Source organism: Marinobacterium sp. YM272, assembly GCF_050908845.1.
Taxonomy (GTDB): Bacteria; Pseudomonadota; Gammaproteobacteria; order Pseudomonadales; family Balneatricaceae; genus Marinobacterium_D.
The window spans coordinates 2,132,899-2,190,569 of record NZ_CP194171.1 but is presented as its reverse complement, the minus strand read 5'-3'; the positions used below and the strand labels follow the sequence as shown (position 1 = coordinate 2,190,569).

The following is a 57,671-nucleotide window of genomic DNA, read 5'->3' as shown; positions in this document are numbered from 1 at the left end:
CTGAACTCCACGCTCTGCGGATCCTTGGGGGTCGCTTTCAGCTGGTAATAGCTAGCATCGGTCGACAGCAGCTCGAAGCGATCTTCCGCCGGGTTACGCCCCGACACATCCTCATAGAAAAAATGCGACCCGACAAAGCTGGTGCGCTTGTCACCGGCGGCTATGCGCTTGACCAGATCCAGCCCCGGCAGATACAGCCAGCGGTCGTCATCCCGGTCCAGATGCTTGGCCACCATAAAGACGGTGTTGCGCACATCGGCGGGACGGCTGAAGGCGACGAAAAAGTGCTGGTCGCCGCCATCGCTGACATCCTTACGCAGGATCGTGAACTGGCGCAGCTGCTCACGCCCCTGGGCGTCGGTAATCAGCATACGCACCTCACTGCGGCCATCCTCCCCCTGGTAATAGGCGGCGTGATTGGCCTGTTCGACGATCCGGTTCACATCGGTCAGCTCCGCCGCCTCCAGCGCCAGGCTCAACACCGGTCCAGCGACTAATGCCGTGATAATTCTGACTGCTGTGTTCATTGTGAACCCTCCTTTCTGTTGAGGCTGAACAACCGGTCTTTATTACCGATCAAACTGATAGCCGCCGGCAGCAGCATCAGCGTCACGAGTGCAGAGACCGCCATGATCGATGCCAGAAAGAACCCTACCGTGATGTAGGGCACCAACGGCGCCAGTAGCAGCGGCGTGAATCCGATAGCGATGACAATGGCGTTGCGACTGATCGCCCGTGACGGCCCCCGATAGATCTCCGCCACCGCCTCGGGCCAGCTGCCAAGCTGGCGATAGATCGCCCGCGCGCGTTCGAGATAGTGAATGGCAAAGTCCACCGACAGCCCCAGCGTCAGCGCGGACAGCACCGCGATCGGCATATCGTAATCCTTGCCGACAAACCCGATCAGGCCGTAGATGAACAAGATGGTGACGCTGAGCGGCAGCATCGCCAGCAGGCCGATACGCCAGGACCGAAACAGCAGCACCATCATGATCAGCACCATCACAAATGCGCCCAGCAGGCTCTTCAGCATCCCCTGCACCATCTGCTCCTGCCAGACCACGTTGATATAGGTAAGGCCCGCCCAGTTGACGCTGAGCCCCGCCGGCAGCGGGTGCTTATCAATGTAGTCCCTGACCTGGGAGACCACCGCACTCATCGCCTGGTTATCACCGCTTTTCAACTGCAGCCAGAGCAGGCTGGAGCGGTAATCGGGAGTGACGAAGTGCCAGAGATCATCGGGGCGATGGGATGACTGATAGCTGAGTAGTGTCTGCGCCACTCCCCGGGCCGAACCGGGCAACCGATACTGCTCGTCCGCACCGCCGGTCAACTCCCGGTAGACGGTCTTTACCACCGTCGGCAGGCTGTTGACCTTGCCCACTTCCGGCAGGCCTGTCAGGTATTCGGTTAGCCCATCGATATAGTCGAGTACCGGGGGAGCGAGAAAGATCTTGGCCGCCACCTGGGCCGTCTCGACCCGGTCGAGCAGGTCCAGCCAGAATGCCTCCTCCGCCCGCGGCCGGTTGAAGCTGGCTTCATCCAGCCGTCCGGCCAGTGCACTGGTGTACTGGTCGAAATCCCCGTTGTCCGACACGGCCAGGATCTGTTCGAGCACCGCTTGCAGCTGTTGCGCCTCATCCTGCTTTGCAAGCTCGGCGCGAAGCTCCTCCTGTAACCGCGTGACGGGGTCATCCTGCGCCCCGGCATCGAACACAAGATAGGCGTTATAGGTACCGGAGAAATGCTCGTTCAATACCCTGTCGGCAACACGCAGACTGTGGTCCGACTTGAACCAGCGCACCGGATTGTCGTTGATCTGAATCTGGCTGACGCCCCAGATACTGAGCAGTGTAAGCAGCGAAAACCCGACCACCAGCACACGGGCTCGAGCGATCGAGAAACGCCCCATCGCCGCCATCAGCCGGCCCAGCCCACTGCTGTCATCCGCGTGAACATTGTGATCCTTCAGCTGCGCCATCCGCTTTGGCGACAGGCTGACGATATAGGCGGGCACCAGGGTCACGGTAAGAAGAAATGCCAGCATGATGCCAAACGCCACATGCAGCCCAAACACCTGTACCGGCGGTATGGGGGTGAAGGCGAGAGAGGCAAACCCCACGGCCGAGGTCAGCGAGGTATAGAACATCGGTGTGAACAGATGCCCCATCACCTGTTTTACCGTCGGTCTGGCGTCATCACCCGGGCGGTAGCGATCGGCAAATTCCGACAGAATATGCACCGAGTCGACCACTGCGATCGGCATCAGAAAAATCGGGATCATCGAGCTCATGATATGCACGGTGTAGCCCTGACCGATCAGCAGTCCCAGGGTAATAATCACCGATGCAATCGCCACCAGCATCGGCGCACTGATCAGCAGTAGGCTGCGGAAGAACAGCCACATCAGGATGAATATCATCACTCCCGCCAGGGGCGCCGAGATCGCCATCTGCACAAACATCTCGACGCCGAAGGTATCTTCGGAAACCGGCAGGCCGGCGATATGGAACTCATCCTCCACATCCAGCTCCGCGATAGCCTGCTCGATCTGTTGCGACAGCCGGTAGCTGATCGACTTTTTCTCGATCGGCACATAGATACCCGCTGCCCGCCCATCACCGGATACCAGGGTGTTACCGAGCAGAGGCAATCTCTCTACCGCTCGCCGGATCTCCTGAGCAGCCTCGCGGCTGGCCGGTGCTTCGCGCATCATCCATTCAAAGCGGATGGTCCCCGGCCCCTCCTGGGTGATGTTATCAACCCGATCCAGAGCCATCAGGTCCTTGCTGATCACACCATCCATCTGACCGATGCGCTGCGACAGGCTGTGCAGTGCGGCGAGAGAATCAGGGTTGTAGATACCATCCGGATCATCGCTGTTGACCATGCCGACCACAATCATGTCATAGAGCGAAAAACGCGTTTTCACCCGATCATGAAAAACCCTGTCAGGCTGGTCATGGGGCAGCATGTTCTCCGGATCGGTATCCACCTGCATCGATGGAATCTGGGCACCGGTAAACACACAAAGGGCGAGCAGCAGCAGAAACACCCAGCGGGGGCGTTTAATCGAGAATTGCACCAGCAGGTCGCGCAATAGGCTCATGGCGGGGACCGGTTATTGGACAGCCAGGTTATCTTAATTATATTAGCTATAATTAATCTAACAATCAGCGTTGAGCGTTTGTTTGAGTGAACCCTTTGTTTGAGTGAACAAAGCAGGTTGCGATATAATTATGAATAATTATCGTTCAAATTCACCCGCAACACCGACTGGCAGCCCTGCTCAGCGTTGCAGTAAAGACGAACAATAGACCACCAAGCAACACGTCGCCGGAGTATGAGTCGTGAGCCAAGCAACCAAACAGCCTGAAATCAGCTCGGATGACCTCAGCGCAGACGCAACACTGCAGCTGATGAAAGCGAACGCATCTCGTGCCGCCAAGCTGATGCGGGCGCTGGCAAACGACAGCCGGCTGTTGATCCTGTGTTACCTGGATGGCCGCGAACTGTCGGTAACCGAGCTGAACCGCAACCTGGATTTGAGCCAGAGCGCCCTGTCTCAGCACCTCGCCGTGTTGCGCAAGGATGGACTGGTGAAAACACGCCGCGAGTCACAGACGATTTACTACTCACTTGAAGGTGACACCGCCAAGCGGATTATCCGCACCCTCCACGAAATGTTCTGCCCCGAAACGCTCTGATTCGCGCACAGGCTTGCACGTATAGAGTCTCAGCCCAGCGGCATTAACGTCTGCACCAGCCACATGTAGCAGAAGGTACCGCCCAGAATACTCACCAGCGCGTTACGCAACAGCAGGTGCAGCCCGACCACCGTCAGCAACGCCAGCACGGACTGAACCAGCCCCTCACCACTGACCAGCGGCGTTTTCAACGCGTAGATCACCAGCAGCACCATCAGCACGGGCGGCAGATAGCGTCCAAGAAACTGCAGCAAAGGGTGATCCGCCTGCCTGGAAAACAGCAGAAACGGCAGCGCCCGGGTCAGGAAGGTGGCCATAGCGGACAGCGCGATAAAGCTCAGAAGATACGTATCCGGGACCACTTTTCCCCTCCCCTGGCCATCAGCAGTAGCGACACCGCAAGCACAATCGCGATCATCAGCATATTGTCCGCACTGATCAGCAGCGCCAGCGCTGCAACCATAAGCGAAGCAACAAACAGCAGCGGTTTGCGCATTACCCGATACTGCTCAAGGACCAGCACCGTAAACAGCGCCGGCAATGCAAATTCAGCCCCCTCGGTCGGCAGATTCAGCTGAGTGCCCAGCCAGGCGCCCAGGGTACAGCCAAACACCCAGTAACTCTGATTCAGCGCGGCGATGCGCAGCTGCAACTTATCCCGGCATGAAGACACAGCCTCATGCCGGGTTGCGGTCAGCAGCGAATAGGTTTCATCGGTGAGCGCAAAGATCAGATACCAGCGCCGCCACCCCTTAAGCCCCAGGCGCGAGATCATCGACAACCCGTAAACCAGGTGGCGTGCATTGAGCAGGAAGATGGCGACGAACACTTCGAACAGACCGGCCTGGTTGGCAATCAGCCCCACGGCGAGAAACTGGGCAGCGCCGGCATAGATAAACAGCCCCATCGCCGCGGCCCAGAACCAGTGATAACCCAGATCGGAGAACAGGACACCGAAGGCGATACCCAGGGGCACATAGCCGAACATGACCGGCAGGGAAAGCCGCAGGGCAGCAGAGTATGAGGATGTTGAGGAGCCGAAATCCATGAAGCGCGCCAAACCTGACTGACTGATCAGGCGCGCTATGTTAATCCCCCGGCATCATTGCTGCAAACGGTAGATCTGCCAGTCCTCGGTCGGCTCATTGAGCAGCATTTTCATCTCCACCACCTCTTCCTCGGCGTTGTAGCTGATGCTGAAGCCGAGTTTACGCGCCAGCGCCTGCATCCCCTTGTTGGTTGCCAGCGTTGAACCGGACAGCTCCAGAGTGCCCCGCGCACGGCAGTAATCAATCGCCTTGTTCATCAGGATGATGCCCAGCCCCTCGCCCTGAAGATCATCACGAATGACCACGGAGAACTCCGCACGCACATTGTCTGCATCGGTCACGGCACGCACCACACCCAGGGTTTCATAACCCTGGCCGTCCAGACGCGGGGCCGACACGATAAACGCCATCTCGCGGTCGTAATCGATCTGGGTCCAGTTGGCCAGCTCATCATGGGTCGGAATGCCACGGCTGTAGAAGTAGCGTAGCCGGATCGATTCCGGGCTCAGCTTGTTGTAGAACTCCAGGTGCGCCGGCTCATCCTCACCGCGTACAGCACGCAACACCGCCGGACGACCGGAACGCTTCAGCGTGATCTGTTCGGTCAGGTGTTCGGGATAGGGACTGATCGCCAGCCTGCCGGGCTCATCCACCGAAACCGCGTAATCCACCGCCAGCAGGCCGCGTTTGTTGAGCAGCATCGGATTGATCTCCAGCGCCTTCAACTGCGGGATATCGACCAGCATCTCGGAAAGCCGCACCAGGAGTTCACTGAGATGCTCCACATCCCGTTCCACCTGATAGCTGTTTTCGCTGATGATGCGGTAGATACGCGAAGAGCGCACCATCTCTTCGGCCAGTGCCAGGTTGAGCGGTGGCAGCATGACATTGCGGTCCGCCAGCACATCGACGGTATAGCCGCCTACACCGAAGATCATCAAGGGTCCGAATACCGGGTCGCGGGTGAAGCCGACATTGATCTGCATCGACTGAAAGCCCCGCTTCATCTGCTGCACGGCATAGCCGAACAGCTCTTCGCCGCTGTACATCTCGCCGATACGGTAAGCAAGCTTGGTGGTCGCGTGCCGCACCTCACTGATCGAATAGAGATCCAGCGCCAGGTCATGCCAGCGCTGATGCCCGCTCTCGTCATAGCTGAACGGATACAGATTGGTCCTGTGCAGCGCTTTGACCGCCACGGAGCCGCCCATCTGTCTCGCGCAGTCCACCACGCCCTGGATATCCTCGGCGTAGCGGGTGTTGGACGTGGGTATTTCATAAAGATTGAGCAGGGTGCTCGCCTCGCCATGGGTAAGGCAGTCGCGTCCCGCATCGAATGCCGAGCTGACCAGCTCCGCCGCCTGCTCCCGGCCCGGCCCCGGCTGTCCGACAAAAGGAGCCGGTGTCTGGCGCATCACCCGCTGATTGCGGTGATAGTCGACCATGTGCATAAAGGCATTGATCGCCTCTTCCGGCGTCAGAAAGGTCGCGATACCGGCCGCATTACAGGCGTTACGCGCCGCTATGGCCGAATACCGCCCCATCCAGCAGGTCAGCACGTTCCGCGGTGTTTTGCGGGCGATGCTGATCACCTCCTCGGCAGTTTTGACACTGTCCGCAAGCCGCGTCGGGGCATGGATGACCAGCACCGCATCGACGTTTGGATCCTTGGTCAGCAGCCGGGTTGCCTCGGCAAAACGCTCCGGCGTCGCATCAGCATTAAGGTCCACCGGGTTGGATGAGCGCGCCTCCGGTGGCAGGAGTTCGATCAGCTTCTGCTCGGTTTCCTCAGTCAGGGTCGCCAACTGGCCACCACTCTTGAGCAGGCGCCCGGTCGCCAGGGCGTTGGGGCCCATGCCGTTACAGACCAGCGCCAGGCGCTCACCGCGCATCGGCTTCATCCGCGACAGGGTTTCCAGTGCATTGAACAGCTCATCGGCGGTTTCTACCCGCACCGCACCGGCACGACGCAACGCCGCATCGTAGACCACGTCGGATTCCGGGATACCCGGCACCCTGATCTGATGGGTATCTGTCGGCAGTACCAGGTTGGATTTCAACACTAGAACCAGCTTGTTACGTGAGGCGGACCGGATCGCCGAGACGAAGTTTCTGGCATCACCGATTACCCTGTCCATCTGCAGCAGAATGGCATGGGTCCAGGGGTCCCGCGCCAGGTAATCGATAACCGACGGCAGGTCCACGTCAACGCCATCGCCAATGGTCAGAAAATGGGAAAAACCGATCTCCTGGCCATTGGCCCAGTCGATCATGGCCGTGCCCAGCAGACCCGACTGCCCCACGTAGGCGACCTTTCCCTTGAGGATATTTAGATGCGAATAGCTGGCATTCATCTTGGAACCGGGCACCAGCATACCCATGCAATCAGGCCCCAGAATCCGTATGCCATAGGGCTTGGCGGCCTCGCGCACCTCATCGCGCAGCGTCCGTGCATGGCTGCTCTGGTGCAGCGACAACCCACCGGTGAGAATCATCGCCGCCTTCACCATATTGGCGCCGAGTTTGCGGATGATGCCTGCCACCGCCTCGGGCGGCGAACAGATAATGGCCAGGTCCGGCATTTCAGGCAGGTCAGCCACACCGGAATAACAGCTGATGCCGTTAACCTGCTCGTAGCCCTTGGAGTTAACGGCCATCAGCGGTCCGTCAAAACCGCTGTCGATAAGATTGCGCAGAACGATCCCGCCCATGCTGTCTTCCCTTTCAGAAGCACCGAAAACAGCGATGGATCGAGGCTTGAAGAAACGCTTGAGATATCGTGTAGACACGCAGCAGATCCTAAAAAATTTCAGCCTGGGGAAGTTTTATCGTCTGACTTTAGATCAGTATCCATTCTATGTCCTTCGCAGGTGCAGCAAAAGACAAAGGTCAACAAGAAGCCAAAAAAGCTGCCTCAGCGGTCAAAGTATTGTCATCGAAAAGCATAACACTATGTTCCACGCTTGCGAGCGGTGGCACGAAGTTACTAGGATGGACGGCAGCACCTGCAGCCGCTGTGAGAGCACCATTCGACTTACCGCCTAATCCGGCACCGAGGGAATCGCACTATGGAACAGCCCGCCTACAAACAGATCAAGAACAGCATCGACCGGGCCATGCACGCCTTTGAAGGACGCGTCACCCAGGGTATCTCCCCTGCATCCCTGTCTATGGCCTACATGGACTGGCTGATACATCTGGCCCACTCTCCGGGCAAGCTGGGCGAGCTGACCGAAAACCTGGTGCGCAAAAACGCCGCTTACTGGGTCTGGAGCGCCCGCGCCGCCACCGACCCCGATACCCCGCCGCTGATCGAACCCCTGGCACAGGATCGTCGTTTCAACGATCCTGCCTGGCACAAGTTTCCGTTCAATGTCATGGCCCAGGGCTTTCTGATGCGAGAGCAGTGGTGGCATTACGCAACCACCGGCATCGCCGGTGTCTCCCGTCACCACGAAAACGTAATCTCGTTCGCGGCGCGCCAGTTCCTCGATATGCTGTCACCGACCAACTTCCCGCTGACCAACCCGAGAATCATCGACCGGGCGATCGAGACCGGGGGTACAAGCATCTACAAGGGAATGGAAAACCTGCTTGAGGATGTCCAGAACTATACCACCGGGACAGCACCCAGCTGCGAGAATTACTGCGTTGGCCACAACCTGGCCACCACCGAAGGCCAGGTGATCTATCGCAACCGCCTGATAGAACTGATCCAGTACAGCCCGAAAACAGCTGACGTCCATGCCGAGCCGATCCTGATCATCCCGGCCTGGATCATGAAGTACTACATACTCGACCTGTCCGAGCACAACTCCATGGTGCGTTACCTGGTTGAAAAAGGGCATACGGTGTTCATGATCTCATGGCACAACCCTGACGCTGCCGACCGTGACCTGGCGATGAAAGACTACATCAACCGCGGCGTCCGGGATGCCGTCAAGGCGATCAGCAGCATCGTGCCGGACCAGCAGATCCACGCAGTCGGGTACTGCCTGGGCGGAACACTGCTGGCAACCACGGCCGCGGCGATGGCCAGGGACGAGGACAACCGCATCAAGACCCTGTCACTGTTCACCGCGCAAACCGATTTCACCGAAGCCGGCGAGCTGATGCTGTTTATCGATGAGAGCCAGCTCAGCTACATGGAAGACATGATGTGGGATCGTGGCTACCTCGATACCACGCAGATGTCCGGCGCGTTCACGCTGCTGCGCTCCTATGACCTACTCTGGTCCAGAATCGTCAGTGAATACTGGCTCGGCGAGCGCCCGCCAATGAACGATCTGATGGCCTGGAACAGCGATTCCACCCGCATGCCCTACAAAATGCACACGGAATACCTGAGCCGGATGTTCTTGCATAACGATCTGGCCAGCGGACGTTTCATCGTCGATGACCGCCCGGTCTCTCTGCGTGATATCCGTATGCCGATCTTCTGTGTCGCCACCGAAAAGGACCACGTAGCCCCCTGGCATTCTGTCTACAAGCTCCATGGTCTGGTCAACACCGACCTGACCTTCGTGCTTACCAGCGGTGGCCATAATGCAGGCATCGTCAGCGAACCGGGCCACCCGCGACGGCGCTACCGTATGGCGCTCAATCGCCCGGAGGACAAATACATCTCTGCCGATGAGTGGTACCAGCGTTACGAAGCCAGTGAAGGCTCCTGGTGGGAACCTTGGAGCGAGTGGCTGGCGGAGAACTCCAGCGGGCGTACAGCGCCACCTGCGATGGGCAATGCCGAGGCCGGCTACGCGCCGCTCGCCCCCGCACCGGGCAGCTACGTTCTGGAAAAGTAAAACCGGCTGAGAACGCCGCATGGCAGTGCCTGTAGCGATATCCATTGATAGCTTACAGGCACTTTTTTTGGCTACCCCGATAGCAAAATTTAATTTTTCGCCTGCGCCGAAGCTGCACTATATTCGCGCCTAAGAGGGGTTTGAAATTCAAGTCAAGTCACCGGTTGGCAAACCTTGGTTCAACGCCCCATCGGTAGGTTTGCAGCTTATTGCTGCGCGTTTTTAACTTAAACATGAGATTACGGTCGATGGGCACAAAAGTACGTGTCGATCATTCCCTTGACGACCTGGAAGACTGGAGCGAACAGCTTTCAGACGATGAAGAAGTCGCGCAGACCCGTCTGCGTTACAACGGCAAACGGCGTCGTCAAATCGAAGATCTGATGGAAGAGCGCGCTCTGGCTCGCCAGATTAGCGATATCTACGACGAGCGGGTCTAAGAGATCAAACAAAATCGCCCCGCAGGCCAAGCCTGCGGGGCGATTCTCTTTCTGGCCGAGCAATGACGATCAGGCGGCGCAGATCACATCACCGTGCTCTTCTTTCTCGATGAGCGCGTGGTGCAGAGCGCGAACCGCTTTCTCGTAATCCTCTTCACGGATAATCGCCTGCATCTCCACCTGACGTACCGACTGGTGCAGCGCCTGTACGCTGATATCGGCGCCGGACAGAGCCGAGACCGCCTTGGCCAGGATACCCGGCACCTTCATGTCGGAGCCGATGGCCGATACGATCGCCACGCGGTGCAACTGCACTTCCGCACCACTGTACTTTTCACCGATCAGGCGCACCGCACGATTGATGATTTTGCGGGTACCCGAGAGGTAATAGGTCTGGCTGTTGGCGTCGGAGTCACGGGCGATAACATACACCTTGAGCTCTTTGAGAAGCTGCAGCAGCTCGATCTCATAGGCGATGTCACCCAGCATATCCTGGTCGAACACCTCCAGCGCCAGCACACCACTGCGACCGGCGATGATCTCGACACAGGGTTCAGCGCTGCAGTAATCACCGCTGATCAATGTACCTGAGTGGTCGGGCTCAAACGCGTTCTTGATACGCAGTTCAATGCCCTGCTCACGCAGACCTTTTGCCGCCTTCGGGTGGATCGCCTCCATACCCAGGTTGGACAGCTGATCGGCCACATCGTAGTTGGTACGGCCGATGGTGACGATATTCTCAAGACCGACAATGCCGGGGTCTGCCGTACTCAGGTGGAACTCCTTGTGGATCACCGCCTCGCGGGCGTTGGTCAACGTCGCGATCTTGCTGAATGTCATCTCGCTGTAGCCACGGTCGAAGGTCTTCATCAGACCCTCTTTGCAGTGGGTATAGCCGGTGACGATCGGCAGTTCGGTGGCCAGATCGATCCCTTCCAGGTGGCTGTTCAGCATCGCCTCAAACGCCAGGGGTTCCGGCTCGTGCCAGCCACTGAGGTCCACCAGCCTTGCATTCACCCCTGCGTCCTGCAACGCCAGGACAGTATTGAAAGCACTGTGGGATTCACCGATCGCGGCCAGCATCTCGCGCACACGCAACAGGTGATCGGTGAGCTGGAAATGACCGTAGCGGCAAAGCGCCTGCAGGTTATCCATGCAGCCACGCGCTCCCTCGATGCGCTCGGTGACGAAGCTATCCGCCTTCTGTCGGGCAATGGAATCACCAAACAGGGAACGGTTCATCGCCAGCATTTCATCTCGGACCCGGTCCAGGGATTCGTGCCAGCTCTGCTCCTGCTCACCATTGGCGAAGCGACCGTAAACGCCGGGTTCACCGGTCTTTTTGTGCTCCAGGAGCAGGTTGGTCATACCACCGTAAGCGGACACGACAAAGATGCGCTGATAGAGATCTGAACCGCTGCGTTCGCCGATAAGGATGGTATCCATGAGCTCGGCAAACCGGCTCATGGAGGTTCCGCCTATCTTCTCGACACTGTGAAGCGCCGTTTCAGTAGTCTCTGTATCAGGCATCAACAGCCTCCGCCTCTACGGGATAAACACCATTTTCGTCGTGCACCTCTTTGCCGTTCAGCGGCGGGTTGAAGGCGCAGGCAACCTGCATACCTTCCGGGCCACCACGCAGCAGGTGCTCGTCATTTTTATTCAGGATGTAAACCGTTCCCGGCACGATCTTGTGGATCTTGCCGTCGGCTAGAGTTTCCACTTCACCGGAGCCGCTGATGCAGTAAACGGTTTCCAGGTGGTTCTGGTACCAGATATGCGTCTCGCTGTTCGGATAGATGTTGGTGATGTGGAAAGAGAATCCCATGCCATCATCTTTAAGGGAGAGACGCGTGCTATCCCAAGTATCTGTTTCTGAAAAGATTTTACGGCCGTTCTCGGCACATTCTGCGAGTGTACGTACGATCATTGTTGTTCAATCCTGTGAGCTGATTCTTAAGAAGCTTTCTTTTCGCGTGCAGCGGTTGCCTTGGCAAAGGCGTGATCCAGCACGTTCAGCGCGAAATCGATCTGGGCCTGAGTAATGGTCAGCGGAACCAGGCACTTGACCACCTGGTCGTGCGCGCCGCTGGTTTCGATAACCAGACCATTCTCGAACGCTTCGCGGATAACCTCTGAGGCCATCTCGCCATCCGGGCATTCAATACCGCTCATCAGACCACGGCCGTTGAGTTTCATGCTGTCGGCGCCGTAGCGGCGAATCAGCTTCTCGAGCCCTGCACGCAGGTGCTGCGCTTTCTGCTGCACTTCTTCGGCAAAGCTGTTATCGCTCCAGAACAGCTCAAAAGCTTTAGCTGCCGTCACAAATGCCAGGTTGTTACCGCGGAATGTGCCGTTGTGTTCACCCGGCGTCCAGATATCGAGTTCCGGGCGATAGGTGACCGCCGCGAACGGCAGACCATAGCCACTGAGCGATTTGGACAGCGTGACGATATCCGGCTTGATACCGGCTTCCTCAAAGCTGAAGAAGGTACCGGTACGGCCACAGCCTGCCTGGATATCATCGACAATCAGCAGGATCTCGTGGCGGCGGCATACCGCTTCCAGATTACGCAGCCACTGCGCACTGGCGGCATTCAAACCACCCTCACCCTGAACGGTCTCAACAATGACGGCGGCCGGGTGATCCAGACCACTGCTCGGGTCGTTGAGCAGCTTTTCAAAGTATTCGGTGGTATCAACACCTTCACCGAGGTAACCATCGAACGGCAGACGGAAGACGTCATTCAGTGACGTACCCATACCGCCGCGGTGATGCTGGTTACCGGTTGCGGCCAGCGCACCGGCGCTGCAGCCGTGGAAACCATTGGTGAACGAAGCAATGGTTGTGCGTCCGGTCACCTTACGAGCCAGCTTAAGCGCCGCTTCTACCGCATTGGTGCCGGTCGGCCCGGTAAACATCACCTTGAAGTTGCCCATATCGCGGGGCTCAAGGATGTATTTCTGGAAGTTTTCCAGAAAACGGGCTTTTGCCGTGGACATCATGTCCAGGCCATGGGTGATACCTTCGGAGCTGATGTATTCGATCAACGCATCTCGCAGCTCCGGGTGGTTATGTCCATAGTTGAGAGTGCCGGCACCAGCCAGAAAATCGATGTAGGTGCGACCCTCTTCAGAGGTGAGCTCAGCCCCGCGGGCCTGGTTGAATACAACGGGGAACGAACGACAGTATGAACGAACTTCTGATTCAACCTGCTCAAAAATACTCATTACAAACTCCTGATTGAGTTAATTTCTTACCTGTGACGCCAGTGCAATTCCGGGTTACGAAGCCAGAGCGACAGCCAGCTTGAACGGACCTGCACGGTAGAGCACTTCGTCCTCATGGGCGCCATCGAAGTGATCCTTGCGAGCGAACTTGACGCTCTTTTCAACGGGCGCGCTCAGCGCAGAGAAGAAGCGCGCGAACATCGCCTGAGACGCCTGGTTATCCGGCGTGATGGTGGTTTCGATGTACTCGACACCCTCATCCGAGAGGCGGTCCGCAAGCTCCATCAGCATGCGGTTACCCAGTCGCTGACCGCGCGCTGACGGGCACACGGCAACCTGCCAGACGAACAGGGTTTCCGGACGGGCCGGCGGGCGATAGCCGGAAATAAAGCCAACCATCTTTCCCTTGTCATCAAACGCTGCAATCGACGTGTCGGCGAAGTCACCACACTGCAGCAGATTGCAATACATCGAGTTGGTGTCCAGCGGGGGGCAGCGCTTGATCAGGTTGTAAACCGCCGCACCATCGTTGGACATGGGCTTGCGAAACTTGATCTTCATTTTATTGGTATTCATAGCATCCTGAATATTTAGCTTTTTAAATATTTAGCCTTGCGATGCTTTTATTGTAAAACATATCGCATCCCGTTAATCAACCACCTACCCGATATGCGAATCCATTCAAGACCAAAGTATAGAAATCCTTGTAAATTCAGCATCTGAAGTCGCAACACCCACTAACAAGTGTCATTTTCATTTGCTTCGCGTTACAATGGATTTACATTTAGACAAACCTTTTTATTGCAAGGCTCTATGTTTCAGGCTAAAAACTGCGCCATCTCAACAGACACTGAACCGGATACTTGGATAGATATGCCAAAGAGTCAGGACGTACTGGTGCTCCTGCGCCAGATCATCCGTGTAACCGATATGCACGATAAGCAGCTCAGTCGTATGACCGGGCTGACAATGCCTCAGTTGATGACCATGCAGACGCTGGAGACCGAGGGCGCGATAACGATTGGCGTACTGGCCAAGAAGATGAACCTGGCACAGGCTACCGTGACCAGCATTCTTGACCGCCTGGAGCTGAAGGGACTTGTAAGAAGAGAGCGCAGTCAGACAGACAAGCGCAAGGTCTTGGCCTGCCCGACCCACGCGGGTATTGAACTGCTTAAATCAGCACCAACCACCCTGCAGGACCGCTTTGTAGACGAGTTTGATTCATTGAAGGATTGGGAGCAGTCGATGATACTCGCCTCCCTGCAGCATATCTCGGGGCTGCTTGAGGCGGATCAGATCGACGCCGCACCGATGCTTGATATCGGCGCATTGGACCGCCACATGCAATAACCAACAGAAGATGGATATTCAGGGTCGTGGTTGGTTAGCGCCGGGGCCCTCCACGCGATTTCTGCCATCCCGTTTGGCCCTGTAAAGACGCTCATCCGCACGCTGCATTAACGACCCGAAACTTTCGCCCGGACGAAGCTGAGATACGCCAAAGCTGGCCGTCACCACCTGATCAATCCCGAAATTAGTGGACTCAACCGCTGACCTGAGCCTCTCGGCCAGCTCCATCGCGCCCATACCACCGGTTTCGGTTGCTACCACCATGAACTCCTCTCCGCCGGTGCGCGCCAGCAGATCCAGGTCACGAATACGACCGGCAGCAAGGCTGGCAAAGGATTTCAGCACCCGATCACCGGCAGGATGGCCAAACTGGTCATTAATCTGCTTGAAATGATCGATATCGAAGAGGATCACCGACAACTCGCGGTGGTATCGGTGGGACCTGCGCACCTCACGGGCAAGCACCTCCATGACGTAACGGCGATTGAGAATACCGGTCAGCACATCGGTGTTGGCCTGCTCGACCAGCGTGCGTATCTCCACCAAACGGCGGTAGGCGAAAAAGACCAGGTAAAGCGGCCCAACCAGCAACACGCTCAGCAGCAGATCATCGAGATCAAAGAGATGATCGACACGTTGAGACCAGCTATAAAGGGTACCGCTCAGATCCAGCTCTGCCGCAACCAGAAACACCACCAGGAGCACCAGCACGGCAAGCAGGAGCTCACTGAGGAAACGCCAGTTATCAAGGTATTTGTGCTTGAATCTTGGCAAGGTAAAGCTGTCCTTTTTCGGAGACATTTAAGTCGCTTCCCGCACAGTCTAACAGCACGGCACAGGTAATAGTTAGCTTCACTATAGTTCGCATACCCCAAGGCCACTTCTTTGGCCTGGGCGCCTCTGCTATCCTTTCTGCCCTCTTTAAACGAACAAACGGTGCAGCGCCAAACCATGAGCAGATTCTGGAGTCCGGCTATCCAGTCACTAGTCCCCTACACTCCCGGGGAACAGCCCAAGATCGACGGGCTGACAAAGCTGAATACGAACGAAAACCCCTACCCGCCTGCTCCAGCCGTGCACCAGGCCCTCTCAGCGTTCGATAGCGGCCGTTTACGCCTTTACCCAGACCCTGACGCCTCGCACCTGAAAAACGCCCTGGCGGCGGAATTTGGCCTTAATCGAGAACAGGTGTTTGTCGGTAACGGATCCGACGAAGTACTGGCCCACGCGTTCATGGCATTTTTCCGCCAGGAACAGCCTCTGCTCATGCCGGAGACGACCTACAGCTTCTACGATGTGTATGCGAACCTTTACGCCATTGAACACATCAAAGTGCCGCTGACAGAGAGGTTTGAGATCGACCTTGCCAGCTACCAGAACGAAAACGGCGGCATTATCTTCGCCAACCCCAACGCTCCCACCGGGGTCGCGCTGCCGCTGACCGCTATCCGCTCTTTGCTTGAACGCAATCGCGACAGCGTTGTTCTGGTAGACGAAGCGTACGTCGACTTTGGGGGCGAAAGTTCAGCCAGCCTGGTCAACGAATACCCCAACCTGCTCGTCGTACAGACATTCTCCAAGTCCCGTTCTCTCGCCGGCCTTAGAATCGGATATGCACTCGGCTCCGCGGAACTGATCGATGGACTGGAGCGGGTCAAGAACAGCTTCAACTCCTATCCGCTGGACATGCTCGCCATTGAAGCAGCCTGCGCTTCACTGTCCGACAAAAGCTATTTTGAGGAGACCTGCGCGAAAATCATCGCGACACGCGAGAAGACCCGTCAGGCGCTGGAGAAGCTGGGATTTGAGACGCTACCATCGGCCACAAACTTCCTGTTTACGCGGCACAGCGAACTGCCAGGTAGCGAACTGATGGACTACCTGCGCAGCAACAAAATACTGGTGCGTCACTTCAGCAAGCCGCTTATCGCCGATTACCTGCGCATCACCATCGGCACCGATACGGAAATGGAGCGGCTAATCAGCACACTGGAAATGCATCCGGTTATCGCCCGCAGGGTGGCGCGCTAAGCGCGCCACTCCAGTTTTCAAGAAGTCTCGCCCTCGACACGGTTGCCACCGCTGCTGCGGGCGATAAACAGATTTTCTTCCGCGCGTTTTAGCATCCCGGCGGCATCATCCTCAACGCCCTGCAAGCCGCTGACCCCGACACTGACGGTACAACTGACCTCCCCCGTCGCATAAGGCATCTCCAGTTCGGCAACCATCCTGCGGACCCTTTCGGCCGCAGCTACGCCCTGGTCATGATTGGTTTCGGGCAGAAACAGCACCAGCTGATCATCACCAAAGCGCGCCAGGAAATCCGCTGTTCGCTTCAACTTATGGATACCGGTGACAATCTGCTGCAACAGCTGATCGCCGGCATCCCAGCCATGCTGGTCGTTAATGCGACTGAAGCCATCGACATCGACCACCATAACACTGCAGGTCCAGTCATAACGTAACGCCTGAGCAACGGTCTGCTCCATCACAGTCATCAGCGCACGACGATTGTAAGCGCCCGTCAGGGGATCGCGCTGGGCCTGGTTGGTCACCTTCCTGTGCAGCTTTTTGCGCTCATTGATATCGCGCGCACTCCAGAACACCTCTCCGGAGGGAAGTGCCAAAAAGACAGCCTCGAACCAGATCGGCTCGCGTAACCCGGCCTCGCGAAACGCAGCAACATGTTCCGGTCGCAGCACATACTCAAGCTTCTGTTTTTCACCGGGGCTTGCCTGGGCACGTTCAATCGCACTGTTCACGGGCGTGTAGAGATCAGCAGGCAGCAGATTCTCAAGATGTGCACCACAGATAACCGATTCGATAAGCCAGTCTGAATCACCGGCGCGGCAGAGCTCAACCCGACCTTCCCTGATGACGATTACCAGGTCCCGGCTTACCTGAAGCAACGCTTCGAAACTTTCCTTACGCCCCGAAAGCTCCTGAGTCATCCTTAAAATCCCCTCTGCTGACGTCAACTTTTTGGTTATCGGATCTTTATAAACTACAGAGAGGAACCTATCGCAAAACTAACAAACTTCAAAGAAATGGCGTTAATATCCATTCAATGTATTACTACCCGGCCCAGTACTGCACCCCAGCGAATGCCAGACTATCGCCGGCCAACCTTTACTAAATCCGGATCATGCGCCCAACTTATGTGTTATCTTAAAGCGACACCAAACCATGACGAGTTAGGATAACGGACATGTCTCAGGTCCTCATGGCCCGACAACCCATTTTTGACAGGAAGTTGAATGTTGTCGCTTATGAGCTGCTGTATCGCTCGGATGATCAGCTTAACGTTGCCAACGTCGTCGATGGCCACCACGCAACCTCCAATGTGCTGGTGAATGCGTACACCAGCATCATCGAAAACCAGGAACCGAAAAAGCTTCCCGCCTTTCTCAACCTGCCCAGGGAGATGTTTGAAACCGACTCTCTACCGGCCATGGCGCGAAAACAGCTGGTTATCGAGGTACTGGAGGATGTCGAGGTCGATCAGACCCTGCTGGATGCGGTCAAGCGTTACCGGGAAGCCGGTTACAACATCGCATTGGACGATTTTGTCTACCGGCCCGAGTACATTCCCCTCCTGAAGCTGGCACATATCGTCAAACTCGACGTGCTGGCCCTGGGTATGGAGGGTATTCGCGCAAGCGTGGAACAGTTGAAGCCCTACCGCATCACCCTGCTGGCGGAAAAGGTGGAAACCTACGCACAACTGCAAGAGTGCATAGAGCTGGGCTTCAAGCTGTTTCAGGGTTACTTTCTGCATCGCCCGGAAATAGTCGCCGGCCGACGCCTGGAGAGCAACGAGGCCGTGCTGCTGCAAATCCTCGCAGAACTGAATGCAAAGGAACCCGATACAGCGCGGATCGCCAAACTGATAGAACAGGACCCCGCCCTGACCTATCGCCTGCTGAAGATAGTCAACTCGGCCTCCCTGGCGCTGAAACGCCAGGTGAATGACATCCACGAAGCGATGATTATTCTCGGTCTGAGCGAAATACAAAAATGGATATCTCTGCTGGCACTGTCCGGGCAGAAGACAAAACCCACGGAGCTCACCCGGCAGATACTGACCGTTGCACGCTTGAGCGAACTGATTGCAGAACGCTCACCGGAGTCACAGATAGCGCCCAGTACCGCTTTCCTCTGCGGAGTGCTTGATCGCCTGGACGCGCTGCTCGATATAGACCGGGAACAGCTGCTGGAACAGATCGCCGTCAGTGACGAGATCAAACTGGCCATCAGAGAACGCTCGGGACCACTTGGCGAACTGGCAGGCCAAGTACAGGCACTCTGCGAGGGCGACTGGGAGGCACTTACCTGCGATAGCCCCGAGCTATATCAACAGTGCCAGATTGAAGCCCTGGCCTGGACCAACGACACCATGGCGCTCATAGAACCTGCGTAAGCAACGCCGATATTCAGGCTGCTCACTGCTATCGAGCACCCGCTGTAAGCTCGGAGATGGCATTGCTGAGCTCTTCATCGCTACAACTCATGCAGGTGCCCATTTTAGGCATTGCACCCTTACCCGCTTTAACGGTCGCAAGCATCGCATCCATCCCTGTCGCCAGCCGTGGCGCCCAAGCCGCCTTGTCATCGGGTTTAGGCGCACCACCAACGCCTGCCTCGTGACAGGCAATACAGTGCTTCTCAACCACCTCTGCACCCGTCTGAGCCACTCCCAGCTGGCTGATCAGGAGCATCGACAGACCAATGCCACCCGCTGATAACGTCTTCATCATTGTTTTTTCCCTTTCAATCCTGAATGACCACCAACAGCAGAATAGCTGTCACTCGACGACCACAGTTTTATCACTAAGCAGCAAACTAAAGACACAAAAAAAGGCGACCGGAGTCGCCTTTTTTGATCCAGATTGGAAATTACTTCATTTCCCAACCGGTCAGCTCGGACAGAGCCTTGCCGATGTCAGCCAGAGAGCGAACAGTCTTGACGCCAGCGTCTTCCAGCGCTGCAAACTTCTCGTCCGCAGTACCCTTACCACCAGAGATGATCGCACCGGCGTGGCCCATGCGCTTGCCCGGAGGTGCAGTAACACCAGCGATGTAGGAAACAACCGGCTTGGTCACGTTTGCCTTGATGTAGGCAGCCGCTTCTTCCTCGGCAGAACCACCGATCTCACCGATCATAACGATCGCTTCGGTCTGCGGGTCGTTCTGGAACATTTCCAGAATGTCGATGAAGTTGGAGCCCGGGATCGGGTCACCACCGATACCGACACAGGTAGACTGACCGAAACCGGCGTCAGTGGTCTGCTTGACCGCTTCGTAAGTCAGAGTACCAGAGCGGGAAACGATACCCACTTTACCCGGCAGGTGGATGTGACCCGGCATGATACCGATCTTGCACTCACCCGGAGTGATAACGCCCGGACAGTTCGGACCGATCAGGCGCACGCCCAGTTCGTCACACTTGACCTTGCACTGCAGCATATCCATAACCGGAATGTGCTCAGTGATACAAACGATCAGTTTGATACCCGCGTTGGCGGCTTCCAGGATGGAATCCTTACAGAAAGGAGCCGGCACGTAGATAACAGAGGCTTCAGCGCCAGTCGCTTCTACCGCTTCAGCAACGGTGTTGAAGACCGGCAGGCCCAGGTGCTCAGTGCCACCCTTGCCCGGAGTTACACCACCAACCATCTTGGTGCCGTAAGCGATCGCCTGTTCAGAGTGGAAGGTACCCTGACCACCAGTGAAACCCTGACAGATTACTTTGGTGTCTTTATTAATCAGTACGGACATGATTATTTAGCCTCCGCTGCTTTAACAGCCTGCTGAGCCGCGTCGGTCAGGCTGGTCGCTGCGATGATATCCAGGCCAGACTCAGACAGGAGCTTGGAACCCAGATCTGCGTTGTTACCTTCCAGACGTACCACAACCGGTACTTCTACACCCACTTCCTTGACGGCACCGATGATACCTTCGGCGATCAGGTCGCAGCGAACGATACCGCCGAAGATGTTGACCAGTACGGCCTTGACCTTGTCGTCTTCGAGGATGATTTTGAATGCTTCGGTAACACGCTCTTTGGTTGCACCACCACCAACGTCGAGGAAGTTAGCCGGGAAACCGCCGTGCAGGGAAACGATATCCATGGTACCCATGGCCAGGCCAGCACCGTTAACCATGCAACCGATGTTGCCGGTCAGTGCCACGTAGTTCAGGTCCCACTCGGCCGCACGGGCTTCACGCTCGTCGTCCTGAGACGGGTCGTGCATCTCCTGGATGTCCTTGTGGCGGTAAACAGAGTTACCGTCGATGACAACCTTGGCGTCCAGGCAGTGCAGGTTACCCTGGTCGGTGATAACCAGCGGGTTGATTTCCAGCAGCGCCAGGTCTTTCTCTTCAAACATCTTCGCCAGACCCAGGAAGATCTTGACGAACTGCTTGATCTGGTCGCCTTTCAGGCCCAGTTTGAAAGCCAGCTCGCGACCCTGATACGGCTGAGCGCCGGTCAGCGGGTCAACGGTAGCCTTGAGAATCTTTTCCGGAGTCTCTTCAGCAACTTTCTCGATCTCCACACCACCTTCGGTAGATGCCATGAAGACGATACGGCGGCTGGAGCGATCGACAACGGCACCCAGGTAGAGTTCGTTGGCAATGTCGGTGCAGGTTTCAACCAGGATCTTGGAAACCGGCTGACCATTGGCATCTGTCTGGTAAGTCACCAGACGCTCGCCGAGCCACTTTTCAGCGAAGGCTTTGGCTTCATCCGGGCTGTCGACCAGTTTCACGCCGCCCGCTTTACCGCGGCCGCCAGCGTGGACCTGAGCCTTGACGACCCACTTGTCTCCCCCAATCTGCTTTGCTGCTTCTACTGCTGCTTCCGGAGTATCTACCGCAATCCCTTTGGAAACCGGCAGACCATAGGCGGCAAACAGCTGTTTACCCTGGTACTCGTGAAGGTTCATGCTCTAATCCGTTATTGTGTCGATTATTCATACACACGATCACTAGGTGCGCAACCGTGCGTGCTTACAATGATGCTGCTACATCAGGCCGGGCTTGTGGCCCGGCCGTCATGCAACGCAACCCTCAGGATTTAACGCTTTTTACGGTTGGCGACATGGATAGCGTGACCATCCACTGCCAGTGCAGCTTCGTGAACCGCTTCACTCACAGTCGGGTGAGCGAAGATGGTGAGCTGCAGGTCTTCAGCGCTGGAGGAGAACTCCATCGCGATCACACCCTGAGCGATCAGCTCGGATGCGATGCCGCCAACGATGTGTACACCCAGAATGCGGTCGGTCTGTTCGTCAGCAATCATCTTGACGAAGCCTTCGGTGGCATTAGCTGCCATCGCGCGACCGGACGCCGCAAACGGGAACTTGCCGACTTTATATTTCACACCTTCAGACTTGAGTTCCTGCTCAGTCTTACCTACCCAGGCCAGCTCCGGGAAGGTGTAGATGATGTTCGGGATGCAGTCATAATTCATGGCAGCCTTATGGCCGGCAATGATGTCTACAACCATGATGCCTTCTTCCGAGGCCTTGTGTGCGAGCATCGGGCCACGAACGGAATCACCGATCGCGTAGACGCCCGGTGCGTCAGTGCGGCAGCTCTCATCAACGAAGATGAAGCCGCGCTCATCCAGCTTGACGCCGGAATCTTGAGAAAGCAGTCCCTGGGTCTGCGGACGACGGCCAACCGCTACGATCAGCTTGTCGACTACCAGCTCCTGATCACCCTTGGCATCGGTGTACTTAACTTTCACCTCTTTGCCATCGACGATTTCAGTACCGGTGCAGCGCGCACCCAGCTTGATGTCCAGACCCTGCTTGGTGAGCAGCTTCTTGGCTTCCTTGGCGACATCGGTATCAGCCAGGGCCAGGAAGTCGTCCATCGCTTCGAGCACGGTGACTTCGGAGCCGCAGCGAGCCCAGATGGAGCCCATTTCCAGACCGATAACACCGGCACCGATGATACCAAGGCGCTTCGGTGCTTCATCGATATCGAGCGCACCGGCGTTATCCAGGATCAGACCTTCGGTCAGCGGAGCCGGCGGGATTTCGACCGGCACGGAACCGGAGGCCAGGATGACGTTTTCAGCGTCGTGAGTGGAAACGTTACCGTCTTTGTCGGTCACTTCCACTTTCTTGCCGGCCAGCAGTTTGCCCGTACCCTGCAGCAGGGTCACGCCGTTCGCCTTGAACAGACCGCCGATACCGCCGGTCAGGTTCTTAACGATCTGATCCTTGCGCGCCACCATCTGCTTGGTATCGATCTGAACGTTGTCAGCGACGATACCCTGAGCCGCGAAACCGTGCTGCGCTTCGTGCAGTTTGTGAGTGGTTTCAAGCAGTGCCTTGGACGGGATACAACCCACGTTCAGGCAGGTACCGCCCAGAACTGCGGAGCCCTTGTCGTCAACCCACTTCTCGACACAGGCAGTCTTAAGACCCAGCTGTGCTGCACGGATAGCAGCTACGTATCCGCCAGGGCCGGCGCCAACAACAATTACATCAAATTTATCTGCCATTATTTAATCCTGTTCTCTCTCGTTCGATTGTGGGCTCGATTAGATATCCAGAAGCATGCGAGCCGGATCTTCCAGAAGATCCTTGATGGTAACGAGGAACTGTACCGCTTCCTTACCATCGATCATACGGTGATCGTATGACAGCGCCAGATACATCATCGGCAGAACGACTACTTCGCCGTTCACAGCCATCGGGCGCTCCTGGATTTTGTGCATACCGAGGATCGCTGTCTGCGGCGGGTTCAGGATCGGCGTGGACATCAGGGAACCGAACACACCACCGTTGGTGATGGTGAAGGTACCACCCTGCATGTCGTTCATGCCGAGCTTGCCGTCACGGCCGCGGACACCGAAATCACGGATAGTGGACTCGATGTCAGCCAGGCTCATGCTGTCAGTATCACGCAGCACCGGAACCATCAGACCACGATCGGTGGATACGGCAACACCGATATCCTGGTAGCCATGGTAAACCATGTCATTACCGTCGATGGAGGCGTTAACGGCCGGGAAGCGTTTCAGCGCTTCGGTAGCCGCCTTGACGAAGAAAGACATGAAGCCCAGACGAGTACCGTTGTGGGTCTTCTCGAACAGGTCTTTGTACTGCGAGCGCAGATCCATGACCGGCTTCATGTTGACTTCGTTGTAGGTAGTCAGCATGGCAGCATTCTGCTGCGCTTCAACCAGACGCTTGGCGATGGTCGCACGCAGACGGGTCATCGGCACACGCTTCTCGGTGCGCTCGCCAGCCGGTACATTGACCGGCGCTGCAGCGGCAGCGGCGGCCGGTGCAGCTGCAGCAGGCGCTGCCGGCTTGTTCTTGAGGTAGTTCTGGACGTCTTCCTTGGTGATGCCGCCGCCTTTACCGGTAGCCGGAATCTGGCTGGCATCCAGGTTGTTTTCTTCGATCAGCTTGCGAGCAGCCGGGCCGACCTTGTCGCCGTCACCGGTTTCACCCGCAGTAGTCGTCTCGGCGGAGGAAGCAGAAGCTGCCTCTTTAGCCGGTGCTGCAGCGCCGGCAGAACCGGCCGCGCCTTCTTCGAAGAGAGCGATGACTTCGTCGCTCAGGACGGTGTCGCCTTCGTTCTTGATGATCTCCTTGATCACACCATCAGCAGGCGCAACCACTTCCAGTACGACCTTGTCAGTCTCGATGTCGACAATCAGATCGTCAGCTGAGCAAGCCTCACCAGGCTGCTTGTGCCAGGTTGCAACGGTACCGTCCGCTACGGACTCCGGGAATGTCGGTGCTTTGATATCGATGGACATGCTGTTTCCTTTATATCGTGCTCGTTTCTATGCTAACGAACTGTCATTAACCGTTGATTGCTTCGTTGACCAGCTGTTCCTGCTGCTCAAGGTGAACCGAAATGTAGCCTACAGCCGGCGCCGCCGCGTGCGGGCGACCCACCCCTTCCAGGTACAATTTGGGATCCAGCTTGTGCAGCACATTGCGCATGTGATGCTGACTGCAGTACCAGGCCCCCTGGTTCATCGGCTCTTCCTGGCACCAGACAACAGTTTCCAGGTTCTCGTACTGGCTCAGGATCTCAAGCAGGATATCTTCCGGGAACGGATAAAGCTGCTCGATACGCAGGATGGCAACATCGTCTTTTTCCAGCTCCGCACGGCGGTTGTAAAGGTCGTAGTAAACCTTGCCGCTGCACATAACCACACGCTTCACCTGCTTCGGATCAAGTGCGTCCACTTCCGGAATTACCGGCTGGAATGCGCCGTCTGCCAGCTCTTCCAGCGTGGAGATCGCCTGCTTGTGACGCAGCAGTGACTTCGGCGACATGACGATCAGCGGCTTACGCAGCGGACGTACGACCTGACGACGCAGCAGATGGAAGATCTGAGCCGGTGTTGTCGGTACGCAGACCTGGATGTTGTGCTCAGCAGACAGCTGCAGGAAGCGTTCCAGACGTGCTGAAGAGTGCTCAGGTCCCTGACCTTCGAAGCCGTGCGGCAACAGCATGGTCAGACCACAGAGGCGCTGCCATTTCTGCTCGCCAGAGGTGATGAACTGGTCGATAACCACCTGGGCACCGTTGGCGAAGTCACCAAACTGGGCTTCCCAGATAACCAGCGCATTCGGCGTAGTTGTCGCATAGCCGTACTCGAAAGCAAGTACCGCTTCTTCCGACAGCAGCGAGTCGTAGATATCGAAGCTCGGCTGTTCGGCAGCGATGTTCTGCAGCGGCACGTAGCTGGTGGCATCTTTCTGGTTATGCAGCACCGCATGACGGTGAGAGAAGGTACCGCGACCCACGTCCTGACCGGTCAGGCGGACCGGGTAGCCTTCTGCCAGCAGGGTGGCATAAGCCAGCGTCTCAGCGAAGCCCCAGTTGGCCTCCATCGCGCCATGAGCCATCTTCTTGCGGTCTTCGTAGATCTTCTGCACCTGGCGCTGGATCGCAAAGCCTTCAGGATACTCAGCGATATTGTTCGCCAATTCCTGCAGCAGCTTGATGTCAACGCGGGTATCGCAGTCGAAGCTCCACTGGTGACCCAGATAGGGGCGCCAATCGACGAACAGCTCAGTATTCGGTTCTTTAACCAGAGCTCGCGCAACATGCTCGCCGTTTTCAAGCTGGCTGCGGTACTCTTTTTCCATCTCTTTACTCTGCTCTGCGGTAATCACGTTCTCAGCGATCAGCTGATCCGCGTACAGAGTACGAGTGCTCTTCTGGTTTTTGATCTTGGCGTACATCAGAGGCTGGGTGCCTGATGGCTCATCCGCTTCGTTATGGCCACGACGACGGTAGCAGACAAGATCGATAACCACGTCTTTTTTGAATTCGTGACGGTAATCAACAGCCAGCTGTGTCACGAAACGAACCGCTTCGGGATCGTCACCGTTAACATGGAAGATCGGTGCCTGGACCATTTTCGCCACGTCGGTGCAGTACTCGGTAGAGCGTGCATCGTCTTTGCGCGAAGTGGTGAAGCCGACCTGGTTATTGATAACGATATGGATGGTACCGCCGGTTTTGTAGGCGCGGGTCTGAGACATCTGGAATGTCTCCATCACCACACCCTGACCGGCAAATGCCGCATCACCATGAATATTGACCGGTACCACGGTATCGCCACTGCCATCTACACGACGGTCCTGACGGGCACGCACAGAGCCAACAACTACCGGCGCTGCGATCTCAAGGTGAGACGGGTTGAACGCCATCGCCAGGTGCACTTCTCCGCCATCGGTCATGACGTTGGAAGAGAAACCCTGGTGGTATTTAACGTCACCGGAGCTTTCAACCAATTTTTTGCCTTCAAACTCACCGAAGAGCTCGGTCGGGTTTTTACCGAAGATGTTGACCAGAGTGTTCAGGCGGCCACGGTGAGCCATGCCAATGACGATCTCTTTCGCGCCCTGCTTACCGGCGCGACGCACCAGCGTATTCAGAGACACGATCAGGGACTCACCACCTTCCAGACCGAAGCGCTTGGCACCAGCGTAGCGGGAGCCGAGGTATTTCTCGAGGCCTTCCGCAGCGGTAAGGCGCTCCAGCACCATCATCTTCGATTCCAGTTCTACGTCAGGATTCGAGCGCACCGGCTCCAGACGCGACTGGATCCAGCGTTTTTCCTGGGTGTCGACGATGTGCATATATTCAGCGCCGACACTGGTGCAATAGGTCTTCTTAAGATCTGCCAGGATCTCTTTCAGCGGCGCTTCTTCTTTACCGAAGAACAGAGAGCCGAGCTGGAATACGGTGTCGTAATCCGCTTCTGAAAGTTCATGGAAGCGCGGTTCGAGATCGGGAATCTGTTCACGCTCGAGAAGCCCGAGGGGATCGATCTGCGCCACCTGGTGACCACGCACGCGATAGGCGTTGATCATCCGCAGTACGCGAACCTGCTTTTTCTCATGCTCGGAGCTTACGCTGCTGACAGCGCTGGGCTGAGCACGCTGCTGGTTCTTGGAAAGATAAAGAAAGTGTTCCCGGATGGGAGAATGGGGAACATCTTGGGAGATGCTATCACCAACTTTGGGAAGCTGGTCGAACTCTTCACGCCACTCTTGTGGAACGGCGTTCGGGTCCATCAGGTAGGTTTCGTACAATTGCTCGACGTAGGAGAGGTTGCCACCGTATAGATGGGCATTCTTCCACATCAGCTCCATTATGCCATCTTGCATTATGATATCACCCTGGCTTTGGGGGATGAGGCTGTGATCAGGGTGCACCATATCCTTCTCACCTATAACCGTCCCCTGCTGATTACCGATTTGTTATTCAGCTGCAATCTAACGGGTCACGCGAAATTGCGGGAAATATTTTACGACTTTTCACTGAGGCTTAACACAGCTAGCAGGGATGGATACTACTAAAGTTCCTTCGAATTCTGTTTTTCCTGCGACAAAAGCAGAGTTGCCAACACCCAGATAAAGAAAAAGCGGCACTAAGTGCCGCTTTCTGCTTACCGATTGACCGATCAGGTCGCCTGCTGAATCAGCATGGTTCTGATCTTGCCGATCGCCTTGGTCGGGTTCAGACCCTTCGGACATACACTGACGCAGTTCATGATGCCATGGCAACGGAACACGCTGAACGGATCATCCAGGTCAGCCAGTCGCTCACGGGTTGCCGTATCCCGGCTATCGGCCAGGAAGCGGTATGCCTGCAGCAGACCAGACGGGCCGATGAACTTGTCCGGGTTCCACCAGAAGGACGGGCAGGCAGTCGAACAGCATGCACAAAGAATACACTCGTACAGACCATCAAGCTCGGCACGCTCTTCCGGAGACTGCAGACGCTCGATCGCCGGCGCCGGCGTATCGTTGATCAGGAACGGCTTGATCTTCTCGTACTGCGTGTAGAACTGAGCCATATCGACGACCAGGTCACGAATGACCGGCAGGCCCGGCAGCGGACGCAGCACCAGTTTGTCGCTTTCCACTACCGCAGACAGCGGAGTGATACAGGCCAGACCGTTACGGCCATTCATGTTCATACCGTCGGAACCGCAAACACCTTCACGGCAAGAGCGACGGAACGCCAGAGTGGCATCTTTTTCTTTCAGCAACTGGAGCAGATCCAGCACCATGATGTCCTTTCCACCCGGGATATCGATATGGATATCCTGCATGTACGGCGCATCATCTACTTCAGGGTTATAGCGATATACACTTACCAGCATCGTACCAGCCCCTTAATAAGTTCGTACTTTCGGCGGGAACGGTTCCATCGTCTTCGGAGCGAAGTTCACCGCGCGCTTGCCGATACTCTTCTCCAGCGGGAAGAAGACAGAATGGCACAGCCAGTTCTCATCATCACGCTCGGTGAAGTCGTTACGGGCATGAGCACCACGTGACTCTTTACGCACTTCCGCAGCGATAGCCGTTGCCTCGGCAACTTCCATCAGGTTCTCCAGCTCAAGCGCTTCGATACGCGAGGTGTTGAACGACTGACTCTTGTCTTCGAGGTGTACGTTCTCAACACGCTTACGGAGCTCTTTGAGCAGCTCGAGACCCTTCTGCATGCTCTCGCCATCGCGGAATACGCCGAAGTACAGCTGCATGGTGCTCTGCAGATCCTTGCGCACGTCAGCGATGCTTTCGCCGCCAGTACTGTTGTTCAGACGGTTCAGACGCGCCATCGCAGCTTCGATATCAGCATCAGTTGCATCAGCCACTTCGTAGCCTTCACGCATCTGCTGCTCGATCTGCAGGCCAGCCGCACGACCGAAGACAACCAGGTCAAGCAGAGAGTTACCACCGAGGCGGTTTGCACCGTGTACGGATACACAGGCAACCTCACCACAGGCAAAGAGACCATCAATAATCTTCTCTTCACCTTCAGCAGCCGAACTCGGAGCGATAACCTGACCGCCGATATTGGTTGCCAGACCACCCATCATATAGTGACAGGTCGGCACAACCGGGATCGGCTCTTTTACCGGATCCGCCGCTGCGAAGGTCTTGGACAGCTCACAGATACCCGGCAGACGGGAGTGCAGAACCTCCTCACCCAGGTGATCAAGCTTCAGGTAGACGTGATCACCGTTTTCGCCACAGCCACGACCTTCGAGGATCTCGAGGATCATGGAACGGGCAACAACGTCACGGCCTGCAAGGTCTTTCGCGTTCGGAGCGTAACGCTCCATGAAACGTTCGCCGTCCTTGTTGATCAGGTAGCCACCTTCACCACGGCAACCCTCGGTCACGAGGACACCGGCACCGGCAATACCGGTCGGGTGGAACTGCCACATTTCCATATCCTGGGCAGGAACACCTGCACGCAGGGCCATACCAACACCGTCACCGGTATTGATCAGGGCATTGGTCGTGGACGCAAAGATACGGCCCGCACCACCAGTTGCCAGGACGGTAGCCTTGGCCTTGATGTAGACGGTTTCGCCGGTTTCGATGCAGATCGCGATACAGCCAACGACAGCACCATCAGCATTCTTCACCAGATCCACCGCGTACCATTCGTTCAGGAACGTGGTACCGGCTTTCATGTTGGCCTGGTAGAGAGTATGCAGCAGCGCGTGACCGGTACGGTCAGCAGCAGCACAGGTACGGGCAGCCTGACCGCCCTCACCGAAATTCTTGGACTGACCACCGAAAGGACGCTGGTAGATACGACCTACTTCGGTACGGGAGAACGGCAGACCCATGTGATCCAGCTCAAACACCGCCTGAGGACCAACAGAGCACATATACTCGATCGCGTCCTGGTCACCGATATAGTCGGAGCCTTTGACGGTGTCGTACATGTGCCAGCGCCAGTCATCATTGGGGTCAGCACTTGCGATCGCGCAGGTGATACCGCCCTGGGCAGACACGGTGTGAGAGCGAGTCGGGAAAACCTTGGTAACACAGGCAGTATTCAGGCCGGACTGAGCCAGCTGCAGCGCGGCGCGCATGCCCGCACCACCACCGCCGACCACAATAGCGTCGAAAGAGAGCGTACGCAGTTTAGACATGTCTTAGATACCCCAAAGAATCTGGATGCCCCACACAACGTAAATAAACGCCAGCAGGCCACAAACGGACTGGAATACGAAACGGGCGCCGGTGGGCTTGATATAGTCAGTAGAGACCGACCACATACCGATCCAGGCATGTGCCACCATGGAAAGCAGTGCCAGCAGCGTAAAGATACGCATACCTGTTCCATCGAACAGGCCACGCCACTGGTTGTAATCCATATCCGAGTTGAACAGCAGGTAGCCGATCATGAACACGGTGTAAGCGAGAAGGATGACCGCAGTCACACGCTGCATCATCCAGTCATACAGGCCGCTACGGCCAAAGCTCGTAATACTGGTTACCATATCCATACTCCTGCCAGAAGAATCGCTACGACAGCAACAACGAGTGTCACCTTGGCTGCGCGCTGACCGCTTTCCAGCTCTTCACAGAAACCAGCATCCATAATCAGATGCTTGATACCGGCGAAGAAGTGGTACAGGAGCGCTGACACCAGACCCCATGCAATGAGTTTTGCCAGGAAGGATTCCTGGAGCATCTCCTGGGCTTCAGCAAAGCCTTGCGGAGACTCCAGCGAGAGGCCCAACGTATACACCATGAAGATGGCGCCGAAGAACAGCGCGACACCTGTGACACGGTGCAGAATGGACGTAATCGCCGGTAGTGGCTGTTTGATTGTTCGCAGATCTAGGTTTACAGGTCTATTTTTGTTCACGGCTCTAGTTCACACTCTTTCGGCCCTGTTGCAAGGCACGGTTACTTGGAAGTGCTCAGAGAGTAGTACCTCGAGATGCCTGAAATGGACTCATTTATTTTTGCTTTTGTGAGACATTTCAGATGCCGGAGTATAGACACTTCACCCTATGAACACAATGCAGCACAGGCCGCATTAGCCTTATGTCCAATACGCCTCAGGGTGACAGCAGGCATCGATCGCGCTGCTTTTATTGGCCAATAAAACGGCTGACTAACTTAGAATTTTACTCATGATGCGATGCAACATATTAGCCCTTTGACTAAATTGACAATCACGCTTCAAACCTTATAGTGGTTCCACTCTTTACGGGGCCGCAGCTGATCCTGAAGCCCCGCATAAAGCGGCTGACAACAAGTCGCAGCTATTAAAACCGAATGATAGGAGCCTCGAATGGCTGACAAAAAAGCACGTTTGACAGTCGATGGTCTGGAAGATGCAATTGAGCTTCCGGTTTATAGCGGCACAGAAGGCCCGGACGTCATCGACGTACGCCCTCTGACCGGTCAGGGACTTTTCACCTACGATCCAGGCTTCGTATCGACGGCCGCCTGCGAATCCAAACTGACCTACATCGACGGCGGTAACGGCATCCTGCTTCACGGCGGCTACCCGATCGAGCAGCTGGCAGAGAACGCCGACTACCTCGAAGTCTGCTACCTGCTGCTGAACGGCGAGCTCCCGACCCCGGAACAGAAAGAAACGTTCAACAACACCGTGACCAACCACACCATGGTCCACGAGCAGATGAGCCACTTCTTCAACGGCTTCCGTCGCGACGCCCACCCCATGGCTATCATGTGCGGCGTTGTCGGTGCACTGTCAGCCTTCTATCACGACTCCCTGGACATCAACGATCCGCATCATCGCGAAGTCTGCGCGTACCGCCTGATCGCCAAGATGCCGACGATCGCCGCCATGTGCTACAAGTACTCTATCGGCCAGCCGTTCATCTTCCCGCGCAACGAAATGAACTACGCCGAAAACTTCCTGCACATGATGTTCAGCACACCGTGCGGTGAATACAACGTCAGCCCCACGCTCGCCAAGGCGATGGACAAGATCTTCATCCTGCACGCCGACCACGAACAGAACGCCTCCACTTCCACCGTTCGTCTGGCAGGCTCCTCAGGCGCTAACCCGTTCGCCTGTATCGCAGCCGGTATCGCAGCACTCTGGGGCCCGGCACACGGCGGCGCCAACGAAGCTGTTCTGGTAATGCTGAACGAAATCGGCGACGAGTCACGCATTCCGGAATTCATCGAGCGCGCCAAGGATCCGAACGACCCGTTCCGCCTGATGGGCTTTGGTCACCGCGTCTACCGCAACTTCGATCCGCGCGCCAAGGTTATGGCGAAAACCGCAGAAGCAGTCCTGTCTGAGCTGGGCATTGAAAACGATCCTCTGCTGAAGATCGCCAAGCGCCTGGAGCAGATCGCGCTGGAAGACGAGTACTTCGTCAAGCGCAAACTGTACCCGAACGTGGACTTCTACTCCGGTATCATCCTGAAGGCGATCGGCATCCCGACCAACATGTTCACCGTGATCTTCGCCCTGTCACGCACCATCGGCTGGATCTCTCACTGGAACGAGTTCCACTCCAGCCCGAACAAGATCGGTCGTCCGCGCCAGCTTTACACAGGCCCGAAACAGCGCGACTACCCGGCGAAGTAACACCGGACTCTCGCAACCAAAACAGCCCGCACTATGCGGGCTGTTTTATTTCCGCAACACAGAAATCACTCCGCGCACACCAGCATTCAGTAACCCGGCACCGACATTCCAAGATAACTTGCAACATTAAGCACTGGCAGAAACTGGCGCCAAACAATCCGTAAATTTTGCAGCATAACCCACGGAACGGGGCGCCAAGCGATAAACAGGCACCCAAAGCAGCCACAAACGTTTAGCGCCGCTCGTCAATCAAGCGACCTTCCAGGTCGTAGCAATAAGTGGTCCGTGAAAGGATAAAACGCACATCAGAGCCGGTAGCGATGAATTCACCACCGCAGCCGGGATGGAGAAAGCCGGTGGGCTTGCTGCCCACATACGAAAAAGTGTCGTCCATCTCCAGACTATAATCGCCATTAAAAGACTGCAGCTGCCGGCTACCGCACACCAGGCAGGCCTCATCACCGCGACGCTCGGCTATCAACGCCAACCTGCGCTGCAGAGAGGAAATCTGCCGTGCCAGCCAATCAACAGTCGCCCTTTTGCCCGGAAGCAGCCTGAGAGCAAACCGCTTAACCCGGGTATCCGACAGACTTTGCAGCTCAGCCTGAATTGCATCGATCTCCTGCTGCGTCCAGGCAGCATCTTCGAAATGCTCGACCGGCCGAAGTGCAGCACACTCTTCACACCAGCCCAACGTACTGTGCAAAGGCACTTCCACACTGCCGTCGAGGTAGACCCGGCGCTTGTTCAGCTGTAGCGGCGACCAGGACGCATCACAGCGATTACAGGTCAGGTTGATATGCGGTACGGACATCCTTGTACTCCTGCTGCGACTTAACATCCTGCCAGAAATAATTGCTCGGCTATCCCGCTCCGCCAGACGCCCAAAGCACTCCTTTAAGCATCGAAACTCACCAGCGCCGCAGAGATAAGATCTTCCAGAGGGCAGGCCTGAAGCAAGACACAATAGGCGACGCCTTCAGTGGAGGTCGCCCAGGAGTGCCACGACGCGTCGAGCATCGCCAAGCGTCGAGCAAGAAAGACACCAAAGGAGCGCCCGCTGGAGCTCTGACAACCTTCCGCCAGCGCCGGCAAAGCCGATCGACGAACCGAAAGATTAAAGACAGCCGAAAACTGATTGGAATTTTTTTGGGAACCACAAACAAAAACAGCGGGCCGCTTCCGCTAACCCGCTGTCTTTGTAAAGAATTTGGTAGGACTAAGCAGACTCGAACTGCTGACCCCCACCATGTCAAGGTGGTGCTCTAACCAACTGAGCTATAGTCCTAGATGCTTGGGGCTTTGTGTTCCGCCTCAAACGTGGTGCGTATTATATATATCGGTTCGAACGGCGCAACCTTTTTTTGAAAAGTTTTTTTATTGATTTTCAACACCTTAGATTTGGCGTTACTAATCAAAACCGGCAGCGAGCGTCAAGCCCCGACCGGCCTGCGAAAAGAGCATGGCCGCATCGACCGCTTCCAGCGGTTTGCTCAGCAGAAACCCCTGGATCAGGTCACAACCGGCAGCCTGCAGGAAGCGCAGCTGCCGCTCATCATCAACCCCCTCTGCCACCACTTTCATCTGCAGACTTCTGGCCACAGCCAGCATCGCCTGAATGATCTCTTCATCGCTGTGATTTTTATTGATACCCACCACGAAGCTGCGGTCTATCTTCAGATAATCAGCCTGCAGTTGCTTAAGGTAACTCAGGGATGAATAACCGGTGCCGAAGTCATCGATGGAAACCTGAATACCTGCAACCTCAAGCGCCGACAGATTGGTCCGCACCAACTCGGATTTGCTCATCAGGGTCGTTTCCGTAATCTCGACCACTATCCTATGGGTGCCGATGCCGTAACGCGCCAGCGTGGCCAGCAGGCGTGCCGCTATATCATCTCTCGCCAGCTGGACGGCGGAGATATTCAGGCTCAGGTAGCGCACATCAAGCCCCTCGCGATCCCATTCAGCGAGCTGGCAGATCACCGTCTCCATCTGCCAGGCGCCTATCTCCACGATCATGCCGCTCTCTTCCGCCACCGGGATAAACTCGGCCGGAGAGATCCAGTCGCCGGCGTCATTACACCAGCGCATCAGCACCTCGGCACCGACAGGTTTCAGCGTATGGGCATCGAAAATCGGCTGATATCGAAGAGACAGTTCACGACCACTCTCCACCGCCACTCTCAGCCCCTGCTCCAGGTCGACACGACGCTGCATCAGGTAGTCCATCTGCTGGTCGAAAAACCGATAGAGGTTGCGGCCATCGTGCTTGGCCTTGTACATGGCAAGATCCGCCTGCCGCAGCAGCGTTGCCGGCTCGGTTATACCGGGCTGCCCCTGGGCGACCCCAACGCTTGCGGTCAACTGAAACCGCGTGCCGTTCAGCTCCACCGGCTGCGCCAACACCTTGATCAGGCGCGCGGCCAGCTCCTCCAACCCATATTTACTCACCGACTCGGTCACTACCAGGGCAAACTCGTCGCCGCCCAGGCGGGCCAGCAGCACATCCTTGCTAATCGCGTTACTCAACCGTTTTACGGTAATCACCAGCAGCTCATCGCCTTCGAGATGACCCAGGGTGTCATTAACGGTCTTGAAGTTATCCAGGTCGAGATAAAGCAGCCCGACCTCAGATTGCCTCTGGGTCGAGAGCGCCTCGGTCAGCCATTCCATCAACTTGCGGCGGTTCGGCAGCTCAGTAAGCTGGTCATGAAACGCGAGGAAAAGCGCCCGCTGCTCGGCTTCACGCCGCGCCGTCACATCTTCATGAACGGCCACGTAGTGGCTGATAGCACCGGCATCTCCGGTTATCGGAGTAATCGTCTGATCGACGATCAATCGCCTGCCATCGCGGGTCCGGTTGATCACCTCGCCACGCCATACCGCGCCCGAAGTAATTGTTTCCCATAGCGTACGGAAGAAAAAGCGGCTGTGAGTTCCGGAGTTCAGCACCGCGGGTGAGCGCCCCTGAACCTCATCCAGATGGTAACCGGTCAGCCGGGTGAAGGCTTCATTGACCCACTCCACCCGGCCGTTACGATCGGTAATAATCACCGCGTTGGCGGTGGTACTGATTGCCGTGCCAAGCAGCTGAAGCCGGTCAGCCATCTGTGCCTGCCGGCGGGCCATCGTCCAGAGCAACAGTGAAATCCCGGCGATGCCAAGAACGATAATGCCGACCAGCCACGCCAGACGCCGTGCCATCTCGCGCCAGGAAGCCAGGCCCGCCGACACATCATATTGCAGCGAGACGACCACCGGAAACATCGACGTGGCCCGGTAAGTCACCAGGTATTCGCGCCCCGCCTCATAATGCTGGAAAGCACCCCATTCACGCTCTGCCAGAGCCGCCATAAAAGGCGCTGCATCACCAAGGGTGCTCCCTGGCGCAGCAGCCTGATTTGGCGACTCAGCCAGCAATACACCGTCATAGCGATAAAGCCCAGCGCTGACCGGCAGACGCTCAACCAGGGGGCGGAACTGCTCACGAATCGCATCCGGGTTCCATGTCGCCACCAGCCAGGCGACAGGCGCGCCCTGCTCGCCTGGCAGCGGCATACAAACCGGCAGTTGATAGATACCGGAAGGGGCCAGCAACTGTGCCAGACTGCGACCCGCCACCGGATGGCCAAAAGAGAGCGATCGCCCTCTGGAGTCTGATGACAGGCAGCTCACCCCCTCAACAGCCAGCCCCGCTGTACCGGAAACGGAGCTCGCCAGCATCAAACCTTCGGCCGTTACCACAGCCAATTCCCGCAACTGCGGGCTCAGACTGGTCAGCACAGCCAACCGGTGCACAAGCTCATCCGGCTGAAACAGGAGTTCCGAATCGTACTCAAGCTGGACGCTGAGCGCATTCAGCCGTCCCTGGATATCCTGAATACTGCGCACAATTCCGCTTTCAAGAGCATGAGCCAGCACATCCGTTTCTTCCGAGATACTGTCACGTGCCCGCGTTTCACCAATCTGGTAAAAGAGTCCAAACACGAGAATAAAACTGATACTCAGAGCGAAACCGACGAGTGGAATAAGGGTAATACGGTTCCAGATCAATGGCAGGCCACCCCAAACTACATATAGTGCACATCATATCCTTAGGAAAAAGTGAACGCAGCATGATCCGACCCCCTCTTGCGACAGGTCAGTACTTTCTCCTGTTACTGCTATTAATTACCCTGCCCGTAAGTGCAGATAACCGACTCGAACGTATCCAAAGCAGCAACGAACTACGTGTCTGCATCTGGCCGGGCTACTTTTCGATTAGCGCACGCCACCCCAAAACCGGCGAATTGGAAGGAATAGACATCGAACTGGCCCAGGCTTTGGCGGACGACCTGGGGGTGCAACTCCACTTTGTCGAGACGAACTTCGGGCGTTTCATCGATGATATCGAGCAGGACGCATGCGATATCGGCATGTTCGCGATCGCGATCACAGCCGCCCGAGCGCAACGCATAGACTACAGCGAGCCCTATCTGGCCAGCCATATGTACGGCGTCACCACCAAAACGAACAGCACCCTGAGACGCTGGCAGGATATGGACCAACCGGGCGGAGTCGTCTGCGTACAGAAAGGCACCTACATGGAAGGGTATATGAAAAAGCACCTTGAGCATGCCGGGTTGCTAGTGGTGAACAACCCCCGCGAGCGTGAAGAGGCGGTACTGTCCGGCCGCGCGGACCTGTTCATTACAGACTACCCTTATTCCCGCAAGGTGCTGACATTCTATGACTGGGCGAAAGTGATCGACCCGGCAGAGCTCAGCGCGCCCCGCCCCTTCAGATACGCCTACGCGGTGGCACAAGAGCAACCACTCTGGCTTGAACGGGTGAACGCCTTTGTCGACCAGATAAAGCAGGATGGCCGACTGGAACAGGCCGCCCGTCATCACGACCTGTTACCAGCACTGATTCAGGCTCAGGACAACTGAACAAGATTGTGTTCGATGGCGTATTTGACCAGACCGGCAGCAGTCTGAATATTGAGCTTGGACTTGATGTTCTGGCGATGGGTTTCGACGGTACGCACCGAGATATCCAGCTCCCGGGCGATCTCCTTATTGTTCTGCCCGCCGGCCAGTAAACGCAATACGGTGATCTCTCGCGGCGTCAGCACACTGCCCTCGCCTACCGGGGCGGCCGGCTCGTCAAAACGCGCAAACAGTGTCTGCGAGGCACCGGAGCTAAAGTAGGTGCCACCATGATGGACTGTCTCTATCGCCTTGACCATCTCTTCCGCAGAGACATCCTTGAGGATGTAGCCGGATGCACCTGACTGTATCAGCTGCAGAATATACTCGCGGTTATCGTGCATACTGAGAATCAGCACGCGCAGATCGGGACAGCACTCACGCAGCTTCTTGGTCGCTTCAAAGCCGTTCATGACCGGCATCGACACATCCATCATTACCACATCCGGCTTCAGCGCCATGGCGGCCTCCACCGCCTCCAGACCGTTGGCTGCATCGCCAACCACCCGGATACCCGGCTCATCTTCAAGCCGTGCACGAATGCCATCGACAACCAGCGGATGGTCATCGACCAGAATGACATTGATCGGTTTATCGGACATTACTACTTATCCCAGCACCTGAGGTCCCTTGAGCGGCAGCACCACGCGGATCCGCGTGCCTTCGCCCACGCCTGAGTCAAGTCGGTAATCACCGCCCAACAGCTCGACGCGCTCACGCATGTTGCGTAAGCCAATGCCTAGCATATGCCGATTTTCATCCGGATCAAAACCGCAGCCATTATCTTTTAGATCAAGACGCACCCTGCCGCCCTGATGATCCAGTTTCAGCGTAATGTCGCTGGCGTCTGCATGCTTTTCCACGTTGGTCAGCGCTTCCTGTATCAACCGATACAGCGTGATCTCGATATCCTCCGGCAAGCGACTTTCCGGCAGCACCACCTCCTTGCCGACGCGGATACCGGTGCGTTCAGAAAACTGCTCCAGCAGGCTGGCCAGGCCGGGTTCCAGCCCCAGGTCATCCAGAATACTGGGGCGCAGGTCGTGGGAGATCCGGCGCACCTCCTGGATCGCATCATTCAGAACCGCCCGGCCTGAGTCGATATCATCCAGGCCGGAACGCTCACCCTTGCTGAGTTTGCGCCGCGCCAGCTCGATACGGTAGAGCACCGTGACCATCAACTGATTGATGCCGTCGTGCAACTCCCGCGAGAAACGCCGGCGCTCATTGACCTGAAACTGGATCGAACGGTGCGCCAGAGAACGCAGACGCGCATCCGCCAGCCGGCTTTCATGCAGGTTAATGGCAAGACCGAGTATGGTGATGATCAGTGTCATGCTCAGCACAATGACACTCACATTGAAGAAGTTCTCACGGATATTCAGATTCACCTCGCCACGAATCTGACTGACCTCAGCGCTGATATCATCCAGATAGAGTCCGGTACCGTACATCCAGCCCCAGTCCGGAATCTCAACCACGTAGCCCAGTTTGCTCTCGACCGCATCACGCCGGGGATTGTTCCACAGATAGCGGTGATAGCCGCCCCCTTCGCCCGCGATCCTGAGCAGGTTACGAATCACGTAGTCTCCGCTGTAGTCCTGCATGTCGATCAGCTCCTGCCCCACCAGCTCAGGCTGGATCGGGTGGACGAGGTTAACGCCATCCCGGTCATAAACGAAGAAGTAACCGTCCTCGCCGAAGGTCATGTCGTTGAGGATCCGCTTCACCTCCCGCTGGGCCAGCTCGGTATCTTCACCCGCTGATTCGCGCACATGAAGAATCGCCGCCTCCGCCATCTCCACATAATGCTTCAGCTCCCGCTGTTTGGATTCGAGCAGGTTCTCCTCAAAGATCGCGATCTCCTGCTCCGACAGAAGCACGGCGCCTTTGCTGCCCAGCCAGGTGATCAAAATAGCCACAAGCACCATCGGCAAAATTGCCAACAGCATGATTTTTATTTTCAGCGACATAAGGCTGCAGACACCTGCCTTACCAGAATCATGAATAGAAATGCCAGGACCCGGATACAAAGAAGCCGACTACGGCGGATACCGCAATCGGCTTCGAGACGAGCCTGAGGTCAGGTTATACCAGACCGAACCAGCTCGGGAAGATCATGATAGCCAGTACGATCACAACCTGGATCAGGATAAACGGCATGACACCTTTGTAGATATCCAGCGTGGTCACCTCTTTCGGTGCTACACCCTTCAGGTAGAAGAGCGAGAAACCGAACGGCGGTGTCAGGAAGCTGGTCTGCAGGTTCATGGCGATCAGAATCGCGAACCAGAGCGGCGCGATACCGAGGATATCAGCCACCGGCGCCAGGATCGGTACGATGATGAACGCGATCTCAACGAAGTCGATGAAGAAACCGAGGATCAGGATCGCAATCATCGACAGGATCAGGAAGCCCATGGCTCCGCCCGGCAGATCAGACAGCACCTCTTCGACGATGTAGTCGCCACCGGTGTAGCTGAACGCCATGGAGAATGCGGTCGCGCCCAGCAGGATGGCGAACACCATGGCGGTGACCTTCACGGTCTCGATCGATGCCTCCATAAGCATGCTGAAGCTGAACTGACGGTACACCAGCGCGAGAATCAGCGCGCCTACACCACCCAGCGCGGAAGACTCGGTCGGCGTTGCGATACCGGCAAAGATGGAACCCAACACCACCAGTACCAACGCCAGCGGCGGAATGATGGAAACAGCCGCCTTGATGTAGAACTGGCGACGGTTGAGGCTCTCGTCTCGGGGCACGGTCGGCGCCATTTCCGGCTTCATCCAGGCGATAGTCAGGATGTAAACCAGGTACGCCCCAACCAGCACCGCACCCGGAATGATGGCGGCCTTGAACAGGTCACCCACCGGGATACCCAGCACATCACCCAGAATGATCAGGATGATCGACGGCGGGATAATCTGGCCCAAGGTACCCGACGCACAGATGGTGCCGCAGGCAAGACGCTTGTCGTAGTTGTACTTCATCATCACCGGCAGCGAGATAAGACCCATCGCCACCACGGACGCACCGACAACACCGGTGGAGGCCGCCAGCAGTGCACCCACCAGTACGGTGGAGATCGCCAGACCGCCGCGTACGCCGCCAAACAGCTGCCCCATGGACTCGAGCAGCTGCTCGGCCAGACGCGTGCGCTGCAGCACGATCCCCATAAAGATAAACAGCGGAACCGCCATCAGAGTCGTGTTTTCCATAATGCTCTGAATACGGAACGGCATGAACGCGAACATATCCGGGCCTTCGGCAAACACGCCGAAGATCAGCGCGACACCACCAAAGGTGTACGCCACCGGAAAGCCGACCAGCAACATAAGCAGGGCGGCAAAAAACATGATAATACCGATCATTATCTAACCCCTGCCTGATTAATGCTGCACCGGTGTGTAGTCATCGTCTTTCAGACGACCACTGAGAATATTGATCGACTTCAGCGCCAGACCAACACCACTGATAAAGTTGAAGAACATCGCGAACGGAATCACAGACTTGATGATCCAGCGGTTCGGCAGACCACCGGGGTCGCCTGAGCCTTCACCCAGCTGGAAGGATTCACGTGCGAAATCAACGCCATACCAGGCAACCAGCAGACAGAAAGGCATCAGCAGCAGCAACGTACAGATCAGATCGATCCAGGCGCGGCGACGTGCGCTCAGCTGGTCATAGATAACATCCACGCGCACATGACCACCCGCCTTCAGGGTGAATGGAATGCCCAGCATGAACATGGCGGCGTAGAGATGCCATTCCAGCTCCTGCATACCGATATACACGGTATTGAACAGGTAGCGGGATGCCACATCAAAGAAGACGTTGAACAGCATCAGAATAAACAGCACGGCAGCAATTTTGCCGAGCAGATCGGAGAACCGATCGATCGTCTGTTGAAGACGTAGAAGGAACATAATTTTCGACCTCAGGGACCGAGGATTAGGACCAGTTAACGGGCAGAACCCCACCCTTAGGGGCGGAGTTCTGCGTGAGCAAGGCGTTACTCAGCCATGCTATTGAGGTAAGCGCGATCCGCAATGTCGGTCCAGACGCGAATCTGCTTCAGGTAATCTGCCTGCGAGGTCAGAATTTCCTTGGCCAGCGGATCAGATTCAGCCGCTTCGGTCAGCAGTTCGTCGTTGGCTTTTTTCAGAGCATCCATAACTTCAGGCGGGAAGGACTTGACCTGGATATCCGGAAACTCTTCCTTCATTGTCACCCAGTTTTCGGCGGACACATGATGAGAGTTGATGGTCATATCGTAGGCCGAAACCTTCATGGCGGTCAGCAGGATCTTCTGCAGATCTTCCGGCAGACGCTCCATGGAACGCTTGTTGATCAGGAACTGCAGTTCGGTGGCAGGCTCATGCCAGCCGGTGTAGTAGTACGGCGCGATCTTATGGAAGCCCATACGCAGGTCCATGGCCGGCCCTATCCACTCCAGTGCATCGATGGTACCGCGCTCCAGGGAGGTGTACAGCTCACCCGGCGGGATGTTGGTCGGGCTTGCACCCAGCTTGGCCAGGACTTCGCCGGCGAAGCCCGGGATACGCATCTTCAGACCCTGGAGGTCATCGACGCTGTTGATCTCCTTGCGGAACCAACCGCCCATCTGTACACCGGTGTTACCACCCGGTACCGAGATCAGACCCAGAGGCTCATAGACCTTCTGCATCAGCTCCATGCCGCCGCCGTAGTAGAACCAGCCGTACTGCTCAACTGCGGTCATACCGAAAGGCATGGTAGTGAAATAAAGGGTGTTGGGGACCTTGCCCTTCCAGTAGTAGGAAGCGGAGTGACCGAGGTCATACTGGCCGGCACGCACCATGTCGAAAACACCAAAGGCAGATTTGTGCTTGTTGGCGGTATCGATGGTGATCTGCAGGCGGCCGCCTGACATCTCTTCAGCCAGCTCGGCCATTTCCCGGGCGGGAACACTGAAGGTACCGAAGTTGGTCGGCCAGGTTTCTGCCAGTTTCAGACGGTAGGTTTTTTCAGCCGCCTGGGCCGGCGCGATGATAGCCGCAGCACATGCCGCAGCCGCAATCAGTTTGCGGGCAAACGTCATTTTCAACATTATTCTTATGTCCTTTTGTATTGGGGATTCTCCAGACTCAGCATAGACGCTGATCCGAATGCTGACAGTTTCTCAGGGTCAAAGGGACTTACCAATTCGCGCTTACCCGCACCAGCCTCAGGATCACTACCTATCAGCTCAGTATTTTTACTTAGTTTCGACTAAGTAATAACAGCTAGGTAAGACGATATTCCGAGCCCCCGATTACGCAGCGACAAGCCGACTGCCCCATCCTGCACAGCGCTTTAAAACGACCATAAAAAAACGGGCGACCCTTGCGGGGCCGCCCGTTTCCAGTACTTCTATAACGCTAGATCAACAGCGGAAGCGTGACGTCATCGTCTGCAGGTTTTCGGCATGACCCACCACATCGGTAGAGAAGCTGCCGATCTCGCGGGTGCGCCCGGAGCCGCGGGAGACATTATCAAGCACCGCATTCATGCTGTGAGCGATAGACTGAGCTGTCGCCGCAATCTGCTCAATGCTGGCCGCCTGCTGCTGGTTACGGTCGCTGACCTCTCCAAACAGGGAGCGGATCTGTTCCATTTCATGAATCGCCTCGCCGCCCTGACTGCGGCTTGCCGCTACCTGGCGCTGTCCATCTTCCATGGCGCTGAGTATCTGCGCCATCTGTCCCTGCATGTTGTTGTTGATTTCGTTGATGCTGGAGGTGGCCGACACGGTTTTTTCCGCCAGCGAACGCACCTCATCCGCGACCACGGAGAAACCGCGTCCCGCCTCGCCGGCACGGGCGGCCTCAATCGCTGCGTTGAGGGCCAGCAGATTGGTCTGCTCGGCCAGGCCGTTGATCATGTCCGTCACCCCGTCGACACGGGAAGAGGCATTATTCAGCGTATTCAGCTCGTCGTGTATGCGGCTGAACAGCGCGGAGATCTGCTCCAGCGATCCCAGAGCACCGGTAATGACCGCGCCCCCCTTCTCCGTGGCGGCTTCGGCGTCATCGGACAGACGCTTGGTGTCTTCCGACGCTCTGGCCATCTCCAGCACAGTCTGGCTGATCTCTTCGGCCGCCGCGGCCACCGACCCGGTCTCCGATTCAGTCTGCTCACTTTCGCGAACCTGGGTCTGCAGCGTATCGCTCAGCTCCATCGACATATGCTGCAGCTGACCACTGCTCTCTTTCACACTGTTCAGCACCCCACCAAGCTGCTCCGTCAGATTGTTAACCGCCGTACCCAGGCGGTCGAACTCGTCCTGCGCCCCGTCGCTGACAGGCATGCGCAGCGCCAGGTCACCGGCGGCGACTTTTTCCAGCGAGGTCAGCGTGGCAGTGAGAGCACGGGTGGATCGGCGCCAGGTGAGCAACAGCAGGATGAAGACAGCAGCAGCAACCGTCACCCCGGCAATCAAAATCGTCGTTCTGGCTGACGCGCTGGCACTATCTGCATCGGCTCTGGCCTTGGCCAGTTCAGCAACCAGCTGATCGATACGGTTATCGAGCTGGCCATTAAACTCTTGCAGGTGAATGTCCGCCTCCGCACTGGCTGCATTTTTTCTTTGAATCAGCGCGATCAGGGTTTCCATCTCGCTGGTGATGCTCTGCAGTGGCTTTTCGAAGGTCTCGAGAAAATCCAGCTCCACAAGGGTCTGCCGCAGCTCGGCGGCCGACGTCCTGAACGCTTCAAACGACTCGGGCGTGCGCTGTTCAAGCGCATTGGCCACACTTTCTTTCATCGCCTGGAAAGGCTTACGCATGAAAGAGAACAGGCTCTTCTCAAAATCGGTCAGATAACCGCCGACAACCTTGCGCTGACCTTCGCTGGGCGAAGCGCCGATCTCCCCTTCGGCCTGAATCGCCTGCTCCTTGGACTGCACCCATAGCGCAAGCGTCTCGTCCAGCTCCGTAGCGCCTGCCATTCCCTGACCCGACAGCCCACCGAGAATCCCGCTTTGCGTTTCTTTCAGCTGAACGATCGCTTCGCTGCCTTCAGCGCCCGACAAACGGGAAACGTTTGAAACCTGTGATTTGAGTTCGCTGAGTTCGATCACCCAGTGGCCCAGGGTGTCCACTTTTTCCGCAGCCTGTGACTGACTGTTGAGTGACGAGATGGAGAGAAAAATCAGAGCGGCAAATCCGACGATGGTCAGGACGACCACCAGCAGCAGGTTCTGCTTGAACCCGAGCTTAAAGCGAGAGAACGACATCCCAATATTTTCCTTGTAATAGTTATTTCCAGCGATACCGCCGCGCGACAACCCACAGACATCCCAGCCCCCTTCCTGATGCCCGCAGCCGCCACGGCCTGACGTTCCTATCGGCCGTCAGGCCTTAGACTTTAGTGTCAGCACTGTCGCAAAACAACCCCAAAAAGGCGCGACAGAAGTCAATTACTCCGGCGACGACGCATGCTTGATGCGCTCCAGTTCGTCGCGCAACTGGGCCGCTTTCTCAAATTCCAGGTTGCGCGCCGCTTCGTACATCCGGTCTTCGAGCTGGGTCAGGGTCCTGGCCAGCTCCTTGGCACTCATACCCGCTGCATCAACGCGGTACTCCGCGGCCGGTTCCGCCGCCTTACGTGTGCCACGCGAACTCTTGCGACCCGGGATCGAGCTCGCCCCCTCCATGATATCCGCCACGGATTTGACGATCCCTTTGGGCGTTATACCGTGCTCCTCGTTGTACGCGACCTGCTTCTCGCGGCGTCGCTCGGTCTCGTCCAGCGCCCGCTGCATCGACCCGGTGATACGATCGGCGTACAGAATCGCCCGCCCGTTCACGTTTCGTGCGGCACGGCCGATGGTCTGGATCAACGAGGTATCGGAACGCAGGAAGCCCTCTTTATCGGCATCGAGAATCGTTACCAGCCCCACCTCGGGCATGTCGATCCCCTCACGCAGCAGGTTGATCCCCACCAGCACATCGAACTCGCCGATACGCAGGTCGCGGATGATCTCGACCCGCTCAACGGTATCGATATCGGAGTGAAGGTAGCGCACCTTGACGTCATGCTCGGCGAGAAACTCGGTCAGATCCTCTGCCATGCGCTTGGTGAGCACGGTTACAACCACACGTTCGCCACGCTGGGTAACGACCCGTATCTCGGACAGCAGGTCATCCACCTGGGTGGTTGCGGGACGCACCTCAACGATGGGGTCCACCAGCCCTGTCGGTCGCACCACCTGCTCTACCACCTGCTCGGCATGAGCTGCCTCATATTTACTCGGCGTGGCGGAGACAAAGATCATCTGCGGCGCGAGCCGCTCCCACTCTTCAAACTTGAGGGGCCGGTTGTCCAGTGCCGAGGGCAGCCGGAAGCCATACTCCACCAGCGTTTCCTTGCGCGAGCGGTCACCACGGTACATCGCCCCCAACTGCGGCACGGTGACATGGGATTCATCGATGATCACCAGCGCATTGTCGGGCAGGTATTCAAACAGTGTGGGTGGCGGCTCGCCCGGGCCACGACCGGACAGGTAGCGCGAGTAGTTCTCGATACCCGAGCAGTAACCGAGCTCCAGGATCATCTCGATATCATAGAGGGTGCGTTGTTCCAGCCGCTGCGCCTCTACAAGCTTGTTGTTATCGCGCATCTGCTTGAGCCGTTCGCGCAGCTCCTCCTTGATCTTCTCCACCGCTTCCAGCAGCGTTTCCCGCGGCGTCACATAGTGCGTCTTCGGATAGATGGTGGCACGGGGCACCTTGCGCAGCACCTCACCGGTAAGCGGGTCGAAGAAGCTGATCTGCTCGATCTCATCATCGAACAGCTCGATGCGAATCGCCTCTTTCTCCGATTCCGCCGGAAACACGTCGATAACATCGCCACGCACCCGGTAATTACCACGATGCAGCTCCACATCGTTGCGCGTGTACTGCAGCTCTGCCAGCCGGCGCAACAAGCCACGCTGATCGATACGATCGCCGCGGTCCACGTGCAGCATCATCGACAGGTAGGACTGGGGATCACCGAGGCCGTAGATCGCCGAAACCGTCGCCACGATGATCGCGTCTTCCCGCTCCAGCAGCGCCTTGGTGGCTGACAGGCGCATCTGCTCGATATGATCGTTGATCGAGGCATCCTTCTCGATAAAGGTATCGGAGGACGGTACATACGCCTCGGGCTGGTAGTAGTCGTAGTAGGAGACGAAATACTCGACGGCGTTATCCGGGAAGAATTCACGAAACTCACCGTAAAGCTGGGCCGCCAGTGTCTTGTTGTGCGCGAGTATAATCGTGGGGCGCTGCACCGAGGCCACTACGTGCGCCATGGTGAAGGTTTTGCCCGAGCCGGTAACACCCAGCAACGTCTGGGCGGCGAGGCCCGATTCGAGGCCATCGACGAGTTGAGCGATCGCTTTGGGCTGGTCTCCCGCCGGTTCAAAAGCCGAGCAGACCTTGAATCTTGTCTTCATCCTTCTATCCTGCATTCGAGCGAACCGGGAAGTATAACGCGTCGACAGGGGCTAAATCATGCGCCAGGGAAACTGATTAAATAGACACGCGACCGATCCCGACCACGAAGCAGGCGACACCACTGTTTCTTATAATCAACTTATTTCACAATACGCGCCAAAAACCGGCCTTTTTGGGCGACTGGGGATTTAGACCCACAACCTAATACTGTATGCTTTCAAGGCTAGATCTCACGTACATTTCAGGCGCTGACAGGAAGAGGAATCAAGCTTGGACGTGCAACTTTCCAACCGCGTAAACAGTATCAAACCTTCTCCCACGCTGGCGGTTACCAACCGTGCAGCAGAACTGCGTGCGGCGGGCCAGAACATTATCGGCCTGGGCGCGGGAGAACCGGACTTCGACACCCCTGACCATATCAAGCAGGCGGCAATCGACGCCCTCAACAACGGCTTCACCAAGTACACCGCCGTTGATGGCACCCCCGCCCTGAAAAAGGCGATTATTGCCAAATTCGAACGTGAAAACGGCCTGAAATACGAAGCCAATCAGATTCTGGTTTCCTGCGGTGGCAAACAGAGCTTCTTCAACATGTCTCTGGCACTGCTGAACCCGGGTGACGAAGTTATCATTCCGGCACCCTACTGGGTTTCCTACCCGGATATGGTAAAGGTCGCCGAAGGTACCCCGGTGATCCTGACCACCACCCAGGAGCAGCGTTTCAAGATCACGCCGGAGCAGCTGGAACAGGCGATTACGCCGAAAACCCGCCTGGTGGTTCTGAACAGCCCGTCCAACCCCACCGGCGTGGCGTACAGCGAAGAAGAACTCAAGGCTCTGGGCGAAGTGCTCAAGCGCTACCCGGAAGTTCTGATCGCTACCGACGACATGTACGAGCATATCCGCTACACCGGCAAGCCGTTCTGCAACATCGTCAACGCCTGCCCGGAACTGTTCGAGCGCACTGTGGTTCTTAACGGCGTCTCCAAGGCTTACTCCATGACCGGCTGGCGTATCGGCTACGCTGCGGGTCCGGCCAAGCTGATCGGCGCGATGAAGAAGATCCAGTCGCAGAGCACCTCCAACCCGACCTCTATCGCTCAGGTTGGTGCTCAGGCTGCGCTGGAAGGCTCTCAGGAGTGCGTTGCCGAGATGGTCAAGGCATTCAAAGAGCGTCACGATTACGTGGTCGCCGCACTGAATGCGATCGAAGGCGTTGAATGCATCGAAGCAGACGGCACCTTTTACGCCTTCCCGAGCTTCCAGAAAGTGATCGACTCCCGTCCGGAGTTTGAAGACGACATCGCCTTTGCAGAGTTCCTGCTCACCGAAGCGGGCGTTGCACTGGTGCCCGGTTCCGCTTTTGGCGCGCCCGGCAACCTGCGACTCTCATTCGCGACCAGCCTGGACACACTCAAGGACGCCATCGATCGGATCGCCAAGGCTCTGGCGAACTGATGTTAAAGCGGCGGGCACCTTGCCCGCCGTTTCATTTCGCGGAAAGGAGATCCGGCGTGAAAACACGTGTCGTTTCCGAACTCTTCACCCACTCCCTGTTACCCGTCGCCCTGCTCGATAATCAAGAACTCCAGTGGGCAAACACCGCCTTCAAGTCACTTTCACCAGCCATCCGGCAACAGTTGCTGCACGATGAAACCAACCTGGGACAGGGCTATGATTTCGACCGTCTCAGCGCCGAATCTTACTGCCTGCTGATCGGCAGACCTGTCACACCCCCCACCCAGGAACGCGAGCTGATTAGAGAGCTGATCCCCGCCCTGGCCGCCGGCGGCGACCCCTGGCTCACGACAGCCCGGGTCCTTGGCCCCCTGATAGGCGAAGACCAACTGCTTGCGGTCAAGCATCGCAAAGCCGGCGGAGATGACCTGCTTGGCCACTGGCAGGACGGCAACACCCTTGCCCCACGCCAGCTGCCAACCGGGCACGGCCTGGCGGAACAGATCTATAGCGCCAGCGATGACCAGCTGCTGATTCTTAAGCCCGGCAACGACCACCCCAACGACCCGATAATCGGCAAGGAGCAGCCCGGGTACTGGGCAAGCCAGCGTGTCGATACACCTGCGGGCGCCCAGGGTTACCTGGCAATCTTCGGAGACAACGACAGTGCTGTGCTAGCCGCAAGAATCCGCCTGCTGCAGCTTGCCGCCGACCTGCTGTCAGGCTTCCTGATCGATGCCGGCAGAGAGACCCCGCCAGAGAACCTGACCAACACCAGGCAACCGATCGATGACCTGACCGGCCTGCCCGGCCGCGCCGCGTTCGATGCAGCCCTTGAAGCGAGCGAAAAGCGCTACCTGCAGACCGAGCAGGACTGCGAGATGGCGATGCTCGATATCAACAGCCTGTCATCGATCAACAACGAGCTGGGTATCGATTATGGCGACCAGGTTCTGCGCCTGCTTGCCGATCAGCTCAAAGCCACCTGCCGTCACAACGACCGGGTTTTCCGTTTTGGTGGTGACGAATTTGTGCTGCTGATGCCGTTTTCCGAGCACGCGCCGCCACTAAGCCAGCGCCTCAACCGGATCGAAAACTGGCTGAAAGAGGAAACCGGCATCGCACAGTTCAGCCTTGCGGCGGGAGTCTCCAGCCTGTCGGAAACCAATGGTAGCAGTGACGACTTGATGCTACTTTGCGACCGTAGGCTGAAAGAATCCAAGGCCAGTCAGCTCGCCGAGTAGTTCCAGCCCCAGACAGCGGCAAAGGAGAACAGAGATGAGATTCGCAAAAAGGATAGCAGCAGCCGGTTTCTGGCTCACGTTCAGCGCCGGCTCTGCCAATGCCGGCGCCCTGCTGGAGCTCTACCAGAAAGCACTGGAGGCCGACCCGCAACTCAAGGCGGCCGAAGCCACCTTCAGAGCCGACTCAGAGGTCTCGACCCAAGCGCGATCGGCACTGCTGCCACAGGCGGATCTTAACGCCAACACCCGGCGCACAGAAAACCGCAGCTTTGACGGCAACAGTCACGGCTACACCCTGTCGCTTTCCCAGCCCCTGTTCGATGCCAGCGCCTGGTTCACCTTCCGTCGCGGCCAGGTCCTGGCAGACCAGGCTCAGCTGACCTTTTCCCTGGCACAACAGGACCTGATCCTGCGCGCCATCGATGCCTACCTGGGCGTACTCCGTGCCCAGAGCACCCTGCAGCTGGCCGAAGCACGGGAGCGTGCCCTGTCACGCCGCCTTGAACAGGTTAACGCCCAGTTCGAGGTCGGCCTGATTGCAGTAACCGATGTACTCGACGCCCAGGCTTCCTATGATGACGCCGCGGTCCAGCTGATCGACGCCCAGGGCGCGCTCAGCAACAGCTTTGAAGCGCTTGAGCGACTGGCCGGCGCGCCGATGGATAATGTCCAGCCGCTGGATCCGGATTACCCGATTCAGTCCGTCGAACCCGCCGATCCCGAAGCCTGGCTCGACCGCGCCTACGAGGGCAACCTGAGCTACCTGATCAGCCAGTATGACAGCCAGGCGGCACGGCGCTCACTGCAGGCCGCACGCTCCGAGCACCTGCCGAGACTGGCGATTCAGGCCGAGAGCGGTGAAACCACCGAACTGGGAGACTGGGATGATTCGAACAGCATTGCGCTGACACTGTCGGTCCCGCTTTACGCCGGCGGCTCTGTCAGTTCCGGCGTGCGTGAAGCAGATCAGCGCAATCGCGCCGCGCTGTTCACTCAGGAGGACCAGCTTCGCGCCCTGAGGGTACAGACCCGCTCATTGCTGCGCGACCTCAACACCAGCGTGGAGAGCGTTAAAGCCCGCGCCCAGAGCATCAAGTCCAGGGAGACCGCGCTGCAGGCGAACGAGGAGGGTTTCTCGGTGGGCACACGTAACGTGGTGGATGTACTGGATGCGGAAAACGCGCTTTACCAGGCGCTGCTGGATTACGCCAACGCCCGTTATGACCACGTCAGCACACTGTTCAACTTCAAGCAGACGGTGGGCAGCCTGAGCCCGGAGGACCTTATCGCCCTGGATCAGTGGCTGACCGACACCGAGGAGATGTCCGAAACCATGCCGACCGCCACTCAGTGAACGGTCGGATTATCCTCTTCCGTTTCCGACAGGATCGGCTGGCCCTCGCCATCATGGCCGATCGCTCCGACCTCCAGAGCACGGTCCAGTAACTGCTGGACCAGCATCTCGGTCAGATGAGCACTGATAATCATGCCCGCGGGCGGATCACCCTCGAACAGCTCCTCATCAAGCAGGTCATCGCCACGCAACCCAAGCAACAGCGGGTTTTCAACCAACAGCGGCGCCAGCTCGTCCGGCGTAAACACCGCATGATCGGACGCTACCATCAAGGCAAGCTGATAGGCGTCGTGGGGCCCCTCTTCGAGACGCTCCATGTATGCGTTTTCAGCCTGGTGAAAGATATTACTGAGATGACTGCGCCCACGTTCAGGTACGAAATCCCCCGCCTCGGTGTAATCGATCCCGCTGACCGAAGGCACAGAGTCCAGTTCATGGGCATCGACAAGCACCCGGCCATCGGAATCCACGTCCAGCCAGTTACGGTTGACCGCCACTGCCAGCAAGCCCTCAAGGGCGGCCGCGACGATATTGCTGGTAACGATTGCGCCCACACAGGGATTGGAACGTTCTCGGTCATCATCGATGAGATCGCCTGCCCGGGCAGAAAGCAGCTTGGGGTCATCTTCGATCAGCGCTGCCAGCTCGACACCCGGCAACCAGAGACGGGTGTTGCATACCTGATGCGCGGTCAGATAGGGCGTACCCTCTCCGTGATCAACCATAACCTGGACATATTCCAAGCGAACCTTTTCCAGAAGATCGGCTAATCTACGACTCATATCGGGGCCCTCCCGAGAAAAACTTGGCAGATACTCGCCTTAATACTAATCGTCCAGGCAAGAATTGCACACAGCAGACAGCAGCGCTGTCAGTGGATAGTAATGCCGACCGGCTGCACCTGATCCTTCATCTCGTCAAAGGCATGACGCAGATGTGACAGCGGCATCAAGCCGAAATCCACCGGATCGGTCGGCAGCTCGTACCAGTCCAGCGACCAGACACGGGTCATCAGCTCGTACTCACCGATCAGCGCATCAAGCAGGATCATCACCGCCTCGACCCGTGGATCCATCTCCAGGATCTTCGGCGCATCACGCAGGTACACCGCAAGCTGTAACTTGCCCTTGAGCTCGCGCAGGGAGCACCAGAACTCGTCGATTTCGCACAGCTCATCACCGAGGTTAACGAACGCCGGCACCGGGTCGTAGCGCTCGTTGAAGGCGCGGAAGCTGATACCGCTGAGCTGAGGTGCAGCACCCACCAGGCTCAGTACGGCGTGAATCGACTCAGGATAGCCATCGCAGCCGAATACCATTTCAACCGGGCCCCCTTCCGACTCCTTCTCGAAGTGGAACGTCAGGTTACGGTCGATTTTCTGCAGGCTGCTACGATAAGCGCTCAGCAGGCCATCGGCCTCGAATTGAGCATCCTGCTGACTGGCGAGCAGTTGATCCAGAGTCTGCTCGACATGCTGCCAGAAATCTTCTATCTGCTTGCGGCTATAGTTCATAGAGTCTGCGTTGAATCGGGTGAATTGTCTCAGGTACGGGGTACTTCTCAGGTACGAGGTACTACGACGCCGGTCTGCCCCTGGTACTTACCCTTGCGATCAAGATAAGAGGTCTCGCACACTTCATCTGCCCCGAGGAACAGCATCTGGGCGACGCCTTCATGGGCGTATATCTTGGCGGGTAGCGGAGTGGTGTTGGAAAACTCCAGGGTAACATGCCCCTCCCACTCAGGCTCAAGCGGAGTGACATTGACGATAATACCACAGCGGGCATAGGTGCTCTTGCCGAGACAGATCGTCAGCACATCCCGGGGAATGCGGAAATACTCTACCGTGCGGGCCAGAGCAAAGGAGTTGGGCGGGATAATGCAGACATCCGACTTTACATCGACAAAGCTTTTTTCATCAAAGTCTTTTGGATCGACGATCGACGAGTTGATATTAGTAAAAATCTTGAACTCGTCGGCACAACGCACATCGTAGCCATAGCTGGAGGTGCCGTAGGACACGATAGGCTGATCGTTAACACGGCGCACCTGGCCCCGCTCAAACGGCTCGATCATCTTGTGCTCGTCCGCCATGCGGCGAATCCAGCTGTCTGACTTAATTCCCATAGGTTCCTTTGGAGTAGAACGGACTGAACGGATTTGAATGCGCCATTCTACAGCGCTTTGCCAACCCAACGCCAGCACCGGACCCGGTGAATCCTCGGGTCCGGTGCTGGCGTTTTTCTGGAGTCGTGAGTGCCCTGCTGCCGGGGTCAATCACCAAAGATCTGAATGGTCGGCCCCTTGGGCGCCTTGCGTGCTTTCTGGACGAGTTTTGCCGACAGTCGCGTGGCAATTTCCAGGTAACGCTGCGCATGGGCACCGTCCGGATCGGCAACAACGCTCGGCTTGCCGCCATCGGCCTGCTCCCTGATCGCCATCGCCAAGGGCAGCTGACCGAGCAGTTCACAATCGTAATCCCGGGACAGCTTCTCGCCACCACCGGCGCCGAAGATAGCCTCTTCATGGCCGCAGTTGCTGCAGATATGGGTACTCATGTTCTCGACCACACCCAGCACCGGGATATCGACCTTGCGGAACATTTCGATCCCCTTGCGGGCGTCCAGCAGCGCGATATCCTGGGGCGTGGTGACGATGACCGCGCCGGATACCGGCACCCGCTGTGACAGGGTCAGCTGGATATCACCGGTTCCCGGCGGCATGTCGATCAGCAGGTAATCCAGGTCATTCCACTTGGTCTGGTTCAGCAACTGCTGCAACGCGCCGCTGACCATAGGGCCACGCCAGACCATCGGCGTGTCATCATTGACCAGAAAGCTCATCGACATCACCTGAATACCCAGACGCTCCACCGGCAGGAAGAAGTTACCGTCTTCTGCAGTTTCTGGCCGGGTGCCCGAGGGTACACCGAGCATCATCCCCTGGCTGGGCCCGTAGATATCCGCATCCAGCACACCAACGCGCGCGCCCTGCTCCTTCAGTGCCAGCGCCAGATTGGTGGTGGTGGTTGATTTACCCACCCCGCCCTTGCCTGAGGCGATAGCAATAATATTGCGCACCCCGGCAAGTCCAGGCAGCTGCTTTTCAGAACCGGAGGCCGGTATCACCTGGTTTATCTCGACACGAACCTCGCTGGCTCCGCAGGCCTGCTGAACCTCTTCGGCCAGCGCGTCTTTCAAGGCCTGGTGTTCACGGGCTGCCGCATAGGGCAACTCCAGAACGATCTCGGCTCGACCATCGGCGGTACTCACCTGGCTGACCGCGCCGGCCTCCCCCAGAGACTGCTCAAGCCAAGGGTCTCTCCAGGCATCAACACACCGCCTGACGGCACTCTGGTCCAGCTCTGACATGCAATTTTCTCCACTACTCGCTTGTTACAACCGAAAGACTTAGTCAATTAGTTGGTTATTATGTCGAATCGGCCCCTATGGCGTCCAGCGCTATGGCGCGGGCGTGACAGAAATCGGGCTTTCCACTCCCCAGCACCGGCAACGCCGGTACCGACACAACCCGGGAGGGAAGCATCAGCGGCGGCATCCCGCCCTTGCGCAGGCGCTCCTGCAGCGCTTCAACCTCGTCATGCTCAACCAGCATCACCACCTGCTCGCCCTTGCGCGGATCCGGGGCGGCGGTGATCATCAACGGAAGATCGGGACCGAGAATCTCCTGCGCCCGTGTCTCCACCGCGCCCAGGGAAATCATCTCGCCGCCGATTTTAACGAAGCGGGAGTAGCGGTCGATCAGGGTCAGGAAACCATCCTCATCGATCTTCCCCTTGTCACCGGTGACGTACCAGCGAATTCCGTCTCGCTCCAGGATCACCTTGGCGGTTCGCTCCGGGTCATCCAGATACCCCTGCATGATCTGGGTACCGCCGATCAACACCATACCGGCCTCACCCACCGGCAGGGGCTCAAAGCTGACTGGATCCACCACACGGAACCAGGAGCCGGGCAGCGCCATCCCCACGGTGCCATCCTTGTTACCCACCTGCAGCGTCCAGTATTGCGTATCGAGATAATCGGGCAGGTTGACGCTGGCCACCGGTGTCGTTTCAGTACAGCCATAGCCCTCCAGTATCTTTTTACGGAAGCGGCCCTCGAACTGAGTGCGCACCTGTGGCGAAAGCCGTTCGGCGCCAGCCACAACCAGCCGCAGCGGCGCCAGCATAGACGGCAGCACCCGGGGATGTTTGGCGTAGAGCCGCAGAAAGGTGCTGGTGCCGCACAAAAGAGTGGCCCGCCAGCGGGCAACCGCCTTGGCCACATTCACCGAATCGGTCGGGTCCGGATGGCACACCAGCGGCACGCCTTCGATGAGCGGCATCATCGTGGTTGCCGTCAGACCAAAGGCATGAAAAATCGGCAGCGTACCCAGCACACAATCGTCCTCACGAATATTGAAGACATCAGCGATCTGTTTGACGTTGGCGATGATGTTGCGGTGGCTCAGCATCACCCCCTTGGGCGTGCCTTCGCTGCCGGACGAAAACAGGATCGCTGCCGTATCGTCCAGCTTATGTCCGCCGCTGTAGATGCGTTTCAGCCAGGACACCGGCAGCATGCGAACACAGGCCAACGTGGCCAGCGCCTCGGCTTTACCGATGCTGCGCTTCAGTTTTTCCAGCTCGATGACGCGGTAAGGCTCCAGCACCTCGTCCAGTGCGATACCACGCTCTTTGAGCCGCTTCAGAAACAGAGTGGAGGTCAGAATTGTGGTTATCCCGGCGCGCTCGCATATACGCGCCACCACATCAGGCGGCGCGGTATAGTTCAGCGGCACCAGCGTCTTGCCACCCATCAACAGCGCCAGGGTGCCAATAACCCCACCGGGGGCCGAGGGCAGCAGAACCGCAACACGTTTCCCCTCTATGCGGCGCAATCGCCGGGAGAGCAGCACAACCGCCGTCAGCACACGCAGATGGCTCAGCGAAGGGCCGTCGAGGTCGGTCAGAGCCCAGGGCGTCGGCGCCGCACGTGCCGTAGAGATAAACGCCCCCGGCAGACAATCAAGACTATCCGTATAGCGCTCCCAGGCGCGGATCGCGAGCTCGGAAACCGCCTGGCGCGCTTCCGTTGCATCGCAGCTCAGCGCCAGCGGCTCGCCAAAGGCAACAATCACATCACGTCGCCAGCCGGCACGCTGCGTCATCTTCGGCCGTGCATTTGAGCGTGAAAAGCGACTGCCCCACAGCCCCCTGAGATAAAACGGCAGTATGCAGGCACCACTGCCCTCGGCGGCCAGCGCAGCCTTCTCGAAACCGCGTTTGAACGGTGCCAGCTGACCGCTATGACTGATCGCCCCTTCCGGGAAGACACATACCACCTTGCCCGCTTTCAGCAGCTCACCGACCTGCTGCATCGCTTCCCGGCTTCGCGACGGCGACACCGGTACCACCCGGTAGCAGTCCAGAAAGCACTTCAGGTACCAGCGCTCGTAAATTGAGCGCTCCATGACGAAATGCACGTGGCGCGGGCAGGCCAGCTGCACCATGGCCCAGTCAAGCCAGCTGATATGATTACCCAGCAACAGCACGCCGCTGCCATCGCGGGGCAGGTGTTCGAAGCCGAGCACCCTGAGCCGGTATCGGTGTAGCAGGCAACGCACCATCAGCCGCAACAGCGCCTGAGGCAGCCGAATCACCGCCATCACGGCGGCCAGCCCCGCCGCCAGCGCCAGCGCGATCAGCAACGCCCTGGCCGGCACCTGCAGATAGGCGCTGATCACCGTCGCGACCAGACAGGAAAACATCGCCACGTTTTGCAGAAAGTTATTGCCTGCCAGTATCGACCCGCTCTCCCCTTCCGGGGCATGAAACTGGATCAGCGCATTCAGGGGGACAATCGCCAACGCGCCGCCAAAACCGACGACAAAAAAGAGCATGCCCGCTTCCTGCAGAGAGCCACTCGCAGGCAGGAACACCAGCCCGGTGGCAACGAGCACCGCCCCGGCAGGCACCAGCCCGATGTTGATATGATGGCGTGACAGCCGCGCCACCAGCATGGAACCAAGCAGGATCCCCACGCCGGCCAGGGCCATGGCGCCCTGAATCAGGAAGGTATTCAGTTCGCCCAGGTGCGCTTTTACGTAAGCGGGATAGACGGCCACCATCACCTGGCTGATCGACCAGAACAGTGCCAGCCCCATCACCGACCAGAAGATCGGGCGATGTCCGGTCACCCGCCCCAGGTTGCGCCGCAGCAGTTCGCCTCGCAGGTAGGCGCGCTTATCCAGGCGTATATCGGGCTGACTGACCCCACCTTTCAGCCGCAGCGCCAGCAGCCATTCAACCCCTGCCAGCAGCACCAGCAGCCAGCCAAGTGGGGCGATCTGGCGTAATACGGCGTCGGGCGAGCGCTCCACTGTAGCGGTCAACGCCAGTCGCGACTCGAACAGCAGTGAAAAGAGTACGATTGCACCCAGTATAGAGATGATCGTCGCGGCCTGTACCCAGCCATTGGCGCTACTGAGGTTGTCAGAGCCCACAAGTTCGCGGATATAACCGTATTTTGCCGGGGAATAGAGCGCGCTCTGGGTCGCCAGCAGGAAGGTCAACACAAACGCTGGGATAAACCAGCCCTGGTAATAGCAGAGCGTGATCAGCAGCGTCAGCCCCACGGCCCCCGCCGCTGCCAGGCGCATGACCCGCGGCTTGGCGAAACGATCGGAAAGAAACCCCGCC

46 protein-coding genes and 1 tRNA gene (2 of these 47 only partly in view) are annotated in these 57,671 nt (G+C 57.3%); 11 read left to right on the top strand and 36 right to left on the bottom strand.

Annotation, left to right across the window (positions count from 1 at the left end; all coding sequences use genetic code 11):
• Positions 1-527 carry the 5' portion of an outer membrane lipoprotein-sorting protein gene (locus tag ACQUQP_RS09785; protein ID WP_432698611.1) on the bottom strand. The gene continues 280 nt to the left of window position 1, outside the view, so only the first 527 of its 807 coding nucleotides appear in the window; the start codon lies at positions 525-527; its stop codon lies beyond the left edge, outside the window.
• Positions 524-3,109 carry an efflux RND transporter permease subunit gene (locus tag ACQUQP_RS09780; RefSeq protein ID WP_432698610.1) on the bottom strand — a complete coding sequence of 862 codons (2,586 nt, stop codon included), beginning with the start codon at positions 3,107-3,109 and terminating at the stop codon, positions 524-526. The genes ACQUQP_RS09785 and ACQUQP_RS09780 overlap by 4 nt, the downstream gene beginning before the upstream one ends.
• 310 nt (positions 3,110-3,419) lie before the next feature.
• On the opposite strand from ACQUQP_RS09780, the gene ACQUQP_RS09775 reads away from it, so the two are divergent.
• Positions 3,420-3,707: an ArsR/SmtB family transcription factor gene (locus tag ACQUQP_RS09775; RefSeq protein WP_432698689.1), complete on the top strand. Its 288-nt coding sequence runs from the start codon at positions 3,420-3,422 to the stop codon at positions 3,705-3,707.
• Between the two features lie 29 nt (positions 3,708-3,736).
• Here the strand turns inward: ACQUQP_RS09775 and ACQUQP_RS09770 are convergent, their stop codons facing one another.
• Genes ACQUQP_RS09770 through ACQUQP_RS09760 form a run of 3 tightly spaced genes read right to left on the bottom strand, consistent with a single transcriptional unit; the run spans position 3,737 to position 7,545 of the window.
• Positions 3,737-4,069 (bottom strand): branched-chain amino acid transporter permease, encoded by a 333-nt coding sequence (locus ACQUQP_RS09770; RefSeq protein WP_432698609.1) that lies wholly within the window; start codon positions 4,067-4,069, stop codon positions 3,737-3,739.
• On the bottom strand, positions 4,045-4,755 hold the full coding sequence (locus ACQUQP_RS09765) for an AzlC family ABC transporter permease (protein ID WP_432698608.1): 711 nt from the start codon (positions 4,753-4,755) through the stop codon (positions 4,045-4,047). Before ACQUQP_RS09765 ends, ACQUQP_RS09770 begins: the two co-directional genes overlap by 25 nt.
• Positions 4,756-4,809: 54 nt before the next feature.
• Positions 4,810-7,545, bottom strand: a complete 2,736-nt coding sequence (locus tag ACQUQP_RS09760; protein ID WP_432698607.1) for a GNAT family N-acetyltransferase — start codon at positions 7,543-7,545, stop codon at positions 4,810-4,812.
• Positions 7,546-7,824: 279 nt separating this feature from the next.
• Between ACQUQP_RS09760 and ACQUQP_RS09755 the strand changes: the two genes are divergently transcribed.
• Both ACQUQP_RS09755 and ACQUQP_RS09750 read left to right on the top strand, forming a co-directional pair.
• Entirely contained in the window at positions 7,825-9,558 is a 1,734-nt protein-coding gene (locus tag ACQUQP_RS09755) for a PHA/PHB synthase family protein (protein WP_432698606.1), read from the top strand.
• Positions 9,559-9,806: 248 nt separating this feature from the next.
• The gene (locus ACQUQP_RS09750; RefSeq protein WP_432698605.1) at positions 9,807-9,998 is read left to right on the top strand and encodes a PA3496 family putative envelope integrity protein; all 192 of its coding nucleotides are present in this window, start codon (positions 9,807-9,809) and stop codon (positions 9,996-9,998) included.
• A gap of 69 nt (positions 9,999-10,067) precedes the next feature.
• Here the strand turns inward: ACQUQP_RS09750 and ACQUQP_RS09745 are convergent, their stop codons facing one another.
• From ACQUQP_RS09745 to ectA, 4 genes are read right to left on the bottom strand one after another with little or no spacing between them, the layout of a single operon-like run.
• Positions 10,068-11,528 carry an aspartate kinase gene (locus ACQUQP_RS09745; RefSeq protein ID WP_432698604.1) on the bottom strand — a complete coding sequence of 487 codons (1,461 nt, stop codon included), beginning with the start codon at positions 11,526-11,528 and terminating at the stop codon, positions 10,068-10,070.
• Positions 11,521-11,928, bottom strand: coding sequence for an ectoine synthase (locus ACQUQP_RS09740; RefSeq protein WP_432698603.1), 408 nt, complete (start codon positions 11,926-11,928; stop codon positions 11,521-11,523). The genes ACQUQP_RS09745 and ACQUQP_RS09740 overlap by 8 nt, the downstream gene beginning before the upstream one ends.
• A gap of 26 nt (positions 11,929-11,954) precedes the next feature.
• Positions 11,955-13,229 carry a diaminobutyrate--2-oxoglutarate transaminase gene (gene ectB / locus ACQUQP_RS09735; RefSeq protein WP_432698602.1) on the bottom strand — a complete coding sequence of 425 codons (1,275 nt, stop codon included), beginning with the start codon at positions 13,227-13,229 and terminating at the stop codon, positions 11,955-11,957.
• A gap of 54 nt (positions 13,230-13,283) precedes the next feature.
• A complete protein-coding gene (gene ectA, locus ACQUQP_RS09730) occupies positions 13,284-13,805 on the bottom strand; it encodes a diaminobutyrate acetyltransferase (RefSeq protein WP_432698601.1) in 522 nt (173 codons plus the stop codon).
• A 297-nt stretch (positions 13,806-14,102) separates the two neighbouring features.
• On the opposite strand from ectA, the gene ACQUQP_RS09725 reads away from it, so the two are divergent.
• Positions 14,103-14,582 (top strand): MarR family winged helix-turn-helix transcriptional regulator, encoded by a 480-nt coding sequence (locus ACQUQP_RS09725; protein ID WP_432698600.1) that lies wholly within the window; start codon positions 14,103-14,105, stop codon positions 14,580-14,582.
• A gap of 18 nt (positions 14,583-14,600) precedes the next feature.
• Here ACQUQP_RS09725 and ACQUQP_RS09720 read toward each other — a convergent pair whose 3' ends face one another.
• Positions 14,601-15,383: a GGDEF domain-containing protein gene (locus ACQUQP_RS09720; protein ID WP_432698599.1), complete on the bottom strand. Its 783-nt coding sequence runs from the start codon at positions 15,381-15,383 to the stop codon at positions 14,601-14,603.
• 150 nt (positions 15,384-15,533) lie between these two features.
• On the opposite strand from ACQUQP_RS09720, the gene hisC reads away from it, so the two are divergent.
• Complete coding sequence (gene hisC, locus ACQUQP_RS09715; RefSeq protein ID WP_432698598.1) at positions 15,534-16,613, top strand: histidinol-phosphate transaminase; 1,080 nt, start codon at positions 15,534-15,536, stop codon at positions 16,611-16,613.
• A 17-nt stretch (positions 16,614-16,630) separates the two neighbouring features.
• On the opposite strand, the gene ACQUQP_RS09710 is transcribed toward hisC, so the two are convergent.
• Positions 16,631-17,533, bottom strand: coding sequence for a GGDEF domain-containing protein (locus tag ACQUQP_RS09710; RefSeq protein WP_432698597.1), 903 nt, complete (start codon positions 17,531-17,533; stop codon positions 16,631-16,633).
• Between the two features lie 257 nt (positions 17,534-17,790).
• Between ACQUQP_RS09710 and ACQUQP_RS09705 the strand changes: the two genes are divergently transcribed.
• Entirely contained in the window at positions 17,791-19,002 is a 1,212-nt protein-coding gene (locus ACQUQP_RS09705) for an EAL and HDOD domain-containing protein (RefSeq protein ID WP_432698596.1), read from the top strand.
• A gap of 28 nt (positions 19,003-19,030) precedes the next feature.
• Here ACQUQP_RS09705 and ACQUQP_RS09700 read toward each other — a convergent pair whose 3' ends face one another.
• From ACQUQP_RS09700 to sdhC, 10 genes are all read right to left on the bottom strand, one after another.
• On the bottom strand, positions 19,031-19,339 hold the full coding sequence (locus ACQUQP_RS09700) for a c-type cytochrome (RefSeq protein ID WP_432698595.1): 309 nt from the start codon (positions 19,337-19,339) through the stop codon (positions 19,031-19,033).
• 139 nt (positions 19,340-19,478) lie between these two features.
• Positions 19,479-20,360, bottom strand: coding sequence for a succinate--CoA ligase subunit alpha (sucD, locus tag ACQUQP_RS09695; protein WP_432698594.1), 882 nt, complete (start codon positions 20,358-20,360; stop codon positions 19,479-19,481).
• Positions 20,361-20,362: 2 nt separating this feature from the next.
• The gene (gene sucC / locus ACQUQP_RS09690) at positions 20,363-21,529 is read right to left on the bottom strand and encodes an ADP-forming succinate--CoA ligase subunit beta (protein ID WP_432698593.1); all 1,167 of its coding nucleotides are present in this window, start codon (positions 21,527-21,529) and stop codon (positions 20,363-20,365) included.
• 131 nt (positions 21,530-21,660) lie between these two features.
• Positions 21,661-23,100, bottom strand: a complete 1,440-nt coding sequence (gene lpdA, locus ACQUQP_RS09685; RefSeq protein WP_432698592.1) for a dihydrolipoyl dehydrogenase — start codon at positions 23,098-23,100, stop codon at positions 21,661-21,663.
• 39 nt (positions 23,101-23,139) lie between these two features.
• The gene (gene odhB / locus ACQUQP_RS09680) at positions 23,140-24,369 is read right to left on the bottom strand and encodes a 2-oxoglutarate dehydrogenase complex dihydrolipoyllysine-residue succinyltransferase (protein WP_432698591.1); all 1,230 of its coding nucleotides are present in this window, start codon (positions 24,367-24,369) and stop codon (positions 23,140-23,142) included.
• Positions 24,370-24,415: 46 nt separating this feature from the next.
• Positions 24,416-27,247 (bottom strand): 2-oxoglutarate dehydrogenase E1 component, encoded by a 2,832-nt coding sequence (locus ACQUQP_RS09675; protein ID WP_432698590.1) that lies wholly within the window; start codon positions 27,245-27,247, stop codon positions 24,416-24,418.
• A gap of 296 nt (positions 27,248-27,543) precedes the next feature.
• On the bottom strand, positions 27,544-28,248 hold the full coding sequence (locus ACQUQP_RS09670; RefSeq protein WP_432698589.1) for a succinate dehydrogenase iron-sulfur subunit: 705 nt from the start codon (positions 28,246-28,248) through the stop codon (positions 27,544-27,546).
• Positions 28,249-28,260: 12 nt separating this feature from the next.
• Positions 28,261-30,039 carry a succinate dehydrogenase flavoprotein subunit gene (gene sdhA / locus ACQUQP_RS09665; RefSeq protein WP_432698588.1) on the bottom strand — a complete coding sequence of 593 codons (1,779 nt, stop codon included), beginning with the start codon at positions 30,037-30,039 and terminating at the stop codon, positions 28,261-28,263.
• Between the two features lie 3 nt (positions 30,040-30,042).
• On the bottom strand, positions 30,043-30,390 hold the full coding sequence (gene sdhD / locus ACQUQP_RS09660) for a succinate dehydrogenase, hydrophobic membrane anchor protein (protein WP_432698587.1): 348 nt from the start codon (positions 30,388-30,390) through the stop codon (positions 30,043-30,045).
• Positions 30,384-30,761 (bottom strand): succinate dehydrogenase, cytochrome b556 subunit, encoded by a 378-nt coding sequence (gene sdhC, locus ACQUQP_RS09655; protein ID WP_432698586.1) that lies wholly within the window; start codon positions 30,759-30,761, stop codon positions 30,384-30,386. The genes sdhD and sdhC overlap by 7 nt, the downstream gene beginning before the upstream one ends.
• Positions 30,762-31,193: 432 nt before the next feature.
• Between sdhC and gltA the strand changes: the two genes are divergently transcribed.
• On the top strand, positions 31,194-32,474 hold the full coding sequence (gene gltA / locus ACQUQP_RS09650) for a citrate synthase (RefSeq protein WP_432698585.1): 1,281 nt from the start codon (positions 31,194-31,196) through the stop codon (positions 32,472-32,474).
• A 232-nt stretch (positions 32,475-32,706) separates the two neighbouring features.
• Here the strand turns inward: gltA and ACQUQP_RS09645 are convergent, their stop codons facing one another.
• The 3 genes from ACQUQP_RS09645 to ACQUQP_RS09635 all read right to left on the bottom strand — a co-directional run bounded on the left by ACQUQP_RS09645 (position 32,707) and on the right by ACQUQP_RS09635 (position 36,530).
• Positions 32,707-33,288, bottom strand: a complete 582-nt coding sequence (locus ACQUQP_RS09645) for a hypothetical protein (RefSeq protein ID WP_432698584.1) — start codon at positions 33,286-33,288, stop codon at positions 32,707-32,709.
• Between the two features lie 397 nt (positions 33,289-33,685).
• Positions 33,686-33,762 (bottom strand) — tRNA-Val (locus ACQUQP_RS09640).
• A gap of 122 nt (positions 33,763-33,884) precedes the next feature.
• Positions 33,885-36,530, bottom strand: coding sequence for a bifunctional diguanylate cyclase/phosphodiesterase (locus ACQUQP_RS09635; RefSeq protein ID WP_432698583.1), 2,646 nt, complete (start codon positions 36,528-36,530; stop codon positions 33,885-33,887).
• A 62-nt stretch (positions 36,531-36,592) separates the two neighbouring features.
• Between ACQUQP_RS09635 and ACQUQP_RS09630 the strand changes: the two genes are divergently transcribed.
• The gene (locus ACQUQP_RS09630; protein WP_432698582.1) at positions 36,593-37,408 is read left to right on the top strand and encodes an ABC transporter substrate-binding protein; all 816 of its coding nucleotides are present in this window, start codon (positions 36,593-36,595) and stop codon (positions 37,406-37,408) included.
• Here the strand turns inward: ACQUQP_RS09630 and ACQUQP_RS09625 are convergent.
• The 7 genes from ACQUQP_RS09625 to uvrB all read right to left on the bottom strand — a co-directional run bounded on the left by ACQUQP_RS09625 (position 37,396) and on the right by uvrB (position 46,911).
• The gene (locus ACQUQP_RS09625) at positions 37,396-38,049 is read right to left on the bottom strand and encodes a response regulator transcription factor (RefSeq protein ID WP_432698581.1); all 654 of its coding nucleotides are present in this window, start codon (positions 38,047-38,049) and stop codon (positions 37,396-37,398) included. The genes ACQUQP_RS09630 and ACQUQP_RS09625 overlap by 13 nt on opposite strands.
• 6 nt (positions 38,050-38,055) lie before the next feature.
• Complete coding sequence (locus ACQUQP_RS09620) at positions 38,056-39,420, bottom strand: cache domain-containing protein (protein WP_432698580.1); 1,365 nt, start codon at positions 39,418-39,420, stop codon at positions 38,056-38,058.
• A 115-nt stretch (positions 39,421-39,535) separates the two neighbouring features.
• Positions 39,536-40,822: a TRAP transporter large permease gene (locus ACQUQP_RS09615; protein WP_432698579.1), complete on the bottom strand. Its 1,287-nt coding sequence runs from the start codon at positions 40,820-40,822 to the stop codon at positions 39,536-39,538.
• Positions 40,823-40,840: 18 nt separating this feature from the next.
• A complete protein-coding gene (locus ACQUQP_RS09610; protein ID WP_432698578.1) occupies positions 40,841-41,377 on the bottom strand; it encodes a TRAP transporter small permease subunit in 537 nt (178 codons plus the stop codon).
• An 86-nt stretch (positions 41,378-41,463) separates the two neighbouring features.
• Entirely contained in the window at positions 41,464-42,540 is a 1,077-nt protein-coding gene (locus ACQUQP_RS09605) for a TRAP transporter substrate-binding protein (protein ID WP_432698577.1), read from the bottom strand.
• A gap of 315 nt (positions 42,541-42,855) precedes the next feature.
• The gene (locus tag ACQUQP_RS09600; protein WP_432698576.1) at positions 42,856-44,706 is read right to left on the bottom strand and encodes a methyl-accepting chemotaxis protein; all 1,851 of its coding nucleotides are present in this window, start codon (positions 44,704-44,706) and stop codon (positions 42,856-42,858) included.
• A gap of 183 nt (positions 44,707-44,889) precedes the next feature.
• Positions 44,890-46,911, bottom strand: a complete 2,022-nt coding sequence (gene uvrB, locus ACQUQP_RS09595) for an excinuclease ABC subunit UvrB (RefSeq protein ID WP_432698575.1) — start codon at positions 46,909-46,911, stop codon at positions 44,890-44,892.
• Between the two features lie 271 nt (positions 46,912-47,182).
• On the opposite strand from uvrB, the gene ACQUQP_RS09590 reads away from it, so the two are divergent.
• The 3 genes from ACQUQP_RS09590 to ACQUQP_RS09580 are packed head-to-tail and all read left to right on the top strand — an operon-like array spanning position 47,183 to position 50,968.
• Positions 47,183-48,370, top strand: a complete 1,188-nt coding sequence (locus tag ACQUQP_RS09590; RefSeq protein ID WP_432698574.1) for a pyridoxal phosphate-dependent aminotransferase — start codon at positions 47,183-47,185, stop codon at positions 48,368-48,370.
• Positions 48,371-48,426: 56 nt separating this feature from the next.
• Positions 48,427-49,614: a GGDEF domain-containing protein gene (locus ACQUQP_RS09585; protein ID WP_432698573.1), complete on the top strand. Its 1,188-nt coding sequence runs from the start codon at positions 48,427-48,429 to the stop codon at positions 49,612-49,614.
• Positions 49,615-49,648: 34 nt separating this feature from the next.
• A complete protein-coding gene (locus ACQUQP_RS09580) occupies positions 49,649-50,968 on the top strand; it encodes a TolC family outer membrane protein (protein ID WP_432698572.1) in 1,320 nt (439 codons plus the stop codon).
• On the opposite strand, the gene ACQUQP_RS09575 is transcribed toward ACQUQP_RS09580, so the two are convergent.
• From ACQUQP_RS09575 to ACQUQP_RS09555, 5 genes are all read right to left on the bottom strand, one after another.
• Positions 50,962-51,750, bottom strand: a complete 789-nt coding sequence (locus tag ACQUQP_RS09575; protein ID WP_432698571.1) for a hypothetical protein — start codon at positions 51,748-51,750, stop codon at positions 50,962-50,964. The two genes, ACQUQP_RS09580 and ACQUQP_RS09575, sit on opposite strands and share 7 nt — an antisense overlap.
• Positions 51,751-51,839: 89 nt before the next feature.
• Positions 51,840-52,481 carry a hypothetical protein gene (locus ACQUQP_RS09570; RefSeq protein ID WP_432698570.1) on the bottom strand — a complete coding sequence of 214 codons (642 nt, stop codon included), beginning with the start codon at positions 52,479-52,481 and terminating at the stop codon, positions 51,840-51,842.
• A gap of 47 nt (positions 52,482-52,528) precedes the next feature.
• On the bottom strand, positions 52,529-53,095 hold the full coding sequence (gene dcd / locus ACQUQP_RS09565) for a dCTP deaminase (protein ID WP_432698569.1): 567 nt from the start codon (positions 53,093-53,095) through the stop codon (positions 52,529-52,531).
• A gap of 146 nt (positions 53,096-53,241) precedes the next feature.
• Complete coding sequence (apbC, locus tag ACQUQP_RS09560; RefSeq protein ID WP_432698568.1) at positions 53,242-54,339, bottom strand: iron-sulfur cluster carrier protein ApbC; 1,098 nt, start codon at positions 54,337-54,339, stop codon at positions 53,242-53,244.
• 58 nt (positions 54,340-54,397) lie between these two features.
• A protein-coding gene (locus ACQUQP_RS09555) for an acyl-[ACP]--phospholipid O-acyltransferase (RefSeq protein ID WP_432698567.1) crosses the window boundary here: on the bottom strand, positions 54,398-57,671 show its 3' portion. It continues 227 nt past the right edge of the window; the window shows 3,274 of its 3,501 coding nt (coding positions 228-3,501); its start codon lies beyond the right edge, outside the window; it ends in the stop codon at positions 54,398-54,400.

Excerpts from the sequence above, each read along its gene's own strand:
- ACQUQP_RS09780 (WP_432698610.1), bottom strand. The coding sequence starts at position 3,109 with ATGAGCCTATTGCGCGACCTGCTGGTGCAATTCTCGATTAAACGCCCC.
- ACQUQP_RS09775 (WP_432698689.1), top strand. The coding sequence starts at position 3,420 with ATGAAAGCGAACGCATCTCGTGCCGCCAAGCTGATGCGGGCGCTGGCA.
- ACQUQP_RS09765 (WP_432698608.1), bottom strand. The coding sequence starts at position 4,755 with ATGGATTTCGGCTCCTCAACATCCTCATACTCTGCTGCCCTGCGGCTT.
- ACQUQP_RS09755 (WP_432698606.1), top strand. The coding sequence starts at position 7,825 with ATGGAACAGCCCGCCTACAAACAGATCAAGAACAGCATCGACCGGGCC.
- ACQUQP_RS09750 (WP_432698605.1), top strand. The coding sequence starts at position 9,807 with ATGGGCACAAAAGTACGTGTCGATCATTCCCTTGACGACCTGGAAGAC.
- ACQUQP_RS09745 (WP_432698604.1), bottom strand. The coding sequence starts at position 11,528 with ATGCCTGATACAGAGACTACTGAAACGGCGCTTCACAGTGTCGAGAAG.
- ACQUQP_RS09740 (WP_432698603.1), bottom strand. The coding sequence starts at position 11,928 with ATGATCGTACGTACACTCGCAGAATGTGCCGAGAACGGCCGTAAAATC.
- ectB (WP_432698602.1), bottom strand. The coding sequence starts at position 13,229 with ATGAGTATTTTTGAGCAGGTTGAATCAGAAGTTCGTTCATACTGTCGT.
- ectA (WP_432698601.1), bottom strand. The coding sequence starts at position 13,805 with ATGAATACCAATAAAATGAAGATCAAGTTTCGCAAGCCCATGTCCAAC.
- ACQUQP_RS09725 (WP_432698600.1), top strand. The coding sequence starts at position 14,103 with ATGCCAAAGAGTCAGGACGTACTGGTGCTCCTGCGCCAGATCATCCGT.
- ACQUQP_RS09720 (WP_432698599.1), bottom strand. The coding sequence starts at position 15,383 with ATGTCTCCGAAAAAGGACAGCTTTACCTTGCCAAGATTCAAGCACAAA.
- hisC (WP_432698598.1), top strand. The coding sequence starts at position 15,534 with ATGAGCAGATTCTGGAGTCCGGCTATCCAGTCACTAGTCCCCTACACT.
- ACQUQP_RS09710 (WP_432698597.1), bottom strand. The coding sequence starts at position 17,533 with ATGACTCAGGAGCTTTCGGGGCGTAAGGAAAGTTTCGAAGCGTTGCTT.
- ACQUQP_RS09705 (WP_432698596.1), top strand. The coding sequence starts at position 17,791 with ATGTCTCAGGTCCTCATGGCCCGACAACCCATTTTTGACAGGAAGTTG.
- ACQUQP_RS09700 (WP_432698595.1), bottom strand. The coding sequence starts at position 19,339 with ATGATGAAGACGTTATCAGCGGGTGGCATTGGTCTGTCGATGCTCCTG.
- sucD (WP_432698594.1), bottom strand. The coding sequence starts at position 20,360 with ATGTCCGTACTGATTAATAAAGACACCAAAGTAATCTGTCAGGGTTTC.
- sucC (WP_432698593.1), bottom strand. The coding sequence starts at position 21,529 with ATGAACCTTCACGAGTACCAGGGTAAACAGCTGTTTGCCGCCTATGGT.
- lpdA (WP_432698592.1), bottom strand. The coding sequence starts at position 23,100 with ATGGCAGATAAATTTGATGTAATTGTTGTTGGCGCCGGCCCTGGCGGA.
- odhB (WP_432698591.1), bottom strand. The coding sequence starts at position 24,369 with ATGTCCATCGATATCAAAGCACCGACATTCCCGGAGTCCGTAGCGGAC.
- ACQUQP_RS09675 (WP_432698590.1), bottom strand. The coding sequence starts at position 27,247 with ATGCAAGATGGCATAATGGAGCTGATGTGGAAGAATGCCCATCTATAC.
- ACQUQP_RS09670 (WP_432698589.1), bottom strand. The coding sequence starts at position 28,248 with ATGCTGGTAAGTGTATATCGCTATAACCCTGAAGTAGATGATGCGCCG.
- sdhA (WP_432698588.1), bottom strand. The coding sequence starts at position 30,039 with ATGTCTAAACTGCGTACGCTCTCTTTCGACGCTATTGTGGTCGGCGGT.
- sdhD (WP_432698587.1), bottom strand. The coding sequence starts at position 30,390 with ATGGTAACCAGTATTACGAGCTTTGGCCGTAGCGGCCTGTATGACTGG.
- gltA (WP_432698585.1), top strand. The coding sequence starts at position 31,194 with ATGGCTGACAAAAAAGCACGTTTGACAGTCGATGGTCTGGAAGATGCA.
- ACQUQP_RS09645 (WP_432698584.1), bottom strand. The coding sequence starts at position 33,288 with ATGTCCGTACCGCATATCAACCTGACCTGTAATCGCTGTGATGCGTCC.
- ACQUQP_RS09630 (WP_432698582.1), top strand. The coding sequence starts at position 36,593 with ATGATCCGACCCCCTCTTGCGACAGGTCAGTACTTTCTCCTGTTACTG.
- ACQUQP_RS09625 (WP_432698581.1), bottom strand. The coding sequence starts at position 38,049 with ATGTCCGATAAACCGATCAATGTCATTCTGGTCGATGACCATCCGCTG.
- ACQUQP_RS09620 (WP_432698580.1), bottom strand. The coding sequence starts at position 39,420 with ATGTCGCTGAAAATAAAAATCATGCTGTTGGCAATTTTGCCGATGGTG.
- ACQUQP_RS09615 (WP_432698579.1), bottom strand. The coding sequence starts at position 40,822 with ATGATCGGTATTATCATGTTTTTTGCCGCCCTGCTTATGTTGCTGGTC.
- ACQUQP_RS09610 (WP_432698578.1), bottom strand. The coding sequence starts at position 41,377 with ATGTTCCTTCTACGTCTTCAACAGACGATCGATCGGTTCTCCGATCTG.
- ACQUQP_RS09605 (WP_432698577.1), bottom strand. The coding sequence starts at position 42,540 with ATGTTGAAAATGACGTTTGCCCGCAAACTGATTGCGGCTGCGGCATGT.
- ACQUQP_RS09600 (WP_432698576.1), bottom strand. The coding sequence starts at position 44,706 with ATGTCGTTCTCTCGCTTTAAGCTCGGGTTCAAGCAGAACCTGCTGCTG.
- uvrB (WP_432698575.1), bottom strand. The coding sequence starts at position 46,911 with ATGAAGACAAGATTCAAGGTCTGCTCGGCTTTTGAACCGGCGGGAGAC.
- ACQUQP_RS09580 (WP_432698572.1), top strand. The coding sequence starts at position 49,649 with ATGAGATTCGCAAAAAGGATAGCAGCAGCCGGTTTCTGGCTCACGTTC.
- ACQUQP_RS09575 (WP_432698571.1), bottom strand. The coding sequence starts at position 51,750 with ATGAGTCGTAGATTAGCCGATCTTCTGGAAAAGGTTCGCTTGGAATAT.
- ACQUQP_RS09570 (WP_432698570.1), bottom strand. The coding sequence starts at position 52,481 with ATGAACTATAGCCGCAAGCAGATAGAAGATTTCTGGCAGCATGTCGAG.
- dcd (WP_432698569.1), bottom strand. The coding sequence starts at position 53,095 with ATGGGAATTAAGTCAGACAGCTGGATTCGCCGCATGGCGGACGAGCAC.
- apbC (WP_432698568.1), bottom strand. The coding sequence starts at position 54,339 with ATGTCAGAGCTGGACCAGAGTGCCGTCAGGCGGTGTGTTGATGCCTGG.